Source organism: Kitasatospora sp. NPDC059160 (assembly GCF_042755465.1).
Taxonomy (GTDB): domain Bacteria; phylum Actinomycetota; class Actinomycetes; order Streptomycetales; family Streptomycetaceae; genus Kitasatospora.
The window spans coordinates 1-57,671 of the sequence record NZ_JBHZCN010000027.1; the positions used below are offsets into that span (position 1 = coordinate 1).

Annotated in this window: 42 protein-coding genes and 1 riboswitch (1 of these 43 running past the window's edge); of the genes, 15 read left to right on the top strand and 27 right to left on the bottom strand. The window is 71.0% G+C overall.

Features of this window, described 5'->3' with window-relative positions; genetic code table 11:
- The 8 genes from ACFXOZ_RS13980 to ACFXOZ_RS14015 form a co-directional block, all read left to right on the top strand.
- A partial coding sequence (locus ACFXOZ_RS13980) for an RHS repeat-associated core domain-containing protein (RefSeq protein WP_380590200.1) occupies window positions 1-1,232 on the top strand: 1,232 nt, incomplete at its 5' end.
- 305 nt (window positions 1,233-1,537) lie between these two features.
- Window positions 1,538-2,017, top strand: coding sequence for a hypothetical protein (locus ACFXOZ_RS13985; protein WP_380590203.1), 480 nt, complete (start codon window positions 1,538-1,540; stop codon window positions 2,015-2,017).
- 198 nt (window positions 2,018-2,215) lie between these two features.
- Window positions 2,216-2,983 (top strand): ABC transporter ATP-binding protein, encoded by a 768-nt coding sequence (locus ACFXOZ_RS13990; protein ID WP_380526373.1) that lies wholly within the window; start codon window positions 2,216-2,218, stop codon window positions 2,981-2,983.
- Window positions 2,968-4,914, top strand: coding sequence for a hypothetical protein (locus tag ACFXOZ_RS13995; RefSeq protein WP_380590206.1), 1,947 nt, complete (start codon window positions 2,968-2,970; stop codon window positions 4,912-4,914). Before ACFXOZ_RS13990 ends, ACFXOZ_RS13995 begins: the two co-directional genes overlap by 16 nt.
- Before the next feature lie 133 nt (window positions 4,915-5,047).
- A complete protein-coding gene (locus ACFXOZ_RS14000; protein ID WP_380526369.1) occupies window positions 5,048-6,364 on the top strand; it encodes a sensor histidine kinase in 1,317 nt (438 codons plus the stop codon).
- On the top strand, window positions 6,328-6,984 hold the full coding sequence (locus tag ACFXOZ_RS14005; protein WP_380526367.1) for a LuxR C-terminal-related transcriptional regulator: 657 nt from the start codon (window positions 6,328-6,330) through the stop codon (window positions 6,982-6,984). The genes ACFXOZ_RS14000 and ACFXOZ_RS14005 overlap by 37 nt, the downstream gene beginning before the upstream one ends.
- A gap of 106 nt (window positions 6,985-7,090) precedes the next feature.
- A complete protein-coding gene (locus ACFXOZ_RS14010) occupies window positions 7,091-7,525 on the top strand; it encodes an ArsR/SmtB family transcription factor (protein WP_380590209.1) in 435 nt (144 codons plus the stop codon).
- A 375-nt stretch (window positions 7,526-7,900) separates the two neighbouring features.
- Window positions 7,901-8,131: a hypothetical protein gene (locus tag ACFXOZ_RS14015; protein WP_380590212.1), complete on the top strand. Its 231-nt coding sequence runs from the start codon at window positions 7,901-7,903 to the stop codon at window positions 8,129-8,131.
- 1 nt (window position 8,132) lies between these two features.
- Here the strand turns inward: ACFXOZ_RS14015 and ACFXOZ_RS14020 are convergent, their stop codons facing one another.
- The 9 genes from ACFXOZ_RS14020 to ACFXOZ_RS14060 all read right to left on the bottom strand — a co-directional run bounded on the left by ACFXOZ_RS14020 (window position 8,133) and on the right by ACFXOZ_RS14060 (window position 15,898).
- Window positions 8,133-8,756 carry a nucleoside deaminase gene (locus ACFXOZ_RS14020; protein ID WP_380590215.1) on the bottom strand — a complete coding sequence of 208 codons (624 nt, stop codon included), beginning with the start codon at window positions 8,754-8,756 and terminating at the stop codon, window positions 8,133-8,135.
- Between the two features lie 50 nt (window positions 8,757-8,806).
- Window positions 8,807-10,222, bottom strand: a complete 1,416-nt coding sequence (locus ACFXOZ_RS14025) for a nitrate/sulfonate/bicarbonate ABC transporter ATP-binding protein (RefSeq protein ID WP_380590328.1) — start codon at window positions 10,220-10,222, stop codon at window positions 8,807-8,809.
- 11 nt (window positions 10,223-10,233) lie between these two features.
- Window positions 10,234-12,012, bottom strand: coding sequence for an ABC transporter permease (locus tag ACFXOZ_RS14030; RefSeq protein ID WP_380590218.1), 1,779 nt, complete (start codon window positions 12,010-12,012; stop codon window positions 10,234-10,236).
- Between the two features lie 99 nt (window positions 12,013-12,111).
- Window positions 12,112-12,477 (bottom strand): glyoxalase, encoded by a 366-nt coding sequence (locus ACFXOZ_RS14035; RefSeq protein ID WP_375894320.1) that lies wholly within the window; start codon window positions 12,475-12,477, stop codon window positions 12,112-12,114.
- Window positions 12,474-12,956 carry a hypothetical protein gene (locus ACFXOZ_RS14040; protein WP_380526357.1) on the bottom strand — a complete coding sequence of 161 codons (483 nt, stop codon included), beginning with the start codon at window positions 12,954-12,956 and terminating at the stop codon, window positions 12,474-12,476. Before ACFXOZ_RS14040 ends, ACFXOZ_RS14035 begins: the two co-directional genes overlap by 4 nt.
- A 67-nt stretch (window positions 12,957-13,023) precedes the next feature.
- Window positions 13,024-13,437 (bottom strand): winged helix-turn-helix domain-containing protein, encoded by a 414-nt coding sequence (locus ACFXOZ_RS14045; protein ID WP_380526355.1) that lies wholly within the window; start codon window positions 13,435-13,437, stop codon window positions 13,024-13,026.
- A gap of 35 nt (window positions 13,438-13,472) precedes the next feature.
- Window positions 13,473-13,733 (bottom strand): hypothetical protein, encoded by a 261-nt coding sequence (locus tag ACFXOZ_RS14050; protein WP_380526354.1) that lies wholly within the window; start codon window positions 13,731-13,733, stop codon window positions 13,473-13,475.
- Between the two features lie 70 nt (window positions 13,734-13,803).
- Window positions 13,804-14,145 (bottom strand): hypothetical protein, encoded by a 342-nt coding sequence (locus ACFXOZ_RS14055; protein WP_380526352.1) that lies wholly within the window; start codon window positions 14,143-14,145, stop codon window positions 13,804-13,806.
- Window positions 14,146-14,248: 103 nt separating this feature from the next.
- Window positions 14,249-15,898 carry an NRAMP family divalent metal transporter gene (locus ACFXOZ_RS14060; protein WP_380526350.1) on the bottom strand — a complete coding sequence of 550 codons (1,650 nt, stop codon included), beginning with the start codon at window positions 15,896-15,898 and terminating at the stop codon, window positions 14,249-14,251.
- Between the two features lie 361 nt (window positions 15,899-16,259).
- A riboswitch (M-box (ykoK) riboswitch) is annotated at window positions 16,260-16,437 on the bottom strand.
- Between the two features lie 178 nt (window positions 16,438-16,615).
- On the opposite strand from ACFXOZ_RS14060, the gene ACFXOZ_RS14065 reads away from it, so the two are divergent.
- Window positions 16,616-17,941 carry a YhgE/Pip domain-containing protein gene (locus ACFXOZ_RS14065; protein ID WP_380590221.1) on the top strand — a complete coding sequence of 442 codons (1,326 nt, stop codon included), beginning with the start codon at window positions 16,616-16,618 and terminating at the stop codon, window positions 17,939-17,941.
- A 6-nt stretch (window positions 17,942-17,947) separates the two neighbouring features.
- Here the strand turns inward: ACFXOZ_RS14065 and ACFXOZ_RS14070 are convergent, their stop codons facing one another.
- From ACFXOZ_RS14070 to ACFXOZ_RS14095, 6 genes are all read right to left on the bottom strand, one after another.
- On the bottom strand, window positions 17,948-20,266 hold the full coding sequence (locus tag ACFXOZ_RS14070; RefSeq protein ID WP_380590224.1) for an FdhF/YdeP family oxidoreductase: 2,319 nt from the start codon (window positions 20,264-20,266) through the stop codon (window positions 17,948-17,950).
- 154 nt (window positions 20,267-20,420) lie between these two features.
- Window positions 20,421-21,338, bottom strand: coding sequence for a LysR family transcriptional regulator (locus ACFXOZ_RS14075; protein WP_380526346.1), 918 nt, complete (start codon window positions 21,336-21,338; stop codon window positions 20,421-20,423).
- Window positions 21,339-22,208 (bottom strand): formate dehydrogenase accessory sulfurtransferase FdhD, encoded by an 870-nt coding sequence (fdhD, locus tag ACFXOZ_RS14080; protein WP_380590226.1) that lies wholly within the window; start codon window positions 22,206-22,208, stop codon window positions 21,339-21,341. It abuts the gene before it with no gap.
- A 59-nt stretch (window positions 22,209-22,267) separates the two neighbouring features.
- Window positions 22,268-23,506, bottom strand: coding sequence for an MFS transporter (locus tag ACFXOZ_RS14085; RefSeq protein WP_380590229.1), 1,239 nt, complete (start codon window positions 23,504-23,506; stop codon window positions 22,268-22,270).
- A 157-nt stretch (window positions 23,507-23,663) separates the two neighbouring features.
- Entirely contained in the window at window positions 23,664-24,131 is a 468-nt protein-coding gene (locus ACFXOZ_RS14090; protein ID WP_375894288.1) for a GreA/GreB family elongation factor, read from the bottom strand.
- A gap of 161 nt (window positions 24,132-24,292) precedes the next feature.
- The gene (locus ACFXOZ_RS14095) at window positions 24,293-26,428 is read right to left on the bottom strand and encodes a UvrD-helicase domain-containing protein (RefSeq protein ID WP_375894344.1); all 2,136 of its coding nucleotides are present in this window, start codon (window positions 26,426-26,428) and stop codon (window positions 24,293-24,295) included.
- A gap of 225 nt (window positions 26,429-26,653) precedes the next feature.
- Between ACFXOZ_RS14095 and ACFXOZ_RS14100 the strand changes: the two genes are divergently transcribed.
- A complete protein-coding gene (locus ACFXOZ_RS14100; RefSeq protein WP_375894285.1) occupies window positions 26,654-28,096 on the top strand; it encodes a glyceraldehyde-3-phosphate dehydrogenase in 1,443 nt (480 codons plus the stop codon).
- 154 nt (window positions 28,097-28,250) lie between these two features.
- Here the strand turns inward: ACFXOZ_RS14100 and ACFXOZ_RS14105 are convergent, their stop codons facing one another.
- The 7 genes from ACFXOZ_RS14105 to ACFXOZ_RS14135 all read right to left on the bottom strand — a co-directional run bounded on the left by ACFXOZ_RS14105 (window position 28,251) and on the right by ACFXOZ_RS14135 (window position 41,411).
- Window positions 28,251-29,837 (bottom strand): HNH endonuclease, encoded by a 1,587-nt coding sequence (locus ACFXOZ_RS14105; protein ID WP_380590231.1) that lies wholly within the window; start codon window positions 29,835-29,837, stop codon window positions 28,251-28,253.
- An 80-nt stretch (window positions 29,838-29,917) separates the two neighbouring features.
- Window positions 29,918-32,074, bottom strand: coding sequence for a DEAD/DEAH box helicase (locus tag ACFXOZ_RS14110; protein WP_380590233.1), 2,157 nt, complete (start codon window positions 32,072-32,074; stop codon window positions 29,918-29,920).
- Complete coding sequence (brxD, locus tag ACFXOZ_RS14115) at window positions 32,074-33,408, bottom strand: BREX system ATP-binding protein BrxD (RefSeq protein WP_380590236.1); 1,335 nt, start codon at window positions 33,406-33,408, stop codon at window positions 32,074-32,076. Before brxD ends, ACFXOZ_RS14110 begins: the two co-directional genes overlap by 1 nt.
- Before the next feature lie 138 nt (window positions 33,409-33,546).
- On the bottom strand, window positions 33,547-36,432 hold the full coding sequence (gene pglZ, locus ACFXOZ_RS14120) for a BREX-2 system phosphatase PglZ (RefSeq protein ID WP_380590239.1): 2,886 nt from the start codon (window positions 36,430-36,432) through the stop codon (window positions 33,547-33,549).
- The gene (locus tag ACFXOZ_RS14125) at window positions 36,429-40,340 is read right to left on the bottom strand and encodes a phage resistance protein (protein ID WP_380590241.1); all 3,912 of its coding nucleotides are present in this window, start codon (window positions 40,338-40,340) and stop codon (window positions 36,429-36,431) included. The genes pglZ and ACFXOZ_RS14125 overlap by 4 nt, the downstream gene beginning before the upstream one ends.
- 274 nt (window positions 40,341-40,614) lie before the next feature.
- Window positions 40,615-40,884: a hypothetical protein gene (locus tag ACFXOZ_RS14130; RefSeq protein WP_380590244.1), complete on the bottom strand. Its 270-nt coding sequence runs from the start codon at window positions 40,882-40,884 to the stop codon at window positions 40,615-40,617.
- A gap of 86 nt (window positions 40,885-40,970) precedes the next feature.
- Window positions 40,971-41,411, bottom strand: a complete 441-nt coding sequence (locus ACFXOZ_RS14135; protein ID WP_380590247.1) for an ATP-binding protein — start codon at window positions 41,409-41,411, stop codon at window positions 40,971-40,973.
- Window positions 41,412-41,690: 279 nt separating this feature from the next.
- Here ACFXOZ_RS14135 and ACFXOZ_RS14140 point away from each other — a divergent pair, with 279 nt between their 5' ends.
- Entirely contained in the window at window positions 41,691-42,548 is an 858-nt protein-coding gene (locus tag ACFXOZ_RS14140) for a helix-turn-helix domain-containing protein (RefSeq protein ID WP_380590249.1), read from the top strand.
- On the top strand, window positions 42,548-42,772 hold the full coding sequence (locus tag ACFXOZ_RS14145; RefSeq protein ID WP_380590252.1) for a DUF397 domain-containing protein: 225 nt from the start codon (window positions 42,548-42,550) through the stop codon (window positions 42,770-42,772). The genes ACFXOZ_RS14140 and ACFXOZ_RS14145 overlap by 1 nt, the downstream gene beginning before the upstream one ends.
- A gap of 74 nt (window positions 42,773-42,846) precedes the next feature.
- On the opposite strand, the gene pglX is transcribed toward ACFXOZ_RS14145, so the two are convergent.
- From pglX to ACFXOZ_RS14165, 4 genes are all read right to left on the bottom strand, one after another.
- A complete protein-coding gene (pglX, locus tag ACFXOZ_RS14150; RefSeq protein WP_380590255.1) occupies window positions 42,847-46,449 on the bottom strand; it encodes a BREX-2 system adenine-specific DNA-methyltransferase PglX in 3,603 nt (1,200 codons plus the stop codon).
- Window positions 46,446-51,098, bottom strand: coding sequence for a BREX system serine/threonine kinase PglW (gene pglW / locus ACFXOZ_RS14155; RefSeq protein WP_380590258.1), 4,653 nt, complete (start codon window positions 51,096-51,098; stop codon window positions 46,446-46,448). Before pglW ends, pglX begins: the two co-directional genes overlap by 4 nt.
- Before the next feature lie 150 nt (window positions 51,099-51,248).
- The gene (locus ACFXOZ_RS14160; protein WP_380590261.1) at window positions 51,249-52,289 is read right to left on the bottom strand and encodes a CBS domain-containing protein; all 1,041 of its coding nucleotides are present in this window, start codon (window positions 52,287-52,289) and stop codon (window positions 51,249-51,251) included.
- Complete coding sequence (locus ACFXOZ_RS14165) at window positions 52,289-54,100, bottom strand: DUF262 domain-containing protein (protein ID WP_380590264.1); 1,812 nt, start codon at window positions 54,098-54,100, stop codon at window positions 52,289-52,291. Before ACFXOZ_RS14165 ends, ACFXOZ_RS14160 begins: the two co-directional genes overlap by 1 nt.
- A gap of 441 nt (window positions 54,101-54,541) precedes the next feature.
- Here ACFXOZ_RS14165 and ACFXOZ_RS14170 point away from each other — a divergent pair, with 441 nt between their 5' ends.
- Window positions 54,542-55,126, top strand: a complete 585-nt coding sequence (locus ACFXOZ_RS14170; protein ID WP_380590269.1) for a hypothetical protein — start codon at window positions 54,542-54,544, stop codon at window positions 55,124-55,126.
- 9 nt (window positions 55,127-55,135) lie between these two features.
- On the opposite strand, the gene ACFXOZ_RS14175 is transcribed toward ACFXOZ_RS14170, so the two are convergent.
- Window positions 55,136-55,468: a hypothetical protein gene (locus ACFXOZ_RS14175; protein ID WP_380590272.1), complete on the bottom strand. Its 333-nt coding sequence runs from the start codon at window positions 55,466-55,468 to the stop codon at window positions 55,136-55,138.
- Between the two features lie 222 nt (window positions 55,469-55,690).
- On the opposite strand from ACFXOZ_RS14175, the gene ACFXOZ_RS14180 reads away from it, so the two are divergent.
- Together ACFXOZ_RS14180 and ACFXOZ_RS14185 are read left to right on the top strand one after the other, a co-directional pair.
- Complete coding sequence (locus ACFXOZ_RS14180) at window positions 55,691-56,743, top strand: hypothetical protein (RefSeq protein WP_380590275.1); 1,053 nt, start codon at window positions 55,691-55,693, stop codon at window positions 56,741-56,743.
- A 54-nt stretch (window positions 56,744-56,797) separates the two neighbouring features.
- Window positions 56,798-57,671, top strand: the start of a protein-coding gene (locus ACFXOZ_RS14185) for an HSP90 family protein (protein WP_380526334.1). Its footprint extends 998 nt past the window's final position; 874 of the gene's 1,872 nt are visible here — the first part of the coding sequence; its start codon is at window positions 56,798-56,800; its stop codon lies off the right edge, out of view.

Here is a 57,671-nt window from a genome sequence, read left to right on the forward strand (position 1 = left end):
TCTACGACGCGGACGGCAACCAGCTGGTCCGCCGCAACCCCGGCAAGGTCACCGTCAACCTCGGCGCCGGAGACGAACTCACCTACGACACCGGCGCCAAGGCCAGCACCGGCACCCGCTACTACGCCCTCCCCGGCGGCGTCACCCTCGTCCGCCAGGGACCGACCAAGCTCACCTACCAGCTGGCCGACCAGCACGGCACCGGCACCCTGTCGATCGACTCGGCGACCACCGACGTCAACCGCCGCTGGACCGACCCCTTCGGCGTCCTCCGCGGCTCCGGCAGCGGCACCTCGTGGGCCGGCGACAAGGGCTTCGTCAACGGGTTGAAGGACGACGCGACCGGCTTCACCACCCTGGGCGCCCGCCAGTACCAGCCCGGCACCGGCCGCTTCCTCAGCCCGGACCCGCTGATGCTGGCCGACGACCCGCAGCAGTGGAACGCCTACGCGTACAGCAACAACGACCCGGTGAACAAGACGGACCCCACCGGCATGGCGCTCGAGGAGTGCGCGACCGGCTTCGCCAAGTGCTCCAACATGGGTACCAAGGTCGACACGACCCAGGACGGCCCGAACTACCAGCGGATCGTGGCCGAGATCAAGAGGGCGGAACCGATCCGCAAGGCGGGTTACGTCGAGTTCGTCAAGAGGGCGCTTTCGAAGCCGCATCCCAACGCCTACACGGAGAGTCAGGTTCCCGTTGGAGGGGCTGGTGTCGTCGGCCATTCGACGGTGCAGAAGGGTCAACCGGACGACCAGATCAACTACGAGATCGGTGCGGAGCTGAAGAAGAGCAACATACCGTTGTCGGTCTCGGTCGGTGCCTCCACGACCCAGGCGACCCAGTGGTCCGAGCAGTACGCGAAGAAGAAGAGCAACAACCAGAACATCAAGACCGGAGCGAAGGTCTCGGTGGAAGGCAGCGTGCTCGGATTCGCGAAGACGACCGCGGAGGGGAGTATCGAGTACAACTACGAGTGGGGCGAGGAGGAGACCAATACGAGGACCGACGGGAAGAGCACTACCACCCAGGAGACCACCAACACCACGGCTCAGATTCCGGCCGACAAGGAGTACGGGTTCTCGCCGTTGGGCCGTCGGACGAACTATGTGACCACCTACTATCACGAGGACGGCACGGTGACCACGAAGGAGTGGGGCACCTACCAGTTCCTCAGCTGGAACCGGGTCGTCTACGACCACGCGCCGGCCGAGGCTGTCGACAAGTAGGAGTTCCGCGCCGCCCTGGGCACGCGTCCAGGGCGGCGCGGAACCCCGTCGAGGAGAGGATGACTGACGAAGTGAGAGGATCAGTGGTGAGGTTCGGTGTCGTTCTCCTGGGCTTGGTGCTCGGAGCCTGCGCGTGCAGCGGGGCCCCTCGGGGAGAGGTGGCGCCTGACGTCACAGGAGGTGGCTCCGCTGCCGCCGTGCCGTCCTCCGCTCCGCCGGTCGTTCCGACGCCGACCGTGAAGGATCCTGCGGGGGCCACTCCTGGACCGGCGTTTCCGGACGACATCAAGCGCCAGGTCGTCCGGATGGCCGAGGAGGGCGGACGGATGCCGGCGGGCGGAGCGTTCTCGGTGGCTGAGTACGACGGCGGCTACGGAACGGAGTTGATCTGGCAGACCGAGAAGACCGGCGAGATCTGTACCGCGTCGGTGGCCGGTCCGAGCACCACGTGTGCGACGCTCGCGTCGATTCCGGCGAAGCACGTTCCCGGGGCCGAGATCTTCATGGGCGGTGGGCGGTTCAGTGCCCACGGACGGACGTCGTGGGCGGTGACGCTCATCGCGAGCGGAGAGTCGGTCGACCACCTGGTATGTCAGGGCCGGGACTTCCCGGCACGTGCTGCCTACTCGACCCGCGTCGAGGGCATCCCACGCACGATCTACACCGTCGTCATTCCGCAGGAACTCCAGGGCTCGTACCGGGTGGTCGTCCAGCGGGACGGTCAACAGGCCGAGGAACGGATCGACCTCAACCTGGAGAAGGTCGCCTCGCCTGTGCAGTGCTGAGCGGCCGAGCGTGACCCGGCGGTGCCCCGCCTCCCCGAAACAGGGAGGCGGGGCACCGCCTTTTCGTCTGGCGCGCCAGGGGTGGGGCCAGGCCCACCCCTGTTCGGGGGGCAGGTGGATTCTGCGGGCGGGGCGGTGTCCCTAGATTCGGTCACGAGCCGCCTCCGGGGCGGGTGGTGGTGGGACGGGGAGGTCGTCGTGCGGGGATCGGTGCAGCCGGCGCTGCGGTTGGTGGGGCTGCGGAAGCGGTTCGGGGCGCACGTGGCCGTGGACGGGGTGGACCTGCTGGTGCCGAGCGGGTCGTTCTACGGGCTGGTCGGGCCGAACGGCGCCGGGAAGACGACCGCGCTGTCGATGGCGGTCGGGCTGCTGCGGCCGGACGCCGGGAGTTCGGCGGTCCTCGGGGTCGACGTGTGGAGCGACCCGGTGCGGGCCAAGGCGCTGGTGGGGGTGCTGCCGGACGGGATGATGCTGCCGGAGCGGCTGAGCGGGCCCGAAGTGCTGCACTACCTGGGGCGGTTGCGCGGGCTGCCGGGGGCGACGGTGGACGCGCGGGCGGCGGAGCTGCTGGCCGTGCTGGAGCTGGACGGGGCCGGGGACACCCCGGTGATCGACTACTCGACCGGGATGCGCAAGAAGATCGGTCTGGCGACGGCGCTGCTGCACGCGCCGCGGCTGCTGGTGCTGGACGAGCCGTTCGAGGCGGTCGACCCGGTGTCGGCGGCGACGATCCGGGCGATCCTGCGGCGCTTCGTCGCCTCGGGCGGGTCGGTGGTGTTCTCCAGTCACGTGATGGCGCTGGTGGAGCAGCTCTGCGACCACGTCGGGGTGATCGCCGGGGGCCGGGTGCTGGCGGCCGGGCCGGTGGCGGAGGTGCGGGCCGGGCGGGGGCTGGAGGACGTCTTCGTCGAGCTGGTCGGCGCCCGTACCGGCGGGGAGGAGGGGCTGTCGTGGCTGGCGTCGTGAAGTCCGGGGGCGTGCCGGATCCCGGGGGCGTGCCGAACCCCGTCGTCGTCCTGACCGGGATGAAGCTGGCCGTGCTGCGGCGGTCGATGTCCGGCCCGCGGGCGGCGAGCCTGATCGCGGGCGGGGTGTGCGGCGGCCTGGTGGCGGTGGGCACGGCCCTGCTGGGCCTGGTGGACTTCCCGGCGCCGGAGGCCGGGGTGGGCACGATCGCCCTGGTGCTGCTGGTCTGGACGGTCGGCTGGGCGGTCGGGCCGACCCTCACCGGCGGGGACCCGACCCTGCGGCTGTCGTACTTCGCGCTGGTGCCCCAGCCTCCGCGCCGGCTGGCGCTGGGCCTGCTGGCCGCCTCGTTCGTCGGCGTCACCCCGGCGGTCGCCCTGGTCGCCTTCGCCGTGCTGGTGGTGTTCGGCGCCGGGCTGGGGCCGCTGCCCGCGCTGGTGGCGGTGCCCGCCATGCTGCTCCAGCTGCTGTTCGTGGTGGTGCTCGCCAAGCTCGGCGTGCAGGGCCTGGGCCGGGTGGCCCGGTCGCGGCTGGGCTGGGAGCTGTCGGCGCTGCTGGTCGGCCTGGTCTGCGGGTTCCTGAACACCGGCTGGTTCGGGATCGCCTTCTTCTTCAAGCTGCTGGGCGGCCACTGGGCGCCGACCATCGGCACGGTGGTGCGCGTCCTGCCCTCCGGCTGGTCGGTGGTCGCCGTGGACGCCGCCCGGCGCTCCGACTGGGTCCTGGTCGGCGCCTGCCTCGGCGGACTGCTCGCCCTGTGCGGGCTGCTGTTCGCCGCCTGGACGGCCCTGCTGGCCCGGCAGTTGGTGCGCGGTACGGCGGGGGGCGGACGGCCCGCCGGCCGTCGGCGCGGCCGCCCGCGGCTCCTCCCGGACACCCCCGGGGCCGCCGTTCTCGGCAAGGAGCTGCGCCTGTGGGCGCGCGACCCGCGCCGGGCCCGCTTCCTGCGGATCGCCCTGTGGACCGGCCTGTTCACCGGCCTGCTGCCGGTGCTCGGCGGCTTCCCGACCGTACTGCCGTGGACGGGCGTGGTCACGGCGCTGTACGCCGGTGCGCTCGGCTCCAGCCTGTACGGGCTGGACGCCGGCGCCCTCTGGCTGACCCTGGTCGCCCCCGGCGCCGAGCGGATCGACGTCCGGGCCCGGCAGCTGGCCTGGCTGCTGCTGGTCGGCCCGGCCGCGCTGCTGCTCACCGTCGCCGGGACGGTGGCCGTCCCGAACGGCTGGGCCTGGCCCTGGCTGCTGGCCGCCCTGCCGGCGGTGCTCGGTGCGGGCGCGGGGCTGGTGCCGCTGATGTCGCTGCTCGGCCCGGCGCCGTTCCCGGACCGGCCGGGCGGCAACCCGCTGGACGGATTCAGCGACGAGAGCGGCGACCAGGTCCGGATGCAGAGCCTCGCCGTCCTGCTGCTCCAGCTGTTCGCCGCGCTGCCGGCCACCGGCGTGGTGCTGGCCGGGACGCTGCTGCACAGCGCACCGCTGCGCTGGGGCGGCACGGCGGTCGGCCTGGCCACCGGGCTGCTGTTCGCCGGGTGGATGGGCCGGGCGGCCCGGCGCCGACTGGAGACCCGCGGGCCGGAACTGCTGGACGTGATGCGCAAGGGCGTCCGCCGGAAGGCCGGCTCGGCGGACCGCTCGCCGCGGGAGCAGGACCTGCTGGACCAGCTCTCCCGCCGCCGGACCGCGGTCGCCGGGCTGCTGGTGACGGCCGGGGTGCTGAGCACGGCCCCGCAGGGCGCAGTGGCGCTGGCCATGTCGCTGCTCGCGCCGGCCAACCGGAGCTGGTTCCTGGCCCTGTACCTGCCGCCCGCCTGGCAGGTGCCGGTCGCGACGGGGTTCATCCTGCTGGGCTCGGTGTGCTTCGTGGGGGTGTACCGGCTGATCCGCGCCAAGCAGGCGGCCGAGCGGGCGGCCGAGGGCGTAACGGGGGGCTGAGCCGGGCCCGTTGCGGGGCTGCCATCATGATCGTCCAGCACAGCACAGCACAGCACAGCCGCAGGGCAGCACAGCAGGACACCGCACAGCAGGACACCGCACAGAACCGTCGAGCCGACCGGAGGCCCACCCCGTGAGCACCCCGCAGTCCCGAGGCGCCGAGGCGCTGCGCACCGCCCTCCTGGCGCTCGGTCGCCTCGCCGTCCTCACCCTGCTGATCCCGGTCGGCGCGGTGATGGGCGTGCTCTTCGTGGTCTCGTTCCTGCTCTGGGTCGGCGCCGGGCTGGTCCCGTTGTTCCCGGTGACGACCCGGGTGGTCCGCTCCGCCGCCACGGCCGCCCGCTGGGCCTCCGGCCACTGGTCGCAGGTGCCCGTACCGGTGCCGTACGTGCCGCGCCCGGCGCTGGAACGCACCCTGCACGGCTGGTACTGGACCGGCCACGACTACCACAAGAACCGCTGGTTCGCGGGCTTCGCGCTCAAGCTCCGCTGGCTCTGGAACGACCCGGCGACCTGGCGGGACGCCGCCTGGCTGCTGGTCGACCCGCTGGTCGGCGGCGCCGTCGCGGCCGCGCCCGTCCTGCTGACCGGCTACGGCCTGTACGGGCTGGCGCAGCCCGTACTGCCCGAACCCGGCCCCGGCTACGGCCTGTTGCCGCTGCCCGGGCTGCTCGGACCGCTGCTCGGCCTGGTCCTGGTGGCCGCCGGACTCGCCCTCGCCGGGCCCGCACTGCACCTGCACGGCCGTTGGACCCGTACCCTGCTCGGCCCCACCGAGCGCTCCCGGCTGGCCCATCGGGTCGAGCAGCTCACCGAGATCCGGCTGGACGCCACCGAGGCCCAGGCCGCCGAGCTGCGCCGGATCGAACGGGACCTGCACGACGGCGCCCAGGCCCGGCTGGTCGCCGTCAGCCTGCGGCTCGGCGCGGTGGTACCGCTGATCGACCGGGACCCGGAGAAGGCGAAGCAGGTGGTGACGGACGCCCAGGAGAACGTCACCCAGGCCCTCCAGGAGCTGCGCGACCTGGTGCGCGGCATCCACCCGCCGGTGCTCGCCGAACGCGGCCTCGCCGAAGGGATCCGGGCGCTCGCGCTGGACGTGCCGTTGAAGGTCGAGGTCCGGGCCGAACTGCCCGGACGGGCGGAGGCGCCGGTGGAGTCGGCGATGTACTTCGCGGTCAGCGAGGCGCTCACCAACGCGGTCAAGCACGGCGACGCCCGGCACGCCGGGGTGGAGCTCACCCACGCCGCCGGACTGCTCCGCGCCGAGGTCTTCGACGACGGCCGGGGCGGCGCCGACCCGGAGGGCGGCAGCGGCCTGCGGGGCATCCAGCGCAGGCTGGCGGTGTTCGACGGTACGCTCACGCTGACCAGCCCCCCGGGGGGCCCGACCAGGCTGATCATGGAGCTACCGTGCGTGTTGTCCTCGCCGAGGACCTCGTCCTGCTGAGGGACGGACTCGAACTCCTGCTGAGCGCCCACGGCCACGACATCGTCGCGGCCGTGGAGAGCGGGCCGGAACTGTCCGCCGCGCTCGCCGAGCACCGCCCCGACATCGCCGTGGTCGACGTCCGGCTGCCCCCCACCTACTCCGACGAGGGCCTCCAGGCCGCGCTGGCGGCCCGCCGCGAACAGCCCGGACTGCCGGTGCTGGTGCTCTCCCAGCACGTCGAGCAGCTCTACGCCCGGGAGCTGATCGCCGACGGCGCGGGCGGCGTCGGCTACCTGCTCAAGGACCGGGTCTCCAAGGCCGACCAGTTCGTCGACGCCGTCCACACCGTCGCCGCCGGCGGCACCGTCATGGACCCCCAGGTGATCACCCGCCTGCTGGCCCGCAACGCCTACGACGAGCCGCTCGCGATGCTGACCCCGCGCGAACGCGACGTGCTCGAGATGATGGCCGAGGGCCGTTCCAACGCCGCGATCGCCCTGCGGCTCCACTTCAGCGAGGGCGCGGTCAGCAAGCACACCTCCAACATCTTCGCCAAGCTCGGCCTCGGCGCCTCCGACGACGACAACCGCCGCGTCCTGGCGGTACTCGCCTACCTGAACGGAACCCGCGCGGAGTAGGGCACCGGAAGTCGGCGGGGCCGACTTCTGCTGCTGGGGCCGTACTGCCGGGGTGGGGGTGCTTGCCGGGGGTGGGGGCCGGGGCGGGCGTCGGTACGATCGGCGTATGGGTGGTGCGAAGGACGAGGCCTGGGACGCGGATGCGGCCGAGCGGGCGGTGGCGGTGTTGAAGGCGGTGGCCGACCCGTCGCGGTACCGGTTGCTGTGGGCGTTGAGCCGCCGGGAGCTGCCGGTCAGCGAGCTGGCCGAGCTGTTGGGCGCGCACGTGGCGGCCACCTCGCAGCACCTGGCGAAGCTGCGGGCGGCGGGTCTGGTGGTGGCCCGCCGGGAGGGTACGCGGATCTTCTACCGCGCCATCGAGGTGCGCGGGCTGCTGACCGAGGCGGCCGTGATCGCCAACGACCTGCCGGACCGCAGCGGTGGTGTCGGCGGCGCGGCCGCGGCCGCCGACACGGCGGAGCAGCCCTTCGGCCGGGCCGCCCGGGCCGCCCGCGCCGTCCGGGGGGTGCGCGGCCGCCCGGCGGCCGGTCCGACGGGCTGAGCCGGGGCCGGCCCGATGGGCTGAGCCGGAGCCGGTCCGGGTTGTGCCGGAGCCTGTTCGGGTTGTGCTGAGCATGCCCAATTGGTCTGGACCACTGGCCGGAACGCGCGGGTCTCCCCGCCCTCGCCCCACCGGGTGACCGCTCCGCCCCGGGGGCCTGCGGGGCGGGGGAGGGTGCGGTCCTTCGCCGACGGACCGAGGGCTGGGGCCGTCGCGCCCCGGGAGTCCGCCGCCCAGGCGGCCCCGGCGGCTTCCGGCCGAATTGGTCTCGACCATTGCCCTCCGTCCACCGGTGCACGAGGCTGCTGCGCACCGGGCACCGGATCATCACGACCGGAGCCCTCGCCACCGGAACAGGAAGGCAGCAACACACCCATGCGCAAAGCGATTTCGACCCTGAGTCTGACCGGACTACTGGCTGCCGGCGCGCTGCTGGCCGCGCCGTCCGCGCAGGCTGCCAGTTTCGTCTACATCGGCATGTACCCGAGCGGCGCCGCGTGCGACGCGGCCGGCAAGGACTACGTGGCCCGGGGTGAGGCGATCACCTACTTCTGCGACGTCGCCCCGAACACCGCCCGGCTCTCGATCGTGCCCTCCTGGCGATAGGTCAGACCCCTTCGCCGAAAGGCCCGGTGGCCGCACGGTCGCCGGGCCCGCCACCACCACCGCGGATGACCTGGGCGCGGCGGAACAGCTCGTCCGTCTCGGCGGCCAGCACCCCGCCCAGCAGCAGTCGCGGGTGGTAGAAGGAGTCGGCGGCCTTGGCCACGTCGACGGCGGACAGGTCGATCTGGTCCAGGCCGGCGCGGCGCAGCCCCTCGATCGAAGTGGCCCAGACGACCTGGCCGATGCCGGCCCAGGCGCAGGCGCTCATGCACATGGGGCAGGGTTCGGCGGTGGTGTACAGGGAGGTGCCCGCCCACTCGGGGCTGCCGTAGGGCTGCCCGAAGTCGTCGATGGCGACCATCTCGCCGTGGTAGGTCGGGCCGTCCTGCGCCGCGTTGACGCCCCGGGCCACCACCTCGCCGGAGCGCACCAGCACCGCCCCGAAGGGGTAGCGCTCGTTCCTGTGCCCCTCCTCGATCGCCGCCGCCATGAAGCGCTCGTGGTCGCTGCGCGCGGTGGCGGGTGCCGGGTGCGGCGCCGCACCCACTGCGCCCGCCGCACCCACTGCGCCCGCCGCGCCCACCGCTCCAGCTGCGCCGAGGAAGTGACGCCTGTTCAACACCACGCTGTGCTCCGTCCGGTCGGCGTACGGGGTTCCGGAGCATTCTCCCCGCCCTACGCCTCCTCCGACCGGTATTCCTGCCGGGCCGCGTCGTAGCCGAACAGGCCCGCGTAGCGGCCCCAGTCGGTGGCGGTCTCCAGCTGCCGGTCGACCTGTTCGCTGGTGTAGTGGTGGGCGAGGAGGTCGCGGAAGAAGCCGGCCCGGGCGGTGGCGCCGGGTTCGCCGCCGAGGCTGTTGGCGATCAGCTTGACCAGCGGGACGTCGAGGGCGGCGCCGGCGAAGAGGGCGCGGGAGTCCTGGACGTCGGCGTGGGCGAAGGCGGTGCCGTCCTCGGTGAGCAGGAGGTCGTCGCCGTGGATCTCGGCGAAGCCGAGCAGGTCGAGGGCGTCGACCTGGGGGAGCATGTCGTCGATGTCGAGGCCGAGTTGGTCGGCGAGGTCGGCGAGGTCGCAGCGGCCGGCGCGGTGGGCGATCATCTCGGCCAGGCCGGAGAGGCCGTCCACGCTGGCGCTGGGCAGCGGGGTGTTGGCGACGGTCCGGCGGTCGGGGCGGTCCGGGGCCGCGGGGTCCGGGTCCGTGCGGTCCGGTTCGGTGGGGCCGGGCTCGGTACGGTCCGGCTCGGGGCGCCCGGCCGCCCGGGGGTCCTTGGGCCGGCCGGTCATGATCCGGTAGACCCGGTCGACGAGTTCGTCGAAGGCGGCGGAGTCGCGGTCGCGCGGGCGTTCCAGGTCGACGTCGACGGTCTCCCGGATGGTGCCGTACGGGCGGGAGCCGAGGACGACGACGCGGTCGGCCATCAGCACGGCCTCCTCGATGTTGTGGGTGACCAGGACGACGGCGCGGGTGGGGAACTGGCCGGACTCCCACAGTTCCAGGAGTTCGCCGCGCAGGTTCTCGGCGGTGAGCACGTCGAGCGCGGAGAACGGTTCGTCCATCATCAGCACGTCGGGTTCGACGACCAGGGCCCGGGCGAAGCCGACGCGTTGGCGCATGCCGCCGGAGAGCTCCTTGGGGTAGGCGTTCTCGAAGCCGGTGAGGCCGATCAGGTCGATGGCCTGGTCGGCGGCGCGGGCGCGCTCGCGCGGGGGCACCCCGCGGGCCTCCAGGCCCAGTTCGACGTTCTGCCGGACGGTCAGCCAGGGCAGCAGGGCGAAGGTCTGGAAGACGAGCGCGGTGCCGGGGTTGGCGCCGGTGAGGGGGGTGCCGCGGTAGCGGACGGTGCCGGAGCTGGGCGGCAGCAGGCCGGCCAGGCAGCGCAGCAGGGTGGACTTGCCGGAGCCGGAGCGGCCGAGCAGGGCGACGATCTCGCCGGCCCGGACGGTGAGGTCGATCCCGGAGAGCACCGGGAGTTCGCCGTCGGCGCCGGCGTAGGACTTGGTGAGGCCGACGGTCTCCAGCAGGGTCGCGCCGTCCGCCACGGCGGGCTGGGTGACGGCGGGGGCGGGGCGGGAGGAGAACGGGAAGCGCATCGGGGGGAACCTCATTGGAGCGAGTAACGGCGTTCGGCCAGGCGGTACAACCGGCGCCAGACCAGGCGGTTGAGGGCGACGACGTACGCGCTCATCACCGCGACCCCGGCGAGCAGGTGCGGGTGGTCGCCGCGTTCGGTGGCGCCGGCGATGTACGCGCCGAGGCCGGTGGCGGTGAGGGTGGTGCCGCCGAAGGTGACCACCTCGGAGACGATGGAGGCGTTCCAGGCGCCGCCGGAGGCGGTGATGCCGCCGGTGACGTACGCCGGGAAGATGCCGGGGACGATGAGCCGCCGCCAGCGCTGCAGGCCGCGCACGCCGAGGTTGTCCATGGCCTCGCGCAGGTCGCTGGGGATGGCCATGGCGCCGGCGATGGCGTTGAACAGGATGTACCACTGGGCGCCGAGGGCCATCAGCAGCACGCCGCCGAGGTCGATCGACAGGCCGGTGCGCAGCAGCAGCCAGACCACCAGCGGGAACAGGAAGTTGGCGGGGAAGCTGGCGAGCACCTGGACCAGCGGCTGGGCGATCCTGGTCAGCCGGGGGGAGAAGCCGATCCGCACGCCGATCGGCACCCAGACGACGGTGGCGACCGCGACCAGCACCACCACCCGGGCCAGGGTGGCGAGGCCGAGCAGCAGGGGCTCGCCGAAGACGCCGAGGCCGGTGGTGCCGGCGAGGTAGCGGCCGAGGTCGACCAGGCCCCAGAGCACGATGCCGCCGGAGACGACGGCGAAGAGGAGGTCGCCGGTGCGCTGCCGGGCGCGGCTGACCGCGAGCGGCCGGTCGTCGGTGCCGAAGACCCGTCCGGCCCGGTCCAGGGCCCGGCCGAGGGGCCGCAGCACCCGGCCGAGCAGGCCGGGCAGCCGGGAGCGGCGCAGCAGGGCGAGCACGACGGAGCGCTGCACCTCGGTGGCCTCGGACTGCTCGTTCTTGAAGCGTTCGGCCCAGGCGGTGAGCGGCCGCCAGAACAGGAAGTTCACGCCGATGACCAGGACGGCCATGGTGGCGATCGCCCAGCCGACCCGGCCGAGGTCGCCGGCGGCGATGGCGGCGCCCGCGTAGGAGCCGACCCCGGGCAGGGCGTAGCGCTGGTTGTCGACGCTGATCGCCTCGGAGGCGACCAGGAAGAACCAGCCGCCGCCGAAGCTGAGCATGCCGTTCCAGACCAGGCCGATCATGCCGGAGGGCAGTTCGACCTTCCGGAACCGCATCCACCGGCTGAACCGGAAGGAGCGGGACAGCTCGTCGAGTTCGCGCGGCAGCGAGACCAGTGAGTGGTAGAAGCCGAAGGTCATGTTCCACGCCTGGGACGTGAAGATGGCGAACACGGCCGCGCACTCCAGGCCGAGCTCGGAGCCGGGGAACAGGGCGAGGAAGCCGGTGACGGCGACGGTCAGGAAGGCGAGCACCGGCACCGACTGGAGGATGTCCAGCGCGGGGATCAGCACCCGTTCCAGCCGGCGGCTGCGGGCGGCGGCGTAGGCGTAGCCGAAGGTGAAGCCGACCGAGAGGACCAGCGCCGCGAACATCCGCAGCAGCGAGCGCGCGGCGTCGTACGGCAGCCGGGCCGGGTCGGTGTCCACGGCGGCGTCGCGCGCGGTGGAGAACCGTACGGTGGTGCCCTGTCCGACCCGCAGTGCGAGGTAGAGCAGGACCAGGACGGCGGCGGCCACGACCACGTCCGCCCAGCCCGCCCGGGGGGCCCGGCCCGCCCGGGACGGGCGGCCCGCGGTCCGGGGCGGCAGCGGGCCCCGGGACGGGCCCGGGGCGGACTTCGGGAAGGACATGACGGGGACCTCCGGCGCAAACCCGGGCAGTCTGCTCCCTTCTGACGTCCGTACGCAAATGGACCGGTGTTTCGGTCCGGTGCTCAGGCCGGAGGGGGCCTACGCGGTTTCGACGAACTCCAGCAGGTTGCCGACCGGGTCGGTGGTGTAGAAGCGGCGCCGGGGCGGGAGGCTGTCGTCCCAGACGACCTGGGCGCCGAGTCCGGCGAGGCGTTCGGCGAAGTCCTCGATCTCGCAGACCGCCATCCCGGGGTGGGCCTTGACACTGGGGCGGAAGCGCTCCTCGATGCCGAGGTAGAGCCGGACCCGGCCGCCGTCGGCGGCGAACCAGCAGCCGCCGCGGCCGGTCAGCGGCTGGGGCTTGGGGATCTCGGCCATCTGCAGGACGTCGCCGTAGAAGGCGCGCAGCAGGGGCTCGCTGCCGGGTGGCGCGGAGAGCTGGACGTGGTCGAGGGCCGTGATCACTTCGGCTTCCTCTCGGAGGGGTCGGACGGGGTGGACGTGGCGTGCTGCCGGGCCGCGGTGACCAGCAGCCGGGCGGTCGGGGTGGGCAGGCCGAGGTGGTGGGCGATCCACTGGGGGTCGTGCCCGTGGGTGGCGAACACCCAGGCGGTGTAGAGCCGGTTGAGGCCGGGGGCGTCGGGGCCGAGCAGGAGCGGGCGGACCTGCTCCATCGGGAAGCCCTCCAGCGAGCGGGCGCTGAACCACTGGGCGTCGTCCTCCGGGGCGGGAGGTGCGGCCAGGCCCGCCCGCTGCCGGCTGTGGGCCAGCAGCAGGGCGAGCAGCAGCCCGACGGCCGAGCCGCCGATGAGCACGCCGGAGAGGAACAGGCGCAGCGGAGCGGGCGCGGCGCCGAGGGCGGCGACCTGGAGGGCGAGGAGGAGCACGGCGACGCAGAGCGCCGTACCTCGGCTCGTCCAGGGGAACAGGGCGGTCCGGGTCATGCGGTGTCCTCCTCCGGTTGGTGTCGGCGCTGTCGGTGGTGCCACTGGCGCTGCGGCGGGGCCGGCCTCAGGCGGCGCGGACCAGCCGGGGGTCGTACTTGTAGCCGATCTGCCGGACGGTGGCGATCGCCTCCCGGTGGCCGGGGCCGAGCTTGCGGCGGATCCGGGCGATGTGGGTGGCGATGGTGCGGGTGTCGCCGGTGTCCGGCCGGCCCCAGACGGACTCCATCAGCTGGCGGCGGGAGTGCACCCGCAGCGGGTTGCCGACCAGGTGGGCGAGCAGTTCGAACTCCAGGTACGGCAGGTCGAGGTGCTGGCCGTCGACGGTGACGGTGCGCTGCTCCTGGTCGACCACCAGGCCGGCCGAGTCGAGGACGGGCCGCGGGCCGGGGACGGTCCGGGCGGCGGGGACGGCCCGCAGGGCGGGGGCGGCGGTGTGGTCCGAGAAGATGGCGTCGAGCCTGCGGTAGCGCACGGCCATGGCGGATGCTCCTTCGGCTGGTGGGGTCGGTCGGGTCAGTGGCCGGGGTGCCAGGAGGCTTCCAGTCGGGCCGTCCCGTCCGGGCCGGTGACGGAGTGCCAGCTGGCCCGCATCCGGGTGGGCCGGTCGTTCGGAAGTCCCGGGGCCGGGCTCGGGGCCGGGGCGCCGACGGCGCGCAGCACGGTGTTGTCGAGCGGGCTGGCGGCCAGCCGTCGGCCCACCGCGGCGAGGGCGGCGCGCAGTCGGCCGCGATCGGTGGACGGGAGGGCGGGCTGGAAAGCGGCAACGATGGACATGGCTGGTCACCTCCGTGACAGGACAGGCAAGATCTGAACAAGTGCGCCGGTGCGCAGGGGAGTTGATGATTCAGGCGGCGGCGGGCGCGGGCGTGGTCGCGGCGGCGGCCCGGTGGCGGGCGGCGGCGAGGGCGATCCGGTGCGCGGCGGCCGGCGGAAGGTCCGCGGTGGGGGTCCCCCCGGCCGGAGGCTGGGGGAGGGCGAGCCAGTCCGGGCGGTGGCCCTGGCGGGCCAGCAGGTAGGCCAGGTGGACACGGGGCTCGTACGCGGAGGCCGGGGTGTTGCGGGTGCCCGAGCGGGGGCAGCTGCCGGGGTCGTCGAGGCGGTAGGCGCGCTCGACGCCGTCGTGCAGGGCGAGTCGGACGCTGGGGCAGTGGTGGAAGAGGTGGTGGAAGGGGGTGGTGGTGCGCATGGCCGTACTGCCTTCCTTACCCCGGGTGCGGGGTGGTCGAGGGTTCCGGGGCGGGGCCGGGGGCGGCGGGCCGTGGTGTGCGGCGCCGCCCCCGGCGTCCGGGTCAGTGGTTCAGTGCGGTCTGCACGATCTTGACGATCACCATCACCATCGCGACCAGCAGGTAGACGCGCAGGGCGCCCATGCCGAGCTTGCGGGTGGTGGACATCACCGGCTTCTCCAGGGTCTCCAGCGGGGGCATCCGCCAGTTCTCCCGGCCGGTGCGGTCGATCGGGTCCTCCTTGGTGCCGCGGCGGCCGGAGAGGAAGGAGTACCCGGCGACCAGGACGCCCGCCACCCCGCAGCCGGCCATGATCCGCAGGATCGCGTCCGAGCTGATGTCCGGCCAGACGACGGCCGCGGTGAGGATCAGCGACAGCGTGACCAGCACGCCGACCACGGCGGCGGTGAAGGCGTTGGTCTTGGGACCGTTCACCCAGGGGCCGAGCACCGCCTTGTCGTTGCAGAGCAGCAGCAGGAAGACGGTGGCGGAGGGCAGCAGCACCCCGGCCAGCACCTGGACGAACTGGGTCATCAGGCCCTGCATGTAGCCGGTGGACAGCAGGGTGATGGCGGCCGCGGCGATCACCAGGCCCGCGTAGATGCCGTAGAAGCCCTTGGCGCCCTTGACCCCGCGGTGCAGCGAGTGCTTGATGCCGAAGACGTCGCCGATGGCGTAGGCGGTGGAGAGCGAGACGGCGAAGGCGCCGATGATCGAGGCGTCCAGCAGGGCGATGGCGAACAGCACGCCCGCCAGGTGGCCGGCCTTGTCCTCGATGCCCTTGGCGACGGCCCCGGCGTCGGAGAACTGGCCGAAGCCGTCGGTGCCCGCGAAGGCGGCGGCGGTGAAGCCCATCATGGCGGCGGCGCCGATGATCACGATCGCGATGCCGATCCAGAGGTCGGCCTTCTCGTACTTCATGAAGCGCGGGGTGATCCGCTTGTCGATGACGTACGACTGCTGGAAGAACAGCTGCCAGGGGGCGACGGTGGTGCCGACGATCGAGATGATCACCAGCATGACCGCGGCCAACTCGCCCGCGCCGCCCGGCATCTGCGGCACCACGAAGTCGTGGGCCATCTGCGAGGTCTTCGGGTGGACCATGAAGTAGATCGGCACCAGCAGCAGCGAGCCTATGCACAGGGTCACCGCGACCCGCTCGAAGCGCTGGAAGGAGCCGGTGAAGGCCGAGGCGATGATGATCGCCGCCGCCAGCACCACCGAGGCGACCTTGGGCAGGCCCAGGTAGCCGGCCGCGAGCGTCACGCCGATGAACTCGGTGACCAGGGTGAGGGCGTTGAGCAGGAAGAGGTCGATGACGCTGAACGCGCCCCAGAACTTGCCGAAGCGCTCCAGGATCAGCCGGGCGTGGCCGACACCGGTGACCGCGCCCAGGCGCAGCACCATCTCCTGGTTGACGTACAGCACGGGCACCAGCATCAGCAGCGTCCACAGCAGCTGGGTGCCGTAGTTCTGGCCGGCCTGGCCGTAGGTGGAGAAGGCGCCGGCGTCGTTGTCGCCGACCATCACGATCAGGCCGGGGCCGACGATCGCCAGCAGGGTCTTGAGTCTTGCCGACAGGCCTTGGCGCGGTGCGTCGTCATCGAGCTTGATGGTGCCGAGCGCACCCTTGATGTCGCCGACGTGGGCGTCGTCCAGTACGGCCGAACGCTGCTTCTGCGGCTTGGAGTTGAGTGTGGCGTTGGTGGTCATGACGTTCCTCCCGTGGACCCCGGGACAGGCGGGGTGATGGGGGCGCGCAGCAGTAATTCCCCCTGCGTGCGGGCACGGCGCACCGGCCCGCGGCGGGGCGGTGCCCGGGCGGGCACGGCGGAGCCGCGTGCGTGCTGGCGAACGGTGCGACGACGTCGCCGCCATGACGTGACGGTGCGTCAGTTGTACGCGCAGGGAAGGTTGTTACCGCGTGCCGGAGGTGTACGAGGACAGGCGGGGGTAGGGGCTACTGTGGCCCGGACTACTGCAATCCATGTCTCTCGCCTCCTCCCGGTCGACGCACCCCGTGGTGCGTGTCATCGACACGGCAAGGAGTTCACCGGCGCGCGCGACTGCCACCGGTTCACCCCAACTCGTCAGAGCTTTGGCACTCCACGGCGTGTCCAACCCGTTCGGGCCGGAAGCCACTTCGGATCAACCCTTAGGTCGGGAAGATCTGTCCTAACCCTGGGCGTCTCTCGACGTCGTCGGATCAGTGGCCTGTGTCCGTGAAGAAGCCTCACCGAACGAGGTGCCTTCTTCAAACCTCCAGAAGCATAGACCGACGGAAGCGCGATACTTGCGCACTTGGTAGAACCTTTACCTTTCGCGAGGCGTGACGTCCGTCCGGGTGACGCGGGTTTGAGCGCCACGTGACGACGGAACGACTTCCCGCCGGATCCGTACCCGCACACGCACACGCAGCTGAGGGGTGGCATGGCGACCGCAGGCTCCCAGACCGCAGGACCTCCGGGGGCTCCCCGGCGGGCGAGGGCGCTGGCACTCGCCCGGCGCCCGAAGCTCTGGCTCTTCCCCGGCGTCCTGTGCGCCCTGGTGGCCGCGCTGCTCTCGCTGCTCTACCTGGGCGGCATCGTCAACCCGACCGGGCACCTGCACCGGCTGCCGATCGCCCTGGTGAACGCCGACCAGGCCCCGCCCCCGCCCGGCCAGCCGGTCAACCTCGGCACCCAGCTGACCCGCGCCGTGGTGGCCGGGACCCCGGACGACACCGTCCGCTGGCGCCAGACCGACGACGCGGGCGCCCGCGACCTGCTCGCCGCCGGCAAGGTCTACGGCGTGCTGCTCGTCCCCGCCGACTTCACCGCCACCGTCACCGCGCTCGCCGCCGGCGGGGCCACCCACCGGCCCACCCTCACCGTCCTCACCAACCCCGGCCTGGGCAGCCTCGGCTCCTCGATCGCCGCCCAGATCGCCCAGAACGCCGCCCACCAGGCCTCGGTCGCGGCCGGACAGCGGCTGCTGGCCGCCGTACCGGCCCAGGGCGGCCCGGGCGCCCAGGGGCCGGACACCGGCGCCACCGCCCGGCTGCTGCTCGCCGACCCGTTCGCCGTCGCCACCCAGGTCGGCCACCCGATCGGCAGCCACAGCGGCCTCGGCCTGAGCGCCTTCTACTTCACCCTGCTCGCCGTGCTGACCGGCTTCATCGGCGGCAACATCATCCACAACGGCGTCGACACCGCGCTCGGCTACAGCGACAGCGAGATCGGCCCCTGGCACACCCGCCGCCCGACCGTCCCGGTCAGCCGCACCCAGACCCTGATGCTCAAGATGCTGATGACCGCCGGGATCATGCTGGTCACCACCTCCCTGGTGCTGCTCTGCACGGCCGGGATCCTCGGCATGGACGCCCCGCACCAGGCCCTGCTGTGGGTGTTCGCCTACTGCGCCAGCCTCGCCGTCGGCCTCGGCGTGCAGGCGATCAACGCCGCGTTCGGCGGGATCGGGCAGCTGGTGTCCATGTTCGTGTTCATCGCGCTCGCCCTGCCGTCCTCCGGGGCGACCGTCCCGCTCCAGGCGGTGCCCGGCTTCTACCGCTTCCTGGCCGTCTTCGAGCCGATGCGGCAGCTGAGCGACGGCATCCGGGCGATCCTCTTCTTCGACGCCCGCTCGGACGCCGGGCTGGCCCGCGGCTGGGTCATGATCGCCATCGGGGTGGCGCTGGCCCTGGCCTTCGGCTTCGGGATGACCCGCTACTACGACCGCAAGGGCCTGCACCGCTGGACGCCCCAGCCCTCGGAGTAGGCCGGTCTAGCTCTTCGTCACGGTCACCTTGAGGTGCTTCATGATCGGCTGGTCGCTCTGGGTGCTGTGGTCGCCGATCGCGCACAGCACGTTCAGCTCCGGCATGTACCCGGCCGCGCAGCCGCGCGGGATGTCGTACGGGACGGCCAGGTAGCCGTGCACCGAGCGGGTGGAGCCGTCCCGGGCGGTGCTGGTGACGTCCACCGGGTCGAACTCGGCGATGCCGCGCTCGCGCATGTCGTCCCGGTTGAGGAAGACCAGGGTGCGCAGGTTCTGCACGCCCCGGTAGCGGTCGTCGTCCGAGTAGATGGTGGTGTTCCACTGGTCGTGCGAGCGCATCGTGCCGAGCGCCAGGGTGCCGGGCGCGGGGACGACGTCGGGCAGCGCGGCGGCGGAGAACTCGGCCTTGCCGGAGGGGGTGAGGAAGACCAGTTCGCGGGCGGGCTGCTTGATCCGGAAGCCCAGCGGCAGCCGCACCCGGCGGTTGAAGTCCTCGAAGCCGTCCAGGACTTCGGCCATGGTGTCGCGGATCCGGTCGTAGTCCTCGATGTACCACTCCCACGGGGTGGGGCTGTCCGGCAGGGCCGCGCGGGCCATCCCGGCGACGATCGCCGGCTCGGAGAGCAGGTGCGGTGAGGCCGGGCGCTTCATGCCGGCCGACAGGTGCACCATGCTCATCGAGTCCTCGACCGAGGTGGACTGCACCCCGGCGCGCTGGTGGTCCTTCTCGGTCCGGCCGAGGCAGGGCAGGATCAGCGCCCGGCGGCCGTGCACCAGGTGGCTGCGGTTCAGCTTGGTGCTCACCTGTACGGTCAACTCGCAGGTGCGCAGGGCCTGGTAGGTGTAGGGGGAGTCCGGGGCGGCGAGCGCGAAGTTGCCGCCCATGCCGACGAAGACGGTCACCTCGCCGCGCCGCATCGCCTCGATCGTCCCGACCGTGTCCAGGCCGTGGGCGCGCGGCGGGTCGATCCGGCAGACCGCGCCGAGCCGGTCCAGGAAGGCGTCGGCCGGCCGGTGGTCGATCCCGCAGGTGCGGTTGCCCTGCACGTTGCTGTGCCCGCGCACCGGCGAGGGCCCGGCCCCCTCCCGGCCCAGGTTGCCGCGCAGCAGCAGCAGGTTGACGATCTCCCGCACGGTGTCCACCCCGTGCTCGTGCTGGGTGACGCCCAGGCACCAGCTGAAGATCGAGCGGTCCGCCTCGCGGTAGACCCGCGCCGCCTTGAGGATCTCCGCCCGGCCCAGCCCGCTCTGGCGCTCCAGCTCCGCCCAGGGCGTCTGCTCGCAGACGCGCCGGTAGGCCGCGAAGCCGCTGGTGTGCCGCTCGATGAAGAGCCGGTCCAGTGCCCCGTCGTCGGCCGCCGACTGCTCCAGGAGCGCCTTCGCCATGCCGCGCAGCAGCGCCATGTCGCCGCCGATCCGCGGCTGGAGGTTGAGCGTGCTGGTGCGGGTCGCCCGGTTCAGCGCCATGTCGGTGAAGTCGTGCGGGATGATCGTCCGGGTCGCCGCCGCCTCGACCAGCGGGTTGACGTGCACGATCTGCGCGCCGCGCCGGAAGGCCTCGGCGAGCGAGGTGAGCATCCGGGGCGCGTTGGAGGCCGCGTTGACGCCCAGGATGAACAGCGCGTCGGTGACCTCCCAGTCCTTGAGGTCGACCGTCCCCTTCCCGGTGCCCAGCGCCGCCTGGAGGGCCCGTCCACTGGCCTCGTGGCACATGTTGGAGCAGTCGGGGAGGTTGTTGGTGCCCAGCTCGCGGGCCATCAGCTGGTACAGGAAGGTCGCCTCGTTGCCGAGCCGGCCGGAGGTGTAGAACGCCGCCCGGTTCGGGTCGTCCAGCCCCCGCAGGGTGCGGCCGACCAGGTCGAACGCGTCCTTCCACCCGATCGGCAGGTAGTGGTCGGTGTCCGGGTCGTAGACCATCGGCTCGGTGAGCCGGCCCTGGTCCTCCAGGGCGAAGTCGCTCCAGTCGGACAGCTCGGTCACCGAGTGCGCGGCGAAGAACTCCAGGCCGACCCGCTTGCGGGTCATCTCCCAGGTGACGTGCTTGATGCCGTTCTCGCAGATGTCCAGGTGCAGGCCCTTGGTGTCGTCCGGCCAGGCGCAGCCCGGGCAGTCGAAGCCGCCGTTCTCGTGGTTCATCCGCATGACGGCCCGCGGGCCGTCCAGGTACGCCCCCTCGCGGGCCATGAAACGGGTGACGCTCTTCGCCGCGCCCCAGCCGGCGGCGGGGTGGTGGTACGGCGCGTAGCGGGGCGGCGCGGCGGGGGAGGGGCCGACCTCCTCCGGCCGCTGCGGGGCGGCGGTGGCTTCGTCGTCGGAGGTGGTCACGGTGCTCGCCTTCCGTCGCGCGGCTGGGTCACTCGGGGGTCCGGGTCGACGCTACGCCGGGCCGTCGGCCCTCGCGCGTCGACCGCTACGGCCCCCGTGCACCGACCGCTACGGCTCCCGCGCGTCGACCCTTGCGGCTCCCGCGCGTCGACAGCTACGCCTTCGGCAGGGCGCCCAGCACCCCGGCCAGGTCCGTCCGCCGGGCCACCTCCCGCAGGGCGCGGGCCATCACCGACCCCGGCTCCCGGGCCGCGGTCACCAGCCCGATCGGCGTGCTGTGCACCGGCTCCACCAGCGGGACGGCCCGCATCCCGGGCGGCACCCCGAACACGTGCAGCCAGGCGTACGGCACCACGCTCGCCCAGTGGCCGGTGCGCACGTGCGCGAACAGCGAGCCCACCGAGTCCGTCTCCACCCGGGGCACCGGCGCCAGTCCGAGGCCCGCGAACACCCCGTCCAGCACCCGGCGGCCCTGCATGCCCGGGTGCAGCAGGCACAGCGGCAGCCGGGAGGCCTCCGTCCAGGTGGCGTGCGGCTGCCCGGCGAGACCGTCGGCGGGGCCGGTCAGCAGGACGTACCGCTCCTCGTACAGCGGGACGGTGCGCACGCCCTCGGTGCCCTGCTCCGGGAGGTAGCTGAGGCCCGCGTCGATCTCGAAGTCCCTTACCTGGCGCAGGAGTTCATCGGCGCGCAGGTCGGTGGACAGCTCCACGGCGGCCAGCGGGTGGGCGGTGCAGAACGGTCCGGTGAGCAGCGGGACGGCCCCCGAGGCGGTCGGCACCGAGCCGATCCGCAGCCGTCCGCTCAGCCCGGTGCGCAGCGCGTCCACCTCGTCGCGCAGGGCGTCCCGGTCGGCCAGGATGCGCTGCGCCCACCGCACGATCCGCTCGCCCTCGGGGGTCAGGCCCTCGTACGCCCGGCCGCGCCGCACCAGCAGCACCCCCAGTTCGTCCTCCAGCTTGCGCAGCGCCTCGGACAGCGCCGGCTGGGAGACCCGGCAGGCCTGGGCGGCGCGGGCGAAGTGCCGCTCGCGGGCCAGGGCGACCAGGTACTCGAGCTGGCGGAACAGCATCTACTCGGCCTCGGCCTCGGCGGCGTGCCCGGCCTCGGTCGGGTCGGTCAGGTCGATCCGGTCGGTGCGGGTGTACACGTTCATCGAGTCGCCGCGCAGGAAGCCGACCAGGGTCAGCCCGCTCTCCTCGGCCAGGTCCACCGCCAGCGAGGACGGCGCGGAGACGGCGGCGAGCGCGGGGATGCCGGCCATCACCGCCTTCTGCACCAGCTCGAAGGAGGCCCGGCCGCTGACCATCAGCACCGTGCCCCGGGCCGGCAGCAGGCCCTCGCGCAGCGCGTGGCCGACCACCTTGTCCACCGCGTTGTGCCGCCCCACGTCCTCGCGCAGGCAGAGCAGCCGCCCCTGGGCGTCGAACAGCCCGGCCGCGTGCAGGCCGCCGGTGCTGTCGAAGACCTTCTGGGCGGCGCGCAGCCGGTCCGGCAGCGCGGACAGCAGCTCGGGGGTGATCCGCAGCCCGTCCGCCGCGACGCTCCACGGCGCGGTGGTGCGCACCGCGTCCAGGCTGGCCTTGCCGCACAGGCCGCAGGAGGAGGTGGTGTAGAAGTTGCGCTCCAGCGAGGCGTCCGGGGCGGGCACACCGGCCGCGAGCACCACGTCCACCACGTTGTAGGTGTTGCCGCCGTCGGCGGTGGCCCCGGCGCAGTAGCGGATCCCGGCCAGGTGGTCGGCGGCGTGCAGCACGCCCTCGCTGACCAGGAAGCCGGCCGCGAGGTCGAAGTCGCTGCCGGGGGTGCGCATGGTCACCGTCAGCGGACGGCCGCCGACCCGGATCTCCATCGGCTCCTCGGCGGCCAGGGTGTCGGGGCGGTGCGAGGGCACGCCCTTGCGCAGCCGCAGCACCCTGCGGGGTACGGTCACTCGGCCCATGGTCGTCGGCTCCTCGGGTGGGTCGCGGGTCGCGGGTCGTGGGTCGGCCTCGCGGCCGGTCAGGTCTGTACGGATGAATCCTCGCGCGTTTCCGGGCCGGCCGGGTGCCCGGGCAGGTGGCGGCGGCTGTGCGCGCCGGTGACCGCCAGGCAGAGCACGCCGACGGCGGCCATGCCGACCAGCAGCGCCGGGTAGGACGCGTGGCCGGCCGTGCCGGCCAGCAGCAGCGGGGTGAGGAAGCCGCTGGAGGTGGTGCTCTGGTAGAGCGCGGCGGAGGTCGGTCCGGCGGGGTTGCGTCCGGTGGCGCGTCCGGCGCTGCGGGCGGTGAGCCGCTCCACCTCGTGCAGGCCCGCGCCGAGGGTCAGTCCGTACCCGGTGCCGAGCACGACGGCGGCCGCCAGCACCAGCCCCACCGAGTCGCGGTCGGCGGCCAGCGCGCCGAGCAGCAGTCCGGCGATCACCGTCGCCATCGCGGTGAGGGTGGCCCGGGCGCTGCCCGCGTCGTCCAGCCGGGCCGCGAAGGGCTGGGCGAGCACCCCCATGGCGAGCGTCAGGGCCGCCACCAGACCGCTGAACAGCGGTGCGTAGCCCGGCAGATGGTGGGCGACCAGCGGCGGCAGCACGACGTAGCCGACGGTCGCGGCGCCCAGCACGGCGGGGCTGGCGGGCAGCACGACGTAGCGGAACCGGGGGTGCTGCACGGCCGCGCGGTGGTGCTCCGCGGGCCGGACCGGGCGGCCCACCGGCGCCGCGTCCGGGAGCCGGCCGGTGGCCCGCAGGACCAGCAGACAGGCCGCGGCGTGGGCGAGACAGGGCACGACGGTCGGACCGGGCAGCCACTCCGAGAGGACGCCGGAGGCCAGCGCACCGGCCGAGAAGCCGATCCCGGTGGCGTACATCGCGCGGCGCGCGGCGGCCACCGGCGACACCCCGGGGCCGGAGAGCTCCCGCAGCCAGGTCGTCCCGGCCGGGAACACCAGCCCGGCCGCGAAGCCGGTCGCCAGCCGGGCGACGTACCCGGTGGGCTCGTCGCCCAGCGCCAGCAGCGCGCTGGCGGCCGCCGACAGGGCGAGCCCGGCCCGCACCGTGCGCCGGCGCCCGTACTGGTCCGCGGCCGGGCCGCCCAGCAGCAGCCCGGGCACCAGCCCGACCAGGTACACCGAGAACATCCCGGCCAGCGACACCGGCGACCAGTCCGTGTGCGCCCGGTAGACGCTCGCCAGCGCGGTGAACTGGTTCGCTCCCCAGGCGGCGACCGCCACGGCGGCCGCGGCCGGTATCCAGCGGGCGGTGCGCACGTGCGGGGTCTCCTCGGACGGTTCGCTCGGACGGGGAATCCGGCGGCGGTGGGCCGCCCGTCCAGTGTCCTGTCCGGCATCGTCGCAGGTCAAAGAGGTCGTACCAGTCGTCCGATCGGCGCGGCCTATCGAACGGGACGACCTCCGACGGCCCCGGTCAGCCGCTGCCGCCCACCGCCAGCACGACCGCGCTCGCCGCGCCGCCCGGCGTCTCGTAGTTCACCGTCTCCCCGGCGTGGCGGCCCAGCAGCGCCTTCCCGAGCGGGCTGTCGTACGTCACCAGGGTCAGCTCGCGCTCCTCGGCCAGCTCGGAGATCTCGACGGTCTCCTGCTCGCCGTCGGAGAACCGCACGGTGACCGTCGACCCCACCCCGATCACGTCCGTGGACGGCGCCCCGGCCACCTCGGCCTCCCGCAGCCGCCCCTCCAGCTCGACGATCCGCCGGTCCAGCCGCGTCACGTCCGAGGCCCGCTGCAACTCGTCCGCCGCGTCGGCGCGGTCCCCCACCGGATCCTCCCCGCGCAGGGTCGCGGCCACCTCCCCCCGCTCCGCCCGCAGCTGCGCCAACTCCTCCTGCACGGCACGCAGCCCCTCGGCACTGATCGGTTCCGGCCCACCGCTCATCGCACGCTCCCGGGTCTCTGAGGGAACACCCAAACACCGGTCGCCTCTCATTACCCCACCCCACCGAAGCCCGGGCAAATCCTCGGCGGACGCGGGCCGGGACGCGCGACGGGACGCGGGCCGGGACGCGCGACGGGGCACCGGCCCGGCCCGGCCGGGGGTCAGCGGGTGAGCAGTTCGGCCGGGACGACCGGTTCGAGGAAGCGGCTGGCGGCGCCGTGCCAGGAGACGGCGAGGGCCTCGCGGGCGCGGGTGCAGGCCACGAACAGCAGGTTCAGCTCACCGTTGAGGTCCTCCCGGTGCTGCTGCGGGTCGGTGTCCTCCGGGGTGAGCGCGTTGCCGTTGGGCACCATGGCGTCGCCGACGCCCACCACGGCGACGCAACGGAACTCCAGCCCCTTCATCCGGTGCATGGTGCCGATCCGCACGCCGGGGGCCGGCGCGCTGCCGAGCAGGTGGGCCGGGGTGCCGGCCTGCTCCAGCGCCCGGGCCGTGTCGCGGCCGAGTTGGGCGGTGCGGGTTGCGACGCCGATGTCCTCCGGGCCGACCCCCGAGGCGGTCCACGCCTCGATCCGGGCGACCAGGGCCCGGAGCTCCTCGTCCTGGTCGGCGTGGCCGCGCGCCTCGGGCTGGGCGCCGTGCAGGGTCGAGTGGTAGCCGGCCAGCGACTCCTCGCCGCCGTCCAGGTCGTCCGGGCGTTCGCCGGTGAGCAGTGAGGCGGCCCAGCTCAGGATCTCCTGCGTGGTGCGGTAGTTGACGCGCAGTCGGGAGGAGCGGCCGACCACCTGGATGCCGAGCGAGCGCAGCGAGACCTTGTTGCCGTAGATCCGCTGGTGGGGGTCGCCGGCCAGGAACAGGTCGTCCGGTCCGGGGGCGGCGAGTGCGCGCAGGAAGCGCCACTGCGCAGGGTGGAGGTCCTGCGCCTCGTCGACCACCACGTGCCGGAACGGGCGTTCGTCCCGTTCGTCGAGGGACCGGGCGGCGTGCGCGCAGACCTGGAGGAAGGTCCGCTCCCCGCTCTGCCGCAGCTCCTCCTCGAACGCGGCCACCGTGCGCCACAGTTGGGCGCGTTGCAGCGGGCCGAGCGCGGTGCCCCGGCCGGTCCGGGGGGCCTTGAGGTACTGCTCGGGGCTCTCGATCGCCTGGGCCAGGACGACCTGCCGCCACTCCTGGTCCAGGAAGACGTCGGTGAAGTCGACCCCGAGCCGCTGCCCGACCCGGCGCCAACGGGCCAGCACCGCCCGCTGGTTGAACAGGATCTTCAACGGGGCGCCGCCGAGCGAGCGGCGCAGCACCTCGTTCGCCAGGGCGTCGACGGTGACCACCCGGACCTTGGCCCGGATCCGCCCGTCGGTGATCAACAGGCCCAGGCAGCGCTCCAGTTCGGCGGCGAGGTCCTTGGTGTAGGTGGTGAGCAGCACCGACCCGTCGGGGGCGTCGGCGGGCAGCCGGCGGGCCAGGTGGTAGGCCCGGTGCAGGGCGACCACGGTCTTGCCGGTCCCGGGGCCGCCGGTGACCCGGGCCGGGCCCTGGTACGAACCCCGGTAGGCGATCCGGTACTGGGCCGGGTGCAGGAAGATCCGCCAGGCGTCGAAGGGGCGCTCCAGGATCTCCTGGAGCTCCTCGGGCCCGGACACCAGGGCGACTCGGCCGCGGGCGTGGGCCATCGCCGAGACCAGTTCGTCCCCGGGGCGCCCGGTGCCCGCCGGGTCCGCCGCCCGCGCGTACGCCTGGACGATCTCGCGGTCGATCTCGGCCGGTTCCATCCCGCTGGCCAGGCCGATCAGCACGTCGAACTGCTGCTCCGGCAGGACCCGGTGGAGCGCCTCCAGGTGCGCCTCGTCGGGCAGCAGGCGGATGATCGGCAGGATCTCCTCCTCGATGCCCAGGCTGCGCAGGACCTTGTCGGAGCGGTCGGCGAAGAGCCGCTGGGGCTCGTCCGAGGCCCGGGCCCGCAGTGAGGCGGAGGCGCGCTCCAGGGCGACGTCGTTGCGGATCTCGACGCCCTGGGTGGCGGCGTTCACCGAGGCGCGGTGCTTGAGCGCCCAGTCGTTGGCCTTGTCGTGGGGGAGCACCTTGAGCAGCAGGTAGCCGTCGCCCCGGTCGGCCTTGAGGACGACCCCGCGCCAGAAGTCGGTGATCCGGATGGTCCGGATCCGCGGGTCCCGCTGGTGGGTGAGCTTCTCCAGATGGGTGCCGGCGTGGGTGGCCCCGGTGAACTTCTCGAAGGTCTCGAAGACCCGCCGCTGCACCGACCGCTCCAGTGCCGCGAACTCCATCAGGAAGTCCCGGTGCATCCCCAACGTCGCCACCCGGGCCCCCTCACGCCTCTGTCCGGATCTTCGGTGTGCCCACTCTACTGGGGGACTTGGAGGTGGCGGTGGTCACCTCCGGGGGCGGGGAGGCGGGGGAAAGCGCAGGTCGCAGGGGTGGGGCGGAGCGGCGGGGGAGGGACCGGCCGTCGGGCCGGAAGCGGGCGAAGCTACCATGTGCGCAACACCCTCAGCTCGAAAGATGGACTTGTGACTGTCAACGACGACGTGTTCACGGACTGGAAGAACCGCGAGGAGATCGCGGAGTCGATGATCCCGATCATCGGGCGACTGCACCGGGAGAAGGACGTCACCGTCCTGCTCCACAGCCGTTCCCTGGTGAACAAGTCGGTGGTCAGCATCCTCAAGACGCACCGCTTCGCCCGGCAGATAGCCGGCGAGGAGCTCTCGGTCACCGAGACGATGCCGTTCCTGGACGCCCTGACCACCCTGGACCTCGGCCCCTCGCAGATCGACCTGGCGATGCTCGCCTCGGCCTACCGGGCGGACGACCGGGGCCTGTCGGTGGCGGAGTTCACCGCCCAGGCCGTCGCCGGTGCCACCGGTGCCAACAAGCTGGAGCGCCGGTCCGCGCAGGACGTCGTGCTGTACGGGTTCGGCCGCATCGGCCGGCTGGTCGCGCGGCTGCTGATCGAGAAGGCCTCGGGCAACGGCCTGCGGCTCAAGGCCATCGTCGTGCGCAACGGCGGCGGCGACGACCTGGTCAAGCGCGCCTCGCTGCTGCGCCGGGACTCGATCCACGGCCAGTTCCAGGGCACGATCACCGTCGACGAGGCGAACAACAAGATCGTCGTCAACGGCAACGAGATCACGGTGATCTACTCCAACGACCCGAGCGAGGTCGACTACACGGAGTACGGGATCAAGGACGCGATCCTGATCGACAACACCGGCCGGTGGCGTGACCGCGAGGGCCTGTCCAAGCACCTGCGCCCCGGCATCGCCAAGGTCGTGCTGACCGCCCCGGGCAAGGGCGACGTCCCGAACATCGTGCACGGCGTCAACCACGACATGATCAAGCCGGACGAGCAGATCATCTCCTGCGCCTCCTGCACCACCAACGCGATCGTCCCGCCGCTCAAGGCGATGGAGGACGAGTACGGCGTCGTGCGCGGCCACGTCGAGACCGTCCACTCGTTCACCAACGACCAGAACCTGTTGGACAACTACCACAAGGCCGACCGTCGCGGCCGCTCGGCGCCGCTGAACATGGTGATCACCGAGACCGGTGCCGCCTCGGCCGTCGCCAAGGCGCTGCCGGACCTCAAGGCGAAGATCACCGGCAGCTCGATCCGGGTGCCCGTTCCGGACGTGTCCATCGCGATCCTGAACCTCCAGCTCAAGCGGGAGACCACCCGCGAGGAGGTGCTGGACCACCTGCGCGGGATCTCGCTGACCTCGCCGCTCAAGCGGCAGATCGACTTCACCGACTCGCCCGACGCGGTGTCCAGCGACTTCATCGGGTCGCGGCACGCCTCGATCGTGGACGCCGGTGCGACCAAGGTCGACGGCGACAACGCGATCCTCTACCTGTGGTACGACAACGAGTTCGGCTACTCGTGCCAGGTGGTCCGGGTCGTGCAGTACATCTCGGGCGTCGAGTACCCGACGTTCCCGGTGTCGGCGGGCTGAACCGTCCGAGCCGTGTGACGCCGTGACGGCGGTGGGTGGTGGCCTCGCGAGAGGTCGCCACCCACCGCCGTTTCGCTTCCCGGGGGCGATGAGGGGCGATGGGGCTTTGGGCGGCGTGACCCCCGGGGCTGCTCCGGGGGCGGACGCTACCGTTTCAGCGGTTGAGCATGCACAGGGCCCGGTGATACTCGATGTACTTTTCGTCGATCGGGTGATCGGAGTGCCGACGAAGTGGGCCGAGGGGCCGGTCACCGTGTGTTTCTCGAACCACCCCCTCGACGTCGATGTAGATTGCCAGGCCGTCGAAGAGCACATGGTGGTTCGCGCACAGGCACAGCAGGTTGTGCAGCTCGTCCGGGCCGTGGTGGGGCTTGCCGAGGCCGCGGATGTGGGCTGCTTCGCTGTACGGTCTCCGGTTGTACTGCAGCACGGTGTCGCAGACCTGGCACCGGTAGTCGTAGATCTCCTTCACTTGGCTCACGAGGGCACTGTTTCGGACGGGGCGGGATGAGGTTGACTCTCGCCGTGGGGCGGCACCGGCTGCGCGCTCGGGGGCGATGGCCGTCGTCGCGCGTTCATCCTCCGGGGTGTCGGTGAGACCTTCCGCCGTGGTGTATCCGGTCATTCCCAGGCGGTCCAGCAGTGCCTGCAGGTCGACGTCGTGAAGATAACGGTTCCGTAGCAGCAGCATCGCCTCAAGCCGGGTGACGGGCCCCTTCAGGAGCTCGGCGGCCTCCCGGGAGAGGCCGGCCTCTGGCTGAGTGTCGTTGAAGACCTTGACCGGGGGCATGGAATGTGTGTCCTCGGCCACTCCGCGTACCTCCCAGAGGCCACTTCCCCGAAGGTGCCAGAACGGGTACTCGGGCGTGACCTTGGAACCGGGCAGCCCGTACGTGGAAAGCAGCGGTCCGACTTCGGAGTGGAATACCGACCAGGGGGCCAGGCGCGGCTCGCCTGCCGCGATACGGGCGATCGCCCAGAGCAGCGCGAGTGGCTGGTGGCGGCTCGGCTCCCTGCTGGCAGTGTTGCGATTGGTCTTGAGCGTTTCGAGCCGGGCGAGCAGGCCCGCCCGGGTCATCGGAGCGGTGCGGGCCGGTGACGGCAACGCAGGTTCATGAGGCGGCTGCGGGCGACGTCCGGCCGGAAGCCGGTCGGTGACGCGCGCGTAGTCCTCGGCCGATCGGAGCGTGAGCATGCGCAGGGGGCGTGGAACTCGGAGGGCGGCGAGGAGGTCCAGAGCGGGGACCGGTTGGGAGAACTCCTCGAAGTCGTCGAGCGCCATGATGTGTGACCAGGTCTCGCCTTCCTCGTCGCTTCCCCAGACAGCACGGGCCAGGACCGAGCTGGTGAAGAGCCGGATGACCTTCGCACGCGCGATGAAGGAGTTCCCGGTGTAGAACAGGACGTCGTCGCCGACCCGGCGGTCTCGCAGGGCGCGGACCTTCTCGTTGTTGGTCTGCGAGGTCGGGGTGGAGCCCCACAGCCGAGCGATCCCGTTCGGGTACAGGTCGGTGAGCACGTCGGCTTCCGAGCCGAGCGAGCGCTGTAGATCAGAGACTCGGATACCCGCTCGCATGGACTTGGCGAAATGCTGCGGCCCCCCGTCCCGGGTGCCTCTGGGCTGGAGGATCAGTTGCGGCTTTTCTGAGGTGCGAAGGCTCTCCTCGGCAGCCGGGCCGATGAGGTCGGGTTCCCGGACAGCAGGCTGTGTTGCTGTATGCGTCGGATTGGCGAAGCTCATGCCGAGAGGATAGTAAGAAGATACGACAGCGGCTCGTGAGTTACCTGGGGTGCAGGGGGCGAGCTGTTGAAGGCATTGCTTCAGGCATGCATGACATGCAGCCGTACAGGCTCGGAAAGCGCCGCAGATGCACCCGGAAGGTCAGCCAGACGTGCAGCGACGGTGGCCATGGCGAGCCGCTCGGGCAGCGCTGCAGAGAACTTCAGCCCTTTGACGGCTCGTCGGTCGACGTCCGGGAGAACGAGGCCGGTGCCGGCGCCGGCACGAGCGCTCTGCCACATCGGGGCCGTCAAGTCTTCGCGAAGCCGCACGTAGCAGTCCGTCGGCCGCTGAACCGGGTCCGCGATGGACGACATCGTGGCGGCGAGCGTGGCATTGGCCCGGTAGCCCGCCCACGTCCACCACCGAACGTCGTCTCCGCATCGCGTGATGAGGCTTCCGGTGGGGTGCACGTTGTCGGGTGCGTCCTCTTCGCGCAGTTGCTGGAGACGGGCCTGTGCTCGCCGGGTGAGTGAGACCGGTGGATCGGCTCCCAGGAGGACGTCGCGCAGCGACCGGGTCAGTTCGTACGACAGCCCGGCGATGCCGTTGCCGGACCACTTGGCGATACCACCACCGTCGGCAGGTTCGACGAAGGCCCGACGCCTGGACCAGTCGATGAAGGTGACCTGCCAGCTCCTCCCGCCGAGGAGAAGCCGGCGTGGGCCCGGCCGTTCCTCGGTGAGGACGGAGGGATCGGTTTGTCCGATCTCCGTACGTCCCGACAGCACCGTGAACTGTGGCGGCGCCGTGAACGACGCGGTCAGTTCGATGAAGTGACGGCGGCCGAAACGCTGTTCCGCCTCCGGGCCGATGAAGAGCAGGCCGTTGTCGTCGTCGAGGAAGCCCTCGCCCACCAGGTGCCGCAGGATCGGTTCGCCGGAGCGGTCGAAGGGCGCCAGCCCGTTCCACTCCAGGCTCCACAGGTGGTTGCCCAGGGTGTGTTCCTGGAGGGTCACGGCGAGGAGCTGTTGGGCGACCAGGTGCCGAGGCTCGGGCGGCGGCGTTACGGCCTCGACCCAGCCACGTCCCCACAGCAGCAGCAAGCCCGCGGCCTGAAGCAGGGTTTCCTCCTCGGTGGCCAGGAACAGGCAGTTGCGCACGCTGCCGGCCCGCCGACCGGTGCGGCCGATCCGTTGGAGGAAGGAAGCGACCGTGCGGGGCGCGTCGATCTGGATGACACGATCCAAATCTCCGACGTCGATGCCGAGTTCGAGGGTGGAGGTGGAGACGATCACGCAGTCGCGGGCCTCGGCGAAGGCCTGCTCGGAGCGAGCCCGCTCCTCGGCCGACAACGAGGCGTGGGAGAGGAAGGTGGTGACCTCACGGGCCCGCAGGGCGGCACCGAGCTGTTCCACCTGCCGGCGGGAGTCGCAGAAGACGAGCCGCTTCTCGCCACGGTGAAGCGACGCGATGAGCTTCGCCGCGTTCTCCAGCGAGCCGACGTAGTCGAGTTCCACCTCGCCGGCCGGCCGAGCATCGGTGGAGACGGCCGCGAGCTCGGGTGCGACGACTTGTCCGGCGCGGGTCTTCGCACCCGATCCCTGCAGCCAGGTCAGCAGCTGTTGCGGATTGCCCACCGTCGCCGAGAGGCCGATGCGCTGGATGGGGCGGCCGGTGATGCGTTCGAGCCTCTCGAGGACGGCCAGGAGATGCCAGCCGCGATCGTCTCCGGCGAAGGCGTGGACCTCGTCCACGACGACCGCACGGATGGACGAGAGCAGTTGAGCGTGGTCGGTCTTGATCCCGATGAGCATGGCCTCGAGCGATTCCGGCGTCGTGAGGAGAACGTCGGGCGGATCGGTCCGGATCCGTTTCCGCTGCGACTCGGTGGTGTCGCCGTGCCACAACGCCGCCCGCCGCCCGAGCCACTGAGCGTAGGAATCGACGCGGGTGACCAGGTTGTTGAGCAACGCCTTGAGCGGGCACAGATAGAGCACCGAGATGCCAGTCCACCGGTACTGGGCCATCGCGGAGAGCATGGGGAAGCAGGCCGCCTCGGTCTTGCCACCGGCGGTCGGTGCAAGCAGCACGGCGTCATTGCCGTCCATCAGCGGTGCGATCGCGGCGCGCTGCAGAGGGCGGAGATCGGGCCAGCCCAGGGTGTTCACGATGTGGTGCAGGACCACGGGATCGAGCCGGTCGAGCGGGCTCATGAGGTCTGCGGCGCTCGAATCGGGGTTCTCGGAGCTGGTCATCACAGCTCCAGGTCGATGTCGTCCGCCGATCCGGCGGCGGCCAGGTTCCGCTCCGCGGTGGTGAGTTCTTGGGACGAGACGGTCAACTGGTAGTGCTGCCGCGGATCGAAGTCGTCGAATTGGTCGATCCGGTCGAGGACGTCGCCCACGAGCTTTTTCAGGAAGAGCCTCGGGGCTACGCCCACCTTGCCGCCCAGTGCGCCGCCGACGGCGTCGGCCAGGTCGGCGATGTAGGCGTCGTCGGCCAACTTCTTGATCCGATTGGAGGAATCGGCACCGTCGGCATAGAGGTCACGGATCGTAGCCCCGAGGCCGACGAGTGAGTCCCGGGTGAATCCGGGAAGCCGGAGTTGCACGGCGCGAGGGTTGTCGAACCTCGGGTCGGTGGTGAAGTCGGTTGCGAGGCGCTGGGCGAGTGGGGCGAGTCGCTGAACTCCCTGCTGGCCGTCATAGAAGGCGGGAGTACCGGTGATCACCAGGTACAGGCCGGGGAAGCGGCCCGAGTGGACCTCGTCGATCAGCTGGCGCAGCGCGTTGAGCGCCTTGTCCCGGGCGTCGGACCGGACCCGCTGCAGCGTCTCGACCTCGTCGAGGACGAGGAAGAGCCCGGCATGCCCGGAGTCCCGGAGTACGGTGAGCAGCCCCTGGAGAAACCCGAGGGCTCCGAAGTGGTCGAGGTCGCCGCGCACTCCGGCGGACCGCCGGGCCGCGGCGGCGACGTTCGGCTGCCCGCCGAGCCAGGCGAGTACGGCCGCAGCCGTGGTCTCGTCGCCCGTAGTGAGGGCGGCCCGGTAGCCGCGCAGGGCCGCGGCGAACGAGGGTGCGTGCCGGGACACCTCACTGAGTCGGGCGGCGAGCAGCCGCTCCACCTCCTCGGGAAGCTGGTCCTCGGAACACCCGGCGGCAAGGGCGTCCTCCTCCAGCGCGTAGAACCACGCGTCCACCACGGGGCGCAGCGCGCTCGGTGGGAAGCTCGAGGTGCCAAGCCGTTCCGTCAGCCGACGGTAGACGGTCTCCAGCTTGTGGAGCGGCGTTTCGGTCTCGGAGACCTGGATCTCGGCGACGGCGAAGTTCCGGCGCTTGGCGCGCTCGCCGAGCCACCTGGTGAAGAACGTCTTGCCCGATCCGTACTCACCACGTACGGCCTTGAACACCGATGCCCCGGAGACGACCGCGTCCAGCTCGGCGTCGAGGGCGGTTTCGAACCGGCCGAGCCCCGTGGCGAGCAGGTCGAGCCCGTTCTCGGGCACCGCGCCGCGGCGCAGCGCGTCGATGACGTCGCGACGACGAGCCGCGCTGACGGTCGGGGGACGGGAGGTTCCTTCGGCACTCACGCGGGCAAGTCTCCCATTACCGGGCGACCGTGATCACGTTCGTGCTCGTCCTGCCGTCGGGCCGTTATCTGCCGGTGCCCGACCGGGTTCGTTGTACGGAGGCGCGCCGAAGTGGGAGCCCCGCCTCGGCGCGTCGGTTCACCGCAGGTCGAACTGGGCACGCAGCAGCCCTGTGTCGAGCCGCAGGGTGCGGCCGTCGGGCAGCGTTTCCAGGACCTGGATGCTGTCGTAGTTGAGCAGCTGCCGCAGCACGGCGGCGAAACCGTCCGCGCGGACGGCGAGCAGGCCGATCCGTTGTGCCAGCGCGGTGACCGGCAGGGTGCCGCCGGCGTCCAGCAGCGCCCGCAGGGCCTTGTCGACCTTGGCCAGATCGGGCTTACGCGCGAGCAGATCCACCTGGTCCTGGAAGATCTGGGAGCCCAGCAGGTTCCCGACCAGGGTGTCCTGGGGGGAGACCAGAGTGGGCGCCAACAGCGTGCCGTCGTCGTCGACCGTCGGTTCGAGCGCGACCTCGAAGAGGGCGTCGTGACCTGGCGCTGCAGCCTTGGCCGGCCGCGGTGTCCTGGCAGGCTTCTTCGGAGGCGTCGCCGGGACCGGCCGGGGCTGGACCGCGCCCGGTAGGAGATCCCACCAAGCGGGCTCCGGGTTGCCCAGCTCGCGCCAGCCCTTCGGCGGGGTTGCCCCGAACGGTAGGAGCGCGAGTACAGGGATCGCCACCTCGGCGAGCGAGGCCCCGCCGTGATAGCCGGCCTTGAGAGCGGTGTAGCGGGAGTCAGCGTCCCACAGCGCGACGATTTCGCCACCGGTCTGAGGGGAGACCACCCGTGACCCCGCGAGGGCGATCTCGGTGTCGCCGAGCTCACCACCGGGGGCACGGTGCCGGGCGGAGACGGCGCCGTCACGCTCCACCTTGATCCCGCGCCGGTCGACCACGTGTCCGTGGTCGCTGGTGATGATGACCGCCCGCCCCTGGGCGGCGGCGAGCCGCAGCAGATCCTGCAGGCCTCCTATGTCGGAGAGCCGCCAAGAGCCGTCGCCATGCTTCTGCTCCTTGGCGAGCCGGTCGTCGACGGTGTTGAGCACCACGGCGACGTGCGTGTCATCGGCCAGCGCTTCGGTGAGCGCGGGACCGAAGATTGCGCCGCCCGTTTCGCCGCGGAGGTGGTCCTTGTGGAAGACCGCCACCTTTTCCCCGCCCCAGAACCGGTGGGTGGGGACGATCCGCTTCTCGTCGGCTTGTGTGCCCGCCATCAGCCGGGCGGCGAAGAGGGAGGTGCGGGAGACCGCGGTCACGGTCGGCAGGGCGGCCGCCACGGCCCGGCGCTGTGGGGCGCTAGACGGGACCTCGGAGGCCGCGCTCCCCACCGCCCGGGGCGTCACGTCGTACTCGGCCCAGTGCTCGCGCAGCTCTGCGCCGAGTTCGGTCGCGATGGCAGCGCTCATCCCGTCGACGACCACGAGCAGCACGCGGCGCTCGCCGGCCTTCACCACCGGGCCCACGACTCTCGGGAGGAAGGTCTCCACGGTGAGCATGGTGCCGGGATCCGTCCCGGCCGCCGTCCACGTGGCCAGGACCTTGGCGAATCGGTGGTCGATCTCACGACGCCGGGCCCGGACCGAGCAACAGAGCCGGTCGTAGGCGGACTTCAGCACGTCGTCGCGGTCGCCACCCGCCTCGATGTGTTCGAGTGCCAGATCGACCCAGCCGGTCTCGGCGACATGGCGGCTGACACCGTCGGCCACCGTCGGGACCTCGGTCGACGGGTCGGTGGCCAGCCACTGGGCGAGCCGCTGCGCCATGCTGGCCCGCTCGACCCTGGTCCGGGCTGCATCGCTTGACGCGAGCCGGTGCTCGCCGACCGTCAGGACCGTCTGCGCGAGGCGCGGCAGGTCGCCCGTACCGAGGGCTCGGCCGACCTCGGCGAAGCGGGCCTCGAGACCGGCCGCCAGGACCGGACTGGCCTCGGCGGCCGGACGCGCGCCGAACTGTTCGACCAAGGCGTCCGCCCGGTCCAGCACGGCTCCGGTCAACCGCCTGGCAGAGGCCGCCTCGTCGCCGGAGCCCGTTCGACCGGTCAGGAGGAGGACGGAGACGAACTCCTCGCAGCTGTGCCCGAAGGCGGCCACCAATGCGTCCAGGGCCTCGCCGTGGGCCGGCGGCTCCTCGCCGAACCACCGCTCGGCGCGCCCGCGCGCCCGGTAGTCCTCGGCCGTCGCCGAGCCCCCGTCCGCGTGCACCCACAGGGCCGCGCAGACCAGACCGAACGCGACCGCGTCGGGGCCGTGTTCGGCGGCGACCAGGGCCAGCAGCGCCTTGCCGGTGAGACCGGCCTGATCCTCCTCGGCCAGGAACGCGGTCAGCCCCGCCCGCTCGGGCGCCCGAAGGGCCAGGAAGCGCTCCGGACCTCCGGGCGTCAGCGACCAGCGCAGCAGAGCCGGTACGTCAAGGCTGGTGTCCGGAGCGGACTGTTCCGTCCGGTCCGGATCGAAGCGGCCGATGCCGAGCCGCCGCAGTGCGAGGGAGGCGAGGGCGCCGGGACGGGCCAGCACGCCGCCGCCCAGCTGCGGCCAGCCGGCAGGCGGGGTCGCGTCCAGAAGCGACTCGGCGGCCCAGTTGTCCTTGAGCAGCCGGTTGTCGGCGCTGACGGCACCGAAGGCCTGCCGGACCACGTCCCAGGTGTCGACGGCGTTGACCCGCTGCCGGTACACCCGGGCCAGCAGGTCGGGGCCCAGTTCCGACTCCTCCCGGTCCGTGAGGACGACCAGGATCTCCGGGCCCGACGTGTCAGCGGCAAGGTGCCCCAGGACCAGCTCGTACACGGCGAGCGGAGAGGGCGCAGCCGAGATTCGGGCCCGTCGCCGCTCGCCCCAGGCGAGTTCCGGGGCACCGTCCCACTCGGGTGCGGCACGCAGCAGGACAGCCCTGCGCCGGTTGCTGGTCAACCCCGATTGCGAGGCCAGGTACTGGGTGACGGTGCCGGTGTTCAGCCGGACCGCACTGGTGGTGACGACCGGGGTGCTCATTCGACCACCTTCCAGCTGATCTCGACGGTGGCGTTCGGCTCCCTGGCCGCCAGCTCCTCCAGATCGGCGCGGAGCTCGGCGATGGCGCGGGCCGCGGTGGTCCGGCCGCCGCCGGAGCGGCGGAGGGGGCGGCGGGCGGTGGGCTCGGTGGGCACGCGGGGATCGCTGGTGCGGGTGTCGAGGTCCGTGTCGTCGGCCCCGGGGGCGGGCTCTGGCGGGGTCACCGGGGTGACGGGCGGTGCCAGGGGCGCGACGGCGGCCTGGCTACGGTCGATGACCTCGACGATGGCGCGCCGGGCGTCCTTCAGCGCCTGGGGCAGGTCGGTCGTGACCTCCCGCGCGATCCCCCGCAGTTCCTCCAGGACGGCTTGGCCGGCCGGGCCGTAGTTGGGCGCGAGCTTGAGCATGTCCCAGGCGGCGCCGGCCAGCGCCGAGGCGACGGCCTCGGCCTGCTTGATCGACCTGCCGTAACGCTCGGCCGAGACCGCACCGAGGTCGAAGGCGGCGAAAGCACTGATGACCTGCTTGGCAGCACCGGATCCGGCTGCCGGGCCCTTGTCGGCGGCGATGATCACGTCGAGCAGGTCGAGCGAGCGCCTGGCCAGGGCGAGCCGGCCGGTGCCGTCGGTGTCGTCCAGACCGAGCAGCGCGGCACGCTTGTCGAGCTGCTGGACGAGGCTGGTGGCGTGCGGCTGGTAACTGCGTGCGGCGGTCACGATGTCGGTGGCGAAGCGGCTTGCGATCCGGCTGCGGCGCAGGGTCGGCGGCTTGGCGCCGAGGATGTGCTGGTAGCGGCGACCGGCCTCCTCCCAGGCCGCCTCGTCGGGCAGCGGCTGGGTACGCAGGGCATCGCCCGACTTGATCGCCGTCGGTTCGGGCGCGGGATCGAGCAGACCGCCGCCGCGCACCCACACCCGGTCGTCGAGCTCGGCGAACGAGGCGATGACCAGGTTGGCCAGGAACGGGGCCAGGCCCATCGGTTCGGGCCGGTCCAGCCAGTCGGTGAGACGGACGACGGTCAGGTCACCGGTGACGCCGTCGGTCTTGGCCTCCCGGCGGAAGTGGTCGGGCCAGCGGGTGGAGAGCTCGAAGTACGCCTCCTTCTGCTGACCGAGGCCGAGCTTCCCGGCGATCCGCTTCATCACCAGGCGGTCCTTGGCCGGGATCTCGACGCGCCGGTCGCTGGCTTCGCCGGCGGCGCGGATGTGCGCGAAGACGGTCTTGGCATCGGCGGGCTTGACGACGGTGCCGGGGGCGTCCCGGTCGAAGAGGGGGTGAGCAGGGTACTGGTGGGCGAGGAGCTTGCCGGCCACGTGCCGGGCGGCGTCGTGCAGCGACTGGCCGATGGAGGGGCGCAGGTCGGGGACGTCCGGCAGCGGCTCGAAGTGGTCGTCGAAGCCGAGCTCGACGTCGGAGCTCTTCTTCTCGGCCAGGCCGTACGCCTGCTTGAGAGCAGCCTTGACGGTCTTGGTCAGCGACTCGCGCTGGCCCTCCAGCAGCGCCTTGGCGCGGGCCCGGTTGTCGGCGTTCAGGTGACCGGCGTACTGGGTGTCGAAGCGGCGCTGGTCGCTGAGCGCGTAGTCGATGGTGACCAGACGGCGGAAGTCCTGGAAGCGCGCGGTCGACAGGTGGGTGGGGAGCCACGCGACCGTCCGCGGACGCTGCTCGCCGGACTGCACGCGCAGCTCGCGGATCCGGTTGGCGTCGTCGACCGGCCCGTACTCGCTCTCGTCGAAGGGCAGGTCGATGACGAAGCGCCAGGTGTTCTCAAAGCTGGGGCTGAACTCGTGGTCGGGCATGGTGTCCCGGTCGGCGACGTTGCCGAAGACGACCTCCACCGAGCGGTTGGAGCCGCGCCAGACGAACTTCAGCTCGTCGGCGTCGAGTCGGCCGTCGTGCGTCTCGACCCCCAGCTCCTCGGCGAGGAGTCGGCGGGCCAGCACGCGGCGGTTGCCCGGGTTGTCGTTGACGTTGGCGTTCGCGATGACGGAGTCGACGTCCACGCCGGCGAGTTCGAGTCGGACGCCAGGGTTGACCTGGGTACCGGTCTCCTTGATCTCGGCGAACCGGGAAGCCCAGTCGGCGACCTTCGACTTGATGACGCCAACCTCGGCGCCAGGGATCGGCGAGACGACCGAGCCGTGGTTCAGCGCACCGAGCCGACGGATCGTCAGATCGCGCAGGGCGGGCACGCTGGGTGCGAGGGCGGACAGCAGCAGGGTGCAGATCAGCCGGTTGTCGCCGGTGAAGTTGCGGCAGCGCTGCGCGAGTTGGGCGTCGGTGATGGTGTCCGGGTGGTTGCGGTAGCGCTCGACGTCCTCCTCGGTGACCTCGCTGGCATCGAGGAGGTAGGGGCGGAGCTTGGTGCGGTAGAGCTTGTCGGCGGCCTGGAACTCGGCCTTCAGGCTGTCGACGAACGGCTTGTCGCCGCCGTCGGCGATCACCGGGTAGAGGTCGCCGAGCGGGATCAGCTGCTCGAGCCGGGCGTCGTTCCGGTGGTCGGCGAGGAGCTGGCCCATCAGCTTCAGACCGGTGCGGGAACGCTGGAGAGCGGAGGAGATGTGGACGAGGGTGTCCATGAAAGCGGGGGAGAAGGGGTAGGTGAGGCGGAACGAGGCCTCGTCCGCGCCGGTGGTGCCCTCTTCGGAGCCGAGCAGTACGTCCCAGACCTGGTGACCGCCGGTGCGCTTGGCCTTGGCGAATGCCGCATCCAGCTGCTTGCGGGCCTCGTCGTCCTTCGGCGTGAGCAGGCGCGCGTGGGCGATTTGGGGGAGGTTGCGGTCCTCCAGGGTGATCTTGTCGAACCGGCCGGAGGCGAGGTTGAGGCTGTCCTGGATCGCGGTCTCGCCGGCGCCGGACACCTCCTCACCGACCAGCTCGCGCAGGTCGCGCTGGCGGGCGATGAACGACACCACCGGGATGGCCCGGCGGGAGTCGGCGCCCTCCACGAAGTTGGTGATCTTGTCGGCCTCGCGGGAGACGAACTTCTGGTCGTGGATGCGGTTGGCGAGCCAGAGGATCAGCTCGTCCATGAAGAGGATCAGACCGTCGTAGCCGAGCGACTTGGCGTGCGCGGCGATGACGGAGAGGCCGGCGTCGAGGGAGATGAAGCCGAACTCGTCCTCCTTCGCGTTCTGCGCGAAGCCGGGGAACCAGCCCGCGATGGCCTCCTGGACGAGCTTCGCGCGAAGTTCGGCCGGGGTGGTGGGGCTCACGAGGTTCATCTTCGTCTCGGAGTCGTCCGAGATGTCTTGCTGCTCCGCCGCGAGCGCGGAGTCGAGCAGGGCTGGCGTCCAGGCGAAGCCCTCGCCCCACTCATTGGTCTCGCCTCCGTTCTCCCCGGCGAGGCCGGCGATGAACTGCTCGTCGCCGACCTTCGCACGGAGACGCTGGACGTCCTCGAAGAGCGCGTCCGTGCGGTACACCTGCGGGGTCGGCGCATCCGGGTGCAGGGCCTTGACATGCGAGACGTAGCCGCCGAGGACACGTTGCTCGAGGGACTTCGCGCCGAGCATGTGGTACGGCACGAGCAGGAACTTCTTGCGCTCGGCGCTCAGCCACTCCTGCTTGGCCAGGGTGGCGTCGAACTCGGTGCGCGACAGGGCTGCCTGGTTGCCGCGGAGCAGGGCGTGCAGGACGGCCATGAAGTGCGACTTACCGGAACCGAAGGAGCCGTGGAGGTAGGCGGCCTTGGAGGTGTGCCCGTCGAGGGCGGCCTTGATCAGGCCGAGGGCCTCGTCGAAGTTCTCGAGGAGGCGGTCGGTGAGGACGTAGTCCTTGAGCGCGGCGGCCGCGCCTTCGTCGGTGACCGCCTCGGCGAGCTTCAGGACGAAGTCGGAGGTGGAGATCGAGGGCTTGATGTCGATGACATCGCGGAGAAGGGGCGGCTGGGCCGGCGTCGGGGCCATGATCTGCTTTCGTCCGTTCCGTCATCGTCGTCGTCCTGCGGTGCGTCGCCGGCGTGGGGCTCTGCCGGCCGTTCGCAGCCGCACGGGGCGGTGGTGAGCGGCGGAAGGTCCTCGGCGATCGTGCCGGCGACGATCAGCAATGCTATGTCGGCGGCGCCACGCCGTGCTACTAGGTCGCGCAGGGTAACGGGGGTCGGTGGGCGCCTGGTGGCGAGGTGGCTTGGTTGCCTGCGGGGCAACTGCACTTCCTCGCCGTGGTGCCAGCGTGGACGGGCTATTCCTGGTTGGGCGGCGGCTCGGCGGGGCGGATGCAGGCGGAGTGCAGCCGGCCGTTCATTCGGAAGGAGAGGTAGAGCCGGCCATCACGCTTGATCGACTCGGCGGCGAGCTCGACCGCACCGGGGCGGGTGAGGGCATGCCTCAAGGTGTCGGCCTGCACGTCGCCGAGTGGGAGGAGCTGGAGGGAGCGCCAGAGAGCGGCCAAGGCCTCTGGGAGCCGGGGGAAGGTCGCGGGGGCGCAGATGCCCTCGATCTCGACCATCACGGGTTCGGCTCTTCCCCCGTGGAGCGCTGGGCGGTCCCGGAGCGGGCAGCAGCCGTTTTCCTGGCCGCAAGGGCGGCCGCTGGCGCTCACCGGGGGTCCCGGCTCTCGGGCGCGATGGTGGCCCAGACGATCTTGCCGATCCCACCCTCGCGCGGGCACCAGCCCCAGTTGATGGACAGCTCCTTGACCAGCCGGAGCCCGCGGCCGCTCTCGTCGTCCGGGGAGGCCGCCCGGAGGGCGGGGTGGGTGTGGCCGGCGTCGTGCACCTCGAGGCGCAGATGGTCGGGCTTGTGCTCGAACCGGATCAGGAGAAGGCGGCCCGGCGCCGTACGCGCGTGCTGCACGGCGTTGTTGACCAGCTCGGTCAGCACCGACTCGGCGGTGGAGAGGTATCGCTCGCCGTCGGCCCGGTCGGCCAGGAACTTGCGGAGCAGTCGTGGGGCGGTGCTCCCCGACTTCCGGTGACGCGGCAACCAGCACGAGTAGTTGTCGGCTGTTGCGGGCGAGTTCATCAGAGTTTCGGCCATGGTGATGTCCCCTCCGGGCGTACTTGGTTCGACGTGATCCCAGGGTGTTGAAAGGCCCCGATGACGGCCGGAAGAAGGCATGGGAATGCCCGGTGACGAGCTGCCATGATCACGGCGTGTCGTGTGACTGACTACGCCAAGTAGCATGCCTCTATGCGTCCGCGATGTGCAACAGCATCAGTCAAAGTGCATATGCACTTTCACGCGAACGTGACGAAACCCCCTGTTGCGCGCCAGACTCTGACGGCACGTGACACCGAGACGAGGGGAGGTAGATGCGTGGCTGCAACGCCCACCGTGCGTCGCCGAATGCTGGGTTCGGAGCTTCGGAAGATTAGAGAGGGGCTCGACCTCAAGGTCGACGATGTGGCATCACGCCTCGGATGGCACCAGTCGAAGGTCAGCCGCCTGGAGAACGGCCGCTCCGGCGTGCGCGCGAACGAGGTCGAGATACTCCTCGACGTCTACGAGGTTGCCGATCCGGCGACTCGTGAGGCCCTCGCAACCCTGGCACGGCAGGGCAAACGACGGGTGTGGTGGCAGCCTTACTCCGACGTGATCTCTCAGCGCTACGCCTCGTTCATCAGCTTCGAGGCGGAGGCGGTGTCAGTTCGAAACTTCGAATCGTCGCTGATTCCGGGACTGCTCCAAACTGCGGACTACGCAAGGGCGCTGACCCGACAGCTCCAGCCGGACGCTTCGTCTGACGTGATCAACGCTCTCGTGGACGTGCGGCTGGCTCGGCAGAATGCGGCGCTCCAGCGGGAGGACCCGCTCAAGCTGTGGGCCATTGTGGATGAGGCCGCCCTCCACCGGCTGATCGGCAGCCGGGACATCATGGCGAAGCAGCTTCAGCACCTTGTCGCCAAATCGCGAGAGCCGCATGTCACCTTGCAGGTGGTTCCGTTCACGGCAGGCGCCCATCCCGGAGTACTTGGATCGTTCGTCATCCTGGAGTTCCCCGTTCGGAATGATCTCGATGTGGTGTACACCGAGTCGCTGACGAGTAGCCTCTACCTCGAACGAGATGACGACGTTGGCGCCTACGACCAGGCGTTTGATCGGCTCCGGGCGGCGGTACTTGATGTTGGGCCGTCGCGCCGACTGATCACGCAGATCGCAAAGGGACTTGAGTGATGCACGCTGACAAGGACGGTGTGGACCTGAGCCACGCCGTGTGGCGGAAGAGCAGGTTCAGCGGCAACCAAGGAAACTGCATCGAGGTCGCTGACGGCTTCGCCGGTGTGATGCCGGTCCGCGACTCCAAGGACCCCGAGGGGCCGTCGCTGGTCTTTTCGGCTGGGGCGTGGTCGGCGTTCGTCGCCGGGGTCAAGGCTGGGGAGTTCCCCGTCGACTGCTGAGTTGGTCCTGCTGATGCAACAGCCTCCGGTCGGATCTCCGGCCGGAGGCTGTTGCGTGCTGTGTGGCTGAAGCGTCAGCTCTTGGCAGCGCGACCACGACGGGCAGGCGTCGGCCGCCACGCCCGCAGATCGTCGTCGGTCAGACCGCGCTCGCCCTGAATCTGCGCGCGGTAGCCGGCGAAGAAGTCGGCAGGGGAACCGCCGTACATCGCGTCGAACTCACCGTGCCACTGGCTCAGCCAGGGCTGGAGCTCAAGCAGACCCGCGAGGTAGGGGGTCAACTCCTCGGTGGTGAAATCGTTGTTGGTGAAGTACGTGGTGAGGGCCTGCGCCTGCTCACGGTGATCCCAGCCGGCCCAGCCGAAGAGATCGGGGGTGCCGGAGGTGGTCGTCGAGTAGGAGATGAACCGCTCCTTGGGCACGTCGAGCTTGCCACGGGCCCGCCAGTAGGACGGCTTGAGGAAGTCGGCCGAGGTGTACTTCGGCGGCACGGGGATCGAGTCCCGAATCTTCCGCTTCGTCGGCTCGTCTGGCGCAGCGTCCTCTTGACGCTGGAGGTCCCACACGTGCTCCCAGTCAGCGCGCTTCTTCAGCCCGGTGGGCTTGTAGCGAAGAGTGGGAAGGAACGGCACGTGCTCATCGGCGAGGAGGTCGGCGACGACAGCGGCGAGTTCCTTGCGGGGAGCGTAGATCTCGGCGACCGAGACGAAGTCCTCGTCGCGGGAAAGTGCGTCGGTGAGCTGGGCGCACGTGAGGACTGCGGGTTGGCCGTCCTGGAACCAGTGCTCGCGGCTTTCGACGCGGTCGAGCAGCCAGAGGCGCAGGGCCTTTTCCTGGAGTGAATCCCAACCTTCGTGTGCCCAGCGACGCTTATTGTCAGGTCGCTCGATTGCGCCGATAGCGCGGGACGTTTCAATAGCCTCGATACGCTTATGGACGACGTTTTTGTAGGAATCAGGCCAGGAATCGGGGAGCTCAGTGCAGGGGGTGGATTCGTGCCGCTTGAACCACTCGTTGGATACCTCCCCTCGCTCTGCACGGCGCGCGAGTACGATCTCAAAGGCGCGCTCGCCGAGGGAAAGTCCGGGCACGTCGGTCTCGGGCGTACGAAGATCCTCGGCATGCAGGTTGTACAGCGAATACACCTGCCAGTCCAGCTCCTCTTGCAGTGCCACAATCTGCGCGCGGATTGACTGCCATTTCTCGCTAGCTGCCCGCAGAGAGGCGGCAGTGGGCGTTGGCGCGTCGGGCGCGGTTAGCGAGGAAGGACTGGTCTCCATGAGGTCATTGGTGAGCGAGTCAAGGGAAGCAGCGAGCGCGGTGGGGTAGGCGGCAGGGAGGGGGAAATCCTGCAGCTTGGTACTGGTGAACTCGAAGAACTTTTCCCAGCCTTCACTAGCGATTCCACCGCCGATGCCGCCATTGCCACGGTCAAAGCAGACTTGCTTTAGCCAGAAGCAGGCAGTAGAGCTGTTGAGTAGGCTGGTCAGCCGAAGGTGGTCACTGTCGCTTGCTTCGGCACGCAACTTGATCATGGGTGCCGTCTGTTTAAAGGCACTTCCATTTCGATCCAGTGCGAAATGGTTGTGAGTGGCAACAAAGGCGAATGAAATTGCCCACGGATGGGCGCCCGAATCCTTTGGTAGCTGGTGCCATCCCCACCAAGCGCGACTGTCACCGAAGTAGGTTCCACCGGAGAAAGTTGCGCGATTGCCTAGTTCTGTTCGAGACGGCCAAAGCCATTTCGCTAGCTCTGGCGCGCTTTCCAGCTGGACAAGGTCTCGACTCTGGGTGTACGGGTGGAATGCAAAATCGCCGGCGCTGAATTCGAAGTCGCGGACCTCGTCGCCCACAATAAGGCGCTTGAAATATGCGCGATCGGCATGAATTCGTTGAAATGTTCGCTGGCTGGCGGTCATGGCGTCGTCGGCGCCTGTAATTCCATAGAATCCAATGCGTAGGACTTCCTGCTTTAGTGTCGCTTGCTTGGCGTCGTCGATCTTCTCGACCATTTCCAGGCCGCCGTCAGCCAGAATCCAGGGCTGGCGCCCGAAATATCTCTGCCGCTCCAAGTCGTCCACCGAAACCCACTGGCTGACCGATCCCGGTTTGTCTATCTGTTCGGTGATCGCGTTCCAGACCAGACCGTCCTCGCCGTTCTCCAGCTTGTGTGGCTCACCTTGAATGCTTCTTACGGTGCGAATTGTCTCCGTGCGTCCATTGCCCGGACGAGGCTTGCCGATCAGGATGACTGTTGGAGTGCCGTGTTCGGGAATAAATGCACCAGAGGTATCGATGACCTCCGTCAGCTCGACCTGGTGAGCGAAGTATTCCTCGATTAGCTTCGTTCCGAACTCGCGCTTCATGAAGGAGTTGGCCGTGATCTGGCCGACAATTCCGTATCCTCGCCCGTCCGTTTCTTTGCTGCATTTTGCAAGCTCGAAGAAGCGTTGAGCGAAGGGGACTGAAAGTGCATATTTTCCGCAGCAGACATCGTATCGGCTTCGGTAAAGTGCGTTGAGCTTCTTGTCCTTGACTGTAATGTAGGGGGGATTCCCTACCACCAGGTGGTAGCGCCCCTCCTCTAGGATGCATGGGTGGTCTTGCAGGTCTTCTGTCGCGTATGCAAAATCTGCAAGCTCGGCCCCCGAATTTTCGCCGAGCAGGGCGAATTCAAGCTGTCGATCCTTGATCAGCGAGTCACCTACTGCCAAGTGGATCGGCCAGTCGTACCTTCCAGCCTCCGCGAGCGTCCGCACTCGCGCGGCTGCCATTGCTGCTACGAGCAGCCGGAAGCGTGCGATGGAGACTGCGAACGGGTTGATGTCGACGCCGTGTACCGAGTCCAATGCCTCCCGTACACGCTCGTAGCGGTCGCGTCCGGGCTGGCCCTCAGCCCACAGCTTCACCAGGCGCTGGAACGTGCCCAGTACGAAGTGGCCCGACCCACACGTCGGGTCGATCATCTTGAGGCCCTCGTACCCGAACTCCCGGACCGCCGGGTCCATCGCTCTGTCGAGGATGAACTCCTCGACGAACTCAGGGGTCTGGAGCAGTGCGTACGTGTTCCGCGCCGCCTCGGATAGGTCCTGGTACAGGTCACCGAGGAAGCGGGTGTCCCACCCCTCCGTGCCATCCTCGTTCAGCTTGTCCGTGAAGTCGTGGACCAGGACACCGGCGTCGTCCCGCTCGCGCCAGAACTCGACCAGTGCCCGCGCGCCGTCGTGCGACAGCGGGATCTGGAACAGCGGGTTGTGGCGCCGGTCGAACAGCAGCTTGCCGGCCTGCCCCGCACCCAGCTCAGCGAACGCCCGCTCCAGCCAGCCGCGATACGTCGGGTCGGCGTCCTCGTCCACATACGCCGCGTACCGCTCCAGCGCGAGATCACGTCGCTCGTCCGACGCACCCGTCAGGTACGGCTCCGGGATCAGCTCGTTGTCCTCGCAGAACCGCACGAACACAGTCCCGAGCACCCAGGCCACCGCGACCTGCGTGATGCGCTCGTCGAGCCACGAGTTCCACGTCGCCGCCGTACGCCCCAGCTTCCGCGCCAGGTCGTACTCGCCGCGCAGCTTGACTCGCACCTCCTCGACCGCCTTGACCTGGCTGCTGAGGTCGGTCTCGACCGCCTTGACCTGCTTGATCAGATCTGCCAACAGGGCCTTGCGGTCGATCACTTCGTCGCCTCTCCACTCTCGCCGGCTCGGTGGGCGTTGTTGACCCACGAATCCGGAAGCTCGATCCATTCTCCCAGGCCCGACTGGTACGGCACGGCCGTCGTCCCCAACCTGGGATCACGCGCCGGGTCGCTCTGCGGGCAGAGCAGCCACAGCCCCCGTCCGCCGTTGCGCGACCGCCCCGCCAACCGGTCCAGTACCGCCATGGCGTCGTACCGGGCGAACACCCCGCCGTCGACCAACAGCACAGGCCGCCCCGGCCCGCCGGCCGTCACTATCTCGCCGATCCTCGGCTCAACAGCCCCCCATGCCGTCCGCACGTACTCGCCGAACCGCATCGCAGCCGGCGTGCCCGGCTCGGCGCCGTCGGCGCGCAGGATGGTCTCCCAGGTGGGCTTCGGCCGAGGGTCCACCAGTTCGTGCAGGGCAGCGATCAACAGCTCCGCCACCGACACGGCCTCGGCGCCGAACCTGCCCCCGCCGCCGTCCCCGGTCAGCTCACTCGCCGCCTCCCGGGCAAGCCCGGTGCGGACGGTCAGTGCGCGGAAGCCATCCCGCCGCGCCGATGAGAGCAGCCGCTCCTCCGCCTGCATCGCCCCCGCCAGCAGCGGGTCGTCGTCGTACCGGGTGATCTGCGAGATACGCGTGGTCCGCCGGCCGGCACCCGACGTGAGGTAGCTGGAGCCGCCATCCACCCGCCGCGGCAGGTAGCGCATGGTCCGCGTGCCCTCGCGCAGCGAGAGGACCAGGTCGAAGCCGGCGTCCCGTAGCGCCTTCGTCAGCGGGCCGTCGGTGGGCAGCGAGTGCCCGCCGTTTCCGTCCAGCAGCTCGGGGAACCGGGCACGGACGCGCTCGTGCACGTCCTCCCAGGTCAGCCCCGGCTGCTGCGCCTCCGGTACACCGGGCGTGATCCGGACCAGCCCGGCCTGGGTGAGCCGCAGGGCCCGGACCAGTGACAGGTCGCGCGGGTAGATCTCGAGCCGGGGTGTGGCGGCCGCATTCCGCGACGCTGCCGCGGCCAGCTCCACCGTCCGTCGCTCGTCCCACTCCACCACGCCGTTCGGTGGAGCGACGGCACCCAGCTCCGCCAGTACGTTCGCCGCCGTCGGCAGGGTGTCGAGTTTGGCGAGCCGGTCGGCGACCTTGCCGAGCCGCTGCGCGTAATCCAGCAACCCGGGCGCCGATGGGGTGTCGGGGGAATCGTCCTCGTCGACTTCAAGGGCCAGCAGGCCGGCGCCCATGCCCTCGTCGGCCGCGTCGCGGTTGGCGACGTGCCGGAACTGGGCTGCCGCCGGGTCGAGTTGTTCGATCTCGAGTACGGCCCGCACGGCAGCGAGACCCAGAGCCCTTCGGTGTCCGCGCTCCTGGAGCCGCGTGCCGCGTCGGACGGCGAGCGCGTCGGCGATCTCGGCCGCCGAGGCGACTCGACCGAGCGCGTGCAGCAGTTCCAGGACCTCGCCGCGCAGTACCTGGACTGCCGCGTTCTTGCTCCAGCGGGTGCGCTGCGCCTTCAAGATCTGCGGGATACGGCCTGCAGTCAGGTTGCGCGCCTCTGCGACATCCTTCTGCTTGGGCCAGACGCCGATGGCGGGAAGAGTACCGGCCTGGTCGGGCAGACGCAGCAGCAGACGGACGGTCTCGACCTCGTTCTCGTTGGCGCCGTCCTTCTTGAGCACCGGCACGAAGATCGTCGCCAGGGTGTCCAGGCTGACCGTCCGCAGGGTCCGCTCGGACAGCCCACCCGCAGCTTCACCTGCCGCCAGCGCATCGACGGCGGCCTTCTCGACCACCGAGAGCTCCTCCAGCTCCTCCTTCGCGGCCTTGCGGCCCTCCGGAGTGAGCGGGCCGGCCGGCTCCTCGGCAAGGTTGCGGCGCCACTCCTTGATGCGGCCGAGGACCTCACCACGGGTCTTGGGGCCGAGGCCCTTCGCGTTGACCAGCTGCCGCTGGCTGAGGTCCAGCAGCTCGCCGACGGTGTTCACCCCGAGGCCGAACACGAAGGACTCGGCCGCCGGGCTCAACCCGGCCGCAGAGATCGCGGTCTGCCGGTTGGCCTCGGTGGCCAGCTGGTCGCGCAGCTGGTCGGCATGCTCAGGTTCGGCATCCGCGATGACCGGTACGGCAGTCTCGGCGGGCGTCCCGCCCGGTGCCTGCTCGGCGGCGGTGTGGCGGGTGCGCCCCGAGCTCGGCTTCACGCTCTCCAGCTGGAGGAAGATCTTCTTCCAGGCGTCGCGCATCGGCTTGAGTTCGGGGAACCGCTGGGACGCGTCCCGGTGCAGTGCCTTGCGGAAGAAGGCCTTGAGCCCCTCACGGACCGCCGGGTCGAACGCCTCGACGGCGATCGTCGGGTACGGCTCCTTCTCCGGATCGGTCTGGCGCGCGGACACCCGGCCGCCGCCCCAGACCGGGAGCTCCCCCGAGGCCATCTCGTGCAGGGTCGCCGCGACGGCGTACCGCTCGGCGTGCGCGTCGTAGACCGAGCGCGTGAGCGTCCCGATGAACGGGTCGAGGTAGCCGTCGGTGCCGGCGCTGGTGTCCTGCACGCGGTAACCGGCCAGCGAGAAGTCGATCAGCACCAGCTCGCGGGTCCGGTTGGGGCGGACGCGGATCGCGATGTTGTCCGGCTTGATGTCCCGGTGCCAGACGCCTTCGCCCTCGAGGAAGTCCACCGCGCCGAACAGGTAGTCGCCGTAGGCCTCCAGCTGGTCGACCAGCAGGCGGCCCCGTTCGCGCAGTTGCCGGGCGACCGTCTCCTCGCGCCGCCGGGTCCTCACCTCGGGCGTGGCGTTCTCGTCCTCGCGTTCGTCGCCGACGTACTCGAGGACGAGTACGGTCCGGCCGCCGATGGTGAGCGGCTCCGGTTCGACCAGGCGGATGATCCGGGAGTCGGGGCGGAGCCGACCCATGACCTCGGCCTCGTGGGCCAGTACCTCGCCACGGCTGTCGCTCAGCGCGACCTTCAGGACGCACAGCGACTTGGAGCGCCGGGCCTGCGGGTCGGCCTGGAGGTCCCGGACGAGGAAAGCTCGGCTGGTGGACCCGGTGCCCAGCCGCCGCCGGACGTCCCAGCGGCCGGCCAGGACGTCGCCCGCCACCGCGTCCAGCGGATCCTTCTCCGGCTGCTCGGCAGGTTCGGCCGTCGTGACGGCCTCCGCCGCCGGCGCCGTGAGGGAGTCCTCGACGAACTCCAGCATCTCCAGGAACTCGTCGACCGAGGCGAGCCGTTGCTCGGGCTTGTAGGCGGTCGCGGCCTGGACCAACTCGTCGATGTCCTCCGAGAGGCCGTCGACGATCGCGCTCGGTCGCAGGCCCTCGCCGGCCTCCAGCCGGGCGACCAGCTCGGCCTGGCTCGCGGCCGGGGGCTGGAGGGTCGCCAGCAGGTAGGTGAGCACCCCGAGGCCGTAGACGTCGAGCATGATCGGGTCGGGGCTGAGGGCGGTGAGCTCGGGAGCGAGGTACGGGTCGGCGGCCTCGGCCACGTGCGCGCCGGCCTGCGAGAGCGCCGTCGGGGCCAGCCGGCGGGAACCCTCCGCGGTGTCACCGGAAGACCGCTGCACCGCGACCTGCCAGTCGGAGATCTGCAGGCGCGGGTTGAGCCAGCCCGACTCCTCGCCGTCTGCACCCGCGGTGCGGCCGCGCCCGCGCGGGACGACGTGGATGGCCCGGGCCGCAAGGGTGCGGTGGTAGATCCGGTTGCTGTGACCGGAGCGCATCGTCTCGGCGAGCTGGCGCACCAGCGACATCCTGGTCAGGATGTCGAGCTTGGCTCCGTACTGCACCAGATACTCGTCGAGCCGCAAGGTCCGCGGGTCGTAGTCGAAGATCAGAGCCGGGCCGGCCGAGTGCCCGGACGAGTCGTACTGGCGCAGCTGCACCACACCGGGGTGTCGGAAGCGCCGAAGCACGGCGGCCTCGCGCAGCGCGGCACGCTCGACCGAGGCTCGCAGGCCGGAGTCCGAGCCGCGCTCGCGCAGGTAGATTCGCACCCGGGCCGCTTCCGGGAGCTCGCTGTGGCGGGCCAGGTAGTCGGCCCAGGTGGGGCCGGAGTCGAAGGACTTGCGGTTCAGCAGGTACGGGCCGACCTTGTACTCCGCGTCGCTGCGTGCGATGCCGACCTTCTCCAAGGCCGCCTTGATCTCGCGGGAGGCGACGGCGTCTACCCGCCTGCGTTCGTCGCGGGGCGGCTGCTGGAGCATGTCGACCAGCTGGTCGACGGTATGGACGCCGTGCTGGTCGGCGGGCGCGAGCCGTTGCCGCAGCGCGGCATCGGTGAAGCAGACCACTTCCGACACCCAGATCCGCCGGCCGTTCTGGGTGAACAGACCGGCTAGCTCTTTGGCCTTCTTGTTCGCCAGGTGGAGCGGGTTGCCGTGAGCGACCTGGCGGCCGCTGGGCTGGGTCTGCAGCCAGGTGCCGTTACGGGACTCGACGGAGCCGTGCCAGTCCTTCAACTCGATCAGGTAGACCCCGCCCGGGGCCACGACCAGCAGGTCCACCTCGCGGACGTGACCGGTGTTGGCGGTGAAGGTGAAGTTCGACCAGGCCCGCCAGGGGTCGGCGTTCGGCAGCTTCTCCCGGATCGCCTCCAGGCCGCGGCGCTCGTGCTGGAACTCCGAGTCGGTGACCGTCACCCACCGGCCGTCCCGCATGCGCCCTCACCGCTTCTGTTCGTGTCGTGCTTCGCTGCCGGTCAGCAGCCGGATCACCCGGACGATCGTAGCGGGTGGTGGTCGTGCGTGTAGGACTCGTGAGGAACCCGATCGGGCGGGAGAAGAAGGTGCCCATGTCTCCGGGACAGCTCAGGCGACAAAGTCGCGGAGTAGCTTGGCAAAGGTCGTCAGCTCCGAGATCAGTTCCTCGGGCAGCGGCTTCTCGTCGAAATGGGCGATTCGGTTACGGATGTCCTTCACCCGTACCAGGTGCTGGACGAACTGCGTCCGGTCCATGGCGGACCACCCGAGCGTTGCCCAGTTGAGGTCGGCCTTTGCCGCCATCTCCTGCTTGGCCTGGCTGCCGTCCAGGAGCTTGATGTAGTCGCCGAACATCAGGTCCGAGACCAACCCGGACCGCTGGTCGGCCTTCTTGTTGGTCTGCACTGCCTTGATCGCTTCCGGGTCGAGTGCCGCGCCCAGGCACCGGCGGAGCAGCGATTCGATCTCTCCGACGAGGAAGAAGGGGCGTGCCGCCCCCTCGAACCGGTCGGTGATGTCCGCGGGAGTCACGAGGCCGGACAGACAACCGTCGTCACCGCGCACCAGTAGGTAGCCGTGTTCCTTGATCATGGGGAGGCATGTGAAGAACTCCTGGCGGGCGTCCGCGACTGGGAGTGAGTCCTTCTCCATGGCGTTCGCGACTATGGTGGCCTTGCCGGTCTCGTACATCTTTGCCACCGAGCGCCAGGTGATCACTCCGTGCAGTACGGCCATACCCGTGGTCACCGGGATCTGCCCGTGACCCTTGGTGCGCATCAGGTAGGTGACCTGCTCGAGGGTGTCACTGAGGCTGACTCCCGACACACCGCTTCGAGCGCACGCCAGATCGCCGATGTGGAGCCGTTGCGGCAACGCGCTGGAGGGCAACGATTCCTGGTCGCCGGCATCTGTCGGCTCGCTCGTCGCAGTGGGGGCCGCGGTCAGCGGGACGATGTCGATCTCGTCCCGCTGACCGCAAACGGCGAAGTTGGGGAAGGTCGCGAGGCCAGCGTCCGCCAAGGTCTGCGAGATCTGGTGCACGCTCTGGTGGTTGCGGACCCGCACGCCGAAGAGGTCCAGGACGTGCTGGACGGGAACTCGGGTGCCCTTGAGGGCGAGGAGGTCCTGCGGGGAGGGCTTCGTAGTCATCACTCGCCGCCGTCCGCCGCACCACGCAGTGCGGTCCGCTTACCCATGGCCGACTGCACCAGCGCCACCAACTGACGTGAACGGTCGAGGTAGAAACGCTCGTAGTCGTTGTGGTGCAACGCGTCCGGGTCGATGAGATGGGTGGCGATGACGTCGTCGAACCACTCCGGGCGCATGTCCGAGGCGGAGACCAGCGAGGCCAGGTACGACGCCGGTGGACCGGACATGCCTTGGGCGGCGCGGAAGGACAGCGGTGTCTTGTTCACGATGGAGTTGGCGGGGAACGTGCTCCCGTACTCCTTGTCGATCCAGGCCTTGGGGAAGATCTGCCTGACACCGACCGAGTGCTCGTCCAGCCGAATGGGGCTGAGCGGTGCGTTGGTGAAGTGCCAGTCCACCGCCCCTTGCTTGATGAGTAGGGCGTAAATGCCCTTGTAGGCGGCGCTGTGGCGGGTGGTGAGGGAGTCCAGGCGGTCCGGGAAGAAGTATGCGTCGTTGACCGTGTCGGGAATCTCGTCCGAGCGGCGGATCCAGCCGATGAGCTGCTCGACGTCACGGGTGAACCGGGTCTCGGTGGAGCCCCCGTACATTTCGCCGAGCACGCCGCACCAGTACCACTGCGTGATCATCTCTTCGGCACGCAGGCCGTTAGTCTCCTGGCCGAGTACGGCGCGGACCGCGGCGAGTGGGACGAGCTGAGTGCGGTAGGGGAGGTCGCTGGTGCGAACGATGCACTGCTGCTGGAGGAATTCTCCGACCCAGGCGAAAGCCTCGGCCAGGCGCGGTGCCAGTCGATCGAAGTCTGCCAGAGGAAGTTCGAGAAGGTCGCGGCGCTTGCATGACACTGCAGTTCCGGGCCGTTCCTGCTTGCGTTCCCACGTACGGACCAAGGCAACGGCCTGCAGGAAGTCGCTGCTGCTCAGACCGTCCTCCACGCTCTGATCCAGCCGGCCGAACACGGGGAAGCGGGTGGCCAGGTCACGCTTGATCGTCTGCCAGGCGACGGGCAGTTGGTAGTACTCGCCGGACTTCTCGGTGAAGGCACGGTCTCCTGCGTACGTGGCGGTGAGGAGCTCGAATACGTTCAGCGGGACACCGCCCGTATTGACCCGCTCGAACACCGCGCAGACGGCGTCCATCGACGTCGAGGCGGCGAGCCGGATCATGGGGACCTGGAACGACCGGATCCGATCCAGTACCTGTTCCTCGAACTCGGCCCACAGGTCCCAGTTCCGGTTCTCGTCCGCCTTGACGAAGACCTTCTTCCAGGCGTTCACCTGCTGGATGTCGAAGACGAAGTGGAGCGGAAAGAGTTGCGCCTGGCACTCACCCTCGACGGTGGTCAGGTCTAGTGTGCTGCCGCGGGAGAACTCGTTCCGAAGGATCTTGTTCTCTGGAACGGAGATGATCGCGTCGTCCCGGTCCGCGGAAGCTCCGACGGCCTTGGCGATGTCGACGTAGTACCAGCGCTCGATGGACTTGCCTCGAGCATCGACCGTCTTCACCGGTGCGTTGAGGTACAACGCTTGGAACAGTGAGGTCAGGCGCTGCTGGCCGTCCAGGAGGAGCAGATGGGGAACGGTGTCCCGTTCGAGCTCTGCGCCGGTGAGTGTCCGCGCCCGGAACGGGGAGGACCCCCCGGTCTCCAAGGTCATCACGACGCCCAGCGGGTAGTCGAGCGTCACCGTGGCGATGATCGCTCGGATCCTGTCGTCATCCCACTTCCATTCACGCTGGAAGTCGGGCAGTTGCAGAGATCCTGATGCGACGTCCGCGAGGACGTCCCTGAGCTTCGGACTGTCGAGCGCCACTCGGTCTTTCCCCACCCTTGAAGCCAGAGCATGTACTGAAGGTGATTTGACCAACAGCTTCGCTTTGCAGTCAACCGATTCCCGGGATTCTCGGGCTTCGTGAGCGGCGGATCCGCGGATGTGCTGACGTCGCTGATCTGATCAGAGCTCGTACGGGTGCATGTGCGGACGAGGTGCAGGGAGAGGGGACCAGGGGCTGCGGCTATGTTGAGGGGTCACGGACAGGCATAAGGGAGTGGGCGCATGGGGATGGGTGGGCGGCGGGTCGCTGGTGCGGTGGCGGTCGGGGTGTTGGCGGGGGTGTTGGCGGGGTGTTCTTCCGGGGGGTCGGAGGGGGGCAAGGGGGCTGCGGGGGCGCCTAGTTCGGCGGTGACGAGTGCTGCGGGGTCGGCTTCGGCTTCGGTGTCGGCGGGTGGATCGGCTTCTCCGGGTGGGGCGGCCGTGACCTCGGCGCCTGCTGCCGGGGTGACCGGTGGGGCGCAGGTGCCGGTGCCGGCGGCGCCGAGTGCGGATCTGGAGGCGCCGTTGCTGGACGACAAGGTGGTCGGGCAGGTGCTGCCGGATGCCAAGGTGATGGCCGGGTGGCAGGAGGAGAAGCGGAAGGTCGACACCGCTGATCACTCGGTCACGTGCACGGCCTCGGTGCCGTGTGCGGGCAAGCCGTTGAGTGCGTCGGTGCGGTTCTCCTCGGGGGATCTGGTGACGCGGTTCCTGGTGGAGACGCTGCCGAGTCGGGATGCGGCGAGGAGTCGGGCGAAGGAGACCTACGCCTCGTATCCGGTGGGGCCGTTCAAGAAGGTTGAGGCTCCGGCGGTGGGGAGTGAGAGCCAGGCGTTCGTGGGGCCGCTGGCCGACGGTGACGGGGTGAGCATCGTGGTGCGGTCGGGCACCGTGGTGGCGAGCGTGACGACGGAGGGCGGGCCGGTGGACCTGCCGGCCGCCCGGCGGTTCGCGGTGATGCTGGTCAACCGGATCGAGCAGGCGCAGTCGGGCAAGGTGCCGGACGCGGGGCTCGGCGCGGTCTGACCGCGGGGTTCACGGGCAGGCGGGCAGTTCGTGCAGGCCGAGGGCGAGCAGGGTGTCCAGGGCGCAGTGGTGTACCAGCCAGCCGGGCAGCGGGCCGGTCGGGCCGGTCGCGGTGGCGCAGGCGGCGGTGAGGGCGGCCTCGGCGGCGAGCAGGCCGTCGGCGAGGACGAAGGCGACGCCGTCCACCGCGTCCGGTCCGACCAGGATCCGGGTGTGCTCGATCCGGGCCCCGGCGGGCAGGCCGCGGGTCAGCCCGTCCCGGACGGCCTCGGGGGAGGGCGGGTGCGGGGCCGGGCGGTCGGGGCGGTCCGGGGCGCGGAGGTGGAAGCGAATGGCGTGCACGTGACCCAGCCTGACGGATCGTCGGCGCCGACGGCACCCAGCCCGCTGTCAGAAAACTGTCAGGCAGCAAGATGTCACCCGTTCCCGGGCTCCGGCGCCCCCGGCTCCGGGCGGCGCTGGGCTGGGCAAACGGATGTCGGTCGGCCGTGATATGTACTCACCTGGGGCGGTCACTGTGCGGCCGTGCGATTGATGCCGATGATGTTCGAGGGGGCCACACACATGCCGCTGTTCCGACGCCGCTCGGGCGGGGAGGGCGAGCCCGGCGCGCAGGACCGCGCCGGTCGGCGCGGGTTCGGGCTGGGCCGGCGGGCCGCCTCGGCGGCGTCCGGGCCGGCCGCCGGCCCGGGGTCGGCGCCGCGGCTCGACCCGGCGTTCGGCGACGAGTCCGTGCGGGTGCTGCTCGGGCAGGCCGCCGCCGGGGACTGGACGGCGCTGCGCCCCGCGCTGGCCGCCGCGACCGGCGCCGAGCTGACCTTCCTGGTCGGCGCGGTCTCCGACGTCGCCGGGGTCGAGCAGTGGACGGCCCGCGCGGTGGCGGACGCCCCCGGCGACGCGCTGCCGCTGCTGCTCTCCGGCGCCCGGCACGTCACCTGGGCCTGGGAGGCGCGCAGCGGCGCCCGGGCCAAGCACGTCGGCGAGGAGCAGTGGAAGCTGTTCCACCAGCGGCTGGACGTCGCCGAGGAGCAGCTGCTGGAGGTCGCCGAGCGGGAGCCCGGCTGGCTCGCCCCCTGGTTCTTCCTGCAGATCAGCGCGCGCGGCGCCTCGCTCGGCGAGGAGGTCGCCACCGCCCGCTTCGAGGCGGCGGTGCGCCGGGAGCCGGGGCACCCGGGCTCGCACCGCCAGCGCCTGCAGCAGCTGTCCGCCAAGTGGGGCGGCTCGCACGACGCCATGCACGGGTTCGCCCGCTCCTCGATGCTGGCCGCCTCCGAGGGCAGCCCGCTGGGCGAGCTGGTGGCGCTCGCCCACCTGGAGCGCTGGCTGGACCTGCCGGACGGCGAGGACCACGCCTACCTGTCCGGCCCCGCCGTGGTGGCCGAGTTGCAGGAGGCCGCGTTCCGCTCCGTCCTCCACCCGGACTTCGTCCCGGACCGCGGCTGGCAGTCGAGCTTCAACACCTTCGCGATGGCCTTCTCGCTCGCCGACCAGCGCAAGACCGCGCGGCTGCTGTTCGACGCGCTGGACGGCACGGTCACCGAGTCGCCCTGGCACTACCTGGCCGGCGACCCGGTCAAGGCCTTCCGCGCCCACCGGGACCGCTGCGCCGCGTACTGACCCGCGCCCCCCGTACGTCACCCCTTCCGCATTCCGCGACCGAAAGAGCCTCCGGTGTCCCCAACCGACAACCCGACGAGTGCGCACACCTTCCAGGTGGACCTGCGCGGCCTGGTGGACCTGCTCTCCCACCACCTCTACTCCAGCCCGCGGGTCTACCTGCGCGAGCTGCTGCAGAACGCGGTGGACGCGATCTCCGCCCGCCGCGCCCTCGACCCCGGGGCGCCGGCCGCCATCACCGTCCGGGCCGACGACGGGCTGTCCGTCACCGACACCGGCATCGGCCTGACCGAGCAGGACGTCCATACCTTCCTCGCCACCATCGGCCGCAGCTCCAAGCGCGACGCCGACGGCGGGCTGGACGGCGACGGCCTGGCCCGGGCCCGCGGCGACTTCATCGGCCAGTTCGGCATCGGCCTGCTGGCCTGCTTCGTGGTCGCCGACGAGATCACCGTGGTCACCCGGCACGCGGGCAGCCCGGACGCGCCGGTGATCGAGTGGCGCGGCCTGTCCGACGGCAGCTACACCATCCGCACCCTGCCCGCCTCGGCCAAGCCCGAGCCGGGCACCACCGTCACCCTCGCCCCGCGCGCCGACGCCGCCGAGTGGACCCGCCCCGCCCGGGTGCTCACCCTGGCCCGGGACTTCGGCAGCCTGCTGCGCCACGACGTCACCGTGATCGACGCCGACGGCACCGAGCACGCGGTCAACCGCACCCCGCCGTGGGCCGAGCGGCACGGCTCCCCGCTGGCCCGGCGCGACGCGCTCGCCGAGTACTGCCGGAGCACCTTCGACTTCGTCCCGCTCGACACCATCGAGCTGGACCTCCCGCTGGTCGGCCTGCGCGGCGTCGCGTACGTGCTGCCCGACGCCGCCCCGCCCTCGCGCCGCCACGGCCACCGGGTGCACCTCAAGGGCATGCTGCTCT

Coding starts and splice junctions, on each gene's coding strand:
- ACFXOZ_RS13985 (WP_380590203.1), top strand. CDS start 1,538: ATGGCCGAGGAGGGCGGACGGATGCCGGCGGGCGGAGCGTTCTCGGTG.
- ACFXOZ_RS14010 (WP_380590209.1), top strand. CDS start 7,091: ATGGGTGGTGCGAAGGACGAGGCCTGGGACGCGGATGCGGCCGAGCGG.
- ACFXOZ_RS14015 (WP_380590212.1), top strand. CDS start 7,901: ATGCGCAAAGCGATTTCGACCCTGAGTCTGACCGGACTACTGGCTGCC.
- ACFXOZ_RS14025 (WP_380590328.1), bottom strand. CDS start 10,222: ATGCGCTTCCCGTTCTCCTCCCGCCCCGCCCCCGCCGTCACCCAGCCC.
- ACFXOZ_RS14030 (WP_380590218.1), bottom strand. CDS start 12,012: ATGTCCTTCCCGAAGTCCGCCCCGGGCCCGTCCCGGGGCCCGCTGCCG.
- ACFXOZ_RS14040 (WP_380526357.1), bottom strand. CDS start 12,956: ATGACCCGGACCGCCCTGTTCCCCTGGACGAGCCGAGGTACGGCGCTC.
- ACFXOZ_RS14045 (WP_380526355.1), bottom strand. CDS start 13,437: ATGGCCGTGCGCTACCGCAGGCTCGACGCCATCTTCTCGGACCACACC.
- ACFXOZ_RS14050 (WP_380526354.1), bottom strand. CDS start 13,733: ATGTCCATCGTTGCCGCTTTCCAGCCCGCCCTCCCGTCCACCGATCGC.
- ACFXOZ_RS14055 (WP_380526352.1), bottom strand. CDS start 14,145: ATGCGCACCACCACCCCCTTCCACCACCTCTTCCACCACTGCCCCAGC.
- ACFXOZ_RS14060 (WP_380526350.1), bottom strand. CDS start 15,898: ATGACCACCAACGCCACACTCAACTCCAAGCCGCAGAAGCAGCGTTCG.
- ACFXOZ_RS14065 (WP_380590221.1), top strand. CDS start 16,616: ATGGCGACCGCAGGCTCCCAGACCGCAGGACCTCCGGGGGCTCCCCGG.
- ACFXOZ_RS14075 (WP_380526346.1), bottom strand. CDS start 21,338: ATGCTGTTCCGCCAGCTCGAGTACCTGGTCGCCCTGGCCCGCGAGCGG.
- fdhD (WP_380590226.1), bottom strand. CDS start 22,208: ATGGGCCGAGTGACCGTACCCCGCAGGGTGCTGCGGCTGCGCAAGGGC.
- ACFXOZ_RS14090 (WP_375894288.1), bottom strand. CDS start 24,131: ATGAGCGGTGGGCCGGAACCGATCAGTGCCGAGGGGCTGCGTGCCGTG.
- ACFXOZ_RS14095 (WP_375894344.1), bottom strand. CDS start 26,428: ATGCACCGGGACTTCCTGATGGAGTTCGCGGCACTGGAGCGGTCGGTG.
- ACFXOZ_RS14105 (WP_380590231.1), bottom strand. CDS start 29,837: ATGAGCTTCGCCAATCCGACGCATACAGCAACACAGCCTGCTGTCCGG.
- ACFXOZ_RS14110 (WP_380590233.1), bottom strand. CDS start 32,074: ATGACCAGCTCCGAGAACCCCGATTCGAGCGCCGCAGACCTCATGAGC.
- pglZ (WP_380590239.1), bottom strand. CDS start 36,432: ATGAGCACCCCGGTCGTCACCACCAGTGCGGTCCGGCTGAACACCGGC.
- ACFXOZ_RS14125 (WP_380590241.1), bottom strand. CDS start 40,340: ATGGCCCCGACGCCGGCCCAGCCGCCCCTTCTCCGCGATGTCATCGAC.
- ACFXOZ_RS14135 (WP_380590247.1), bottom strand. CDS start 41,411: ATGGCCGAAACTCTGATGAACTCGCCCGCAACAGCCGACAACTACTCG.
- ACFXOZ_RS14145 (WP_380590252.1), top strand. CDS start 42,548: ATGCACGCTGACAAGGACGGTGTGGACCTGAGCCACGCCGTGTGGCGG.
- pglW (WP_380590258.1), bottom strand. CDS start 51,098: ATGCGGGACGGCCGGTGGGTGACGGTCACCGACTCGGAGTTCCAGCAC.
- ACFXOZ_RS14160 (WP_380590261.1), bottom strand. CDS start 52,289: ATGACTACGAAGCCCTCCCCGCAGGACCTCCTCGCCCTCAAGGGCACC.
- ACFXOZ_RS14180 (WP_380590275.1), top strand. CDS start 55,691: ATGCCGCTGTTCCGACGCCGCTCGGGCGGGGAGGGCGAGCCCGGCGCG.